Source organism: bacterium (assembly GCA_023145965.1).
GTDB lineage: Bacteria > UBP14 > UBA6098 > UBA6098 > UBA6098 > UBA6098.
Window position 1 is genome coordinate 1 of the sequence record JAGLDC010000066.1, and the last position, 54,640, is coordinate 54,640.

41 protein-coding genes, 2 tRNA genes and 1 pseudogene are annotated in these 54,640 nt (G+C 43.5%); 19 read left to right on the plus strand and 25 right to left on the minus strand.

Annotation, left to right across the window (positions count from 1 at the left end):
• From KAH81_06540 to KAH81_06555, 4 genes are all read left to right on the plus strand, one after another.
• The coding region (locus KAH81_06540; protein MCK5833313.1) for a hypothetical protein at window positions 1-658 on the plus strand (658 nt) is incomplete at its 5' end.
• Between the two features lie 9 nt (window positions 659-667).
• Window positions 668-1,852: a pyridoxal phosphate-dependent aminotransferase family protein gene (locus KAH81_06545; protein ID MCK5833314.1), complete on the plus strand. Its 1,185-nt coding sequence runs from the start codon at window positions 668-670 to the stop codon at window positions 1,850-1,852.
• A gap of 23 nt (window positions 1,853-1,875) precedes the next feature.
• On the plus strand, window positions 1,876-2,850 hold the full coding sequence (gene galE, locus KAH81_06550) for a UDP-glucose 4-epimerase GalE (protein MCK5833315.1): 975 nt from the start codon (window positions 1,876-1,878) through the stop codon (window positions 2,848-2,850).
• Window positions 2,851-2,869: 19 nt separating this feature from the next.
• The gene (locus tag KAH81_06555; GenBank protein MCK5833316.1) at window positions 2,870-4,105 is read left to right on the plus strand and encodes a glycosyltransferase; all 1,236 of its coding nucleotides are present in this window, start codon (window positions 2,870-2,872) and stop codon (window positions 4,103-4,105) included.
• Here the strand turns inward: KAH81_06555 and KAH81_06560 are convergent.
• The 5 genes from KAH81_06560 to KAH81_06580 all read right to left on the minus strand — a co-directional run bounded on the left by KAH81_06560 (window position 4,102) and on the right by KAH81_06580 (window position 11,378).
• On the minus strand, window positions 4,102-4,656 hold the full coding sequence (locus KAH81_06560) for an ECF transporter S component (protein MCK5833317.1): 555 nt from the start codon (window positions 4,654-4,656) through the stop codon (window positions 4,102-4,104). The genes KAH81_06555 and KAH81_06560 overlap by 4 nt on opposite strands.
• Complete coding sequence (locus tag KAH81_06565; GenBank protein MCK5833318.1) at window positions 4,628-5,422, minus strand: hypothetical protein; 795 nt, start codon at window positions 5,420-5,422, stop codon at window positions 4,628-4,630. Before KAH81_06565 ends, KAH81_06560 begins: the two co-directional genes overlap by 29 nt.
• Before the next feature lie 93 nt (window positions 5,423-5,515).
• The gene (locus tag KAH81_06570; protein ID MCK5833319.1) at window positions 5,516-9,406 is read right to left on the minus strand and encodes a T9SS type A sorting domain-containing protein; all 3,891 of its coding nucleotides are present in this window, start codon (window positions 9,404-9,406) and stop codon (window positions 5,516-5,518) included.
• A gap of 355 nt (window positions 9,407-9,761) precedes the next feature.
• Window positions 9,762-11,261, minus strand: a complete 1,500-nt coding sequence (locus KAH81_06575) for a sigma-54-dependent Fis family transcriptional regulator (protein MCK5833320.1) — start codon at window positions 11,259-11,261, stop codon at window positions 9,762-9,764.
• A 44-nt stretch (window positions 11,262-11,305) separates the two neighbouring features.
• Window positions 11,306-11,378 (minus strand) — tRNA-Ala (locus tag KAH81_06580).
• Between the two features lie 291 nt (window positions 11,379-11,669).
• Here KAH81_06580 and KAH81_06585 point away from each other — a divergent pair.
• Window positions 11,670-12,815: a transglutaminase domain-containing protein gene (locus KAH81_06585; protein MCK5833321.1), complete on the plus strand. Its 1,146-nt coding sequence runs from the start codon at window positions 11,670-11,672 to the stop codon at window positions 12,813-12,815.
• A 156-nt stretch (window positions 12,816-12,971) separates the two neighbouring features.
• On the opposite strand, the gene KAH81_06590 is transcribed toward KAH81_06585, so the two are convergent.
• From KAH81_06590 to KAH81_06610, 5 genes are all read right to left on the minus strand, one after another.
• Window positions 12,972-14,276, minus strand: coding sequence for a UDP-glucose/GDP-mannose dehydrogenase family protein (locus KAH81_06590; GenBank protein ID MCK5833322.1), 1,305 nt, complete (start codon window positions 14,274-14,276; stop codon window positions 12,972-12,974).
• Between the two features lie 33 nt (window positions 14,277-14,309).
• Complete coding sequence (locus tag KAH81_06595; protein MCK5833323.1) at window positions 14,310-14,732, minus strand: DUF296 domain-containing protein; 423 nt, start codon at window positions 14,730-14,732, stop codon at window positions 14,310-14,312.
• Between the two features lie 9 nt (window positions 14,733-14,741).
• The gene (locus KAH81_06600) at window positions 14,742-17,609 is read right to left on the minus strand and encodes a T9SS type A sorting domain-containing protein (GenBank protein MCK5833324.1); all 2,868 of its coding nucleotides are present in this window, start codon (window positions 17,607-17,609) and stop codon (window positions 14,742-14,744) included.
• Between the two features lie 22 nt (window positions 17,610-17,631).
• Entirely contained in the window at window positions 17,632-18,840 is a 1,209-nt protein-coding gene (locus KAH81_06605; GenBank protein ID MCK5833325.1) for a tyrosine--tRNA ligase, read from the minus strand.
• Between the two features lie 276 nt (window positions 18,841-19,116).
• The gene (locus tag KAH81_06610) at window positions 19,117-19,968 is read right to left on the minus strand and encodes a bifunctional 5,10-methylene-tetrahydrofolate dehydrogenase/5,10-methylene-tetrahydrofolate cyclohydrolase (protein ID MCK5833326.1); all 852 of its coding nucleotides are present in this window, start codon (window positions 19,966-19,968) and stop codon (window positions 19,117-19,119) included.
• A gap of 563 nt (window positions 19,969-20,531) precedes the next feature.
• Here KAH81_06610 and KAH81_06615 point away from each other — a divergent pair.
• The 6 genes from KAH81_06615 to KAH81_06640 all read left to right on the plus strand — a co-directional run bounded on the left by KAH81_06615 (window position 20,532) and on the right by KAH81_06640 (window position 29,161).
• Entirely contained in the window at window positions 20,532-21,368 is an 837-nt protein-coding gene (locus tag KAH81_06615; protein ID MCK5833327.1) for a sulfide/dihydroorotate dehydrogenase-like FAD/NAD-binding protein, read from the plus strand.
• A gap of 7 nt (window positions 21,369-21,375) precedes the next feature.
• Entirely contained in the window at window positions 21,376-22,773 is a 1,398-nt protein-coding gene (gltA, locus tag KAH81_06620; protein ID MCK5833328.1) for an NADPH-dependent glutamate synthase, read from the plus strand.
• Between the two features lie 107 nt (window positions 22,774-22,880).
• Window positions 22,881-23,873 carry a dipeptidase gene (locus KAH81_06625; GenBank protein ID MCK5833329.1) on the plus strand — a complete coding sequence of 331 codons (993 nt, stop codon included), beginning with the start codon at window positions 22,881-22,883 and terminating at the stop codon, window positions 23,871-23,873.
• Between the two features lie 293 nt (window positions 23,874-24,166).
• The gene (locus KAH81_06630; protein MCK5833330.1) at window positions 24,167-26,983 is read left to right on the plus strand and encodes a hypothetical protein; all 2,817 of its coding nucleotides are present in this window, start codon (window positions 24,167-24,169) and stop codon (window positions 26,981-26,983) included.
• A 308-nt stretch (window positions 26,984-27,291) separates the two neighbouring features.
• Entirely contained in the window at window positions 27,292-28,005 is a 714-nt protein-coding gene (locus KAH81_06635; GenBank protein MCK5833331.1) for a hypothetical protein, read from the plus strand.
• A gap of 7 nt (window positions 28,006-28,012) precedes the next feature.
• Window positions 28,013-29,161 (plus strand): DUF362 domain-containing protein, encoded by a 1,149-nt coding sequence (locus KAH81_06640; GenBank protein ID MCK5833332.1) that lies wholly within the window; start codon window positions 28,013-28,015, stop codon window positions 29,159-29,161.
• Between the two features lie 156 nt (window positions 29,162-29,317).
• Here KAH81_06640 and ispH read toward each other — a convergent pair whose 3' ends face one another.
• The 12 genes from ispH to KAH81_06700 form a co-directional block, all read right to left on the minus strand.
• On the minus strand, window positions 29,318-31,051 hold the full coding sequence (gene ispH / locus KAH81_06645) for a 4-hydroxy-3-methylbut-2-enyl diphosphate reductase (protein ID MCK5833333.1): 1,734 nt from the start codon (window positions 31,049-31,051) through the stop codon (window positions 29,318-29,320).
• On the minus strand, window positions 31,048-32,340 hold the full coding sequence (gene murA / locus KAH81_06650) for a UDP-N-acetylglucosamine 1-carboxyvinyltransferase (protein ID MCK5833334.1): 1,293 nt from the start codon (window positions 32,338-32,340) through the stop codon (window positions 31,048-31,050). Before murA ends, ispH begins: the two co-directional genes overlap by 4 nt.
• A 19-nt stretch (window positions 32,341-32,359) precedes the next feature.
• Complete coding sequence (locus KAH81_06655; protein MCK5833335.1) at window positions 32,360-32,821, minus strand: ImmA/IrrE family metallo-endopeptidase; 462 nt, start codon at window positions 32,819-32,821, stop codon at window positions 32,360-32,362.
• The gene (locus KAH81_06660; GenBank protein ID MCK5833336.1) at window positions 32,811-33,122 is read right to left on the minus strand and encodes a hypothetical protein; all 312 of its coding nucleotides are present in this window, start codon (window positions 33,120-33,122) and stop codon (window positions 32,811-32,813) included. Before KAH81_06660 ends, KAH81_06655 begins: the two co-directional genes overlap by 11 nt.
• A 1-nt stretch (window position 33,123) precedes the next feature.
• Window positions 33,124-33,549, minus strand: coding sequence for a hypothetical protein (locus KAH81_06665; protein ID MCK5833337.1), 426 nt, complete (start codon window positions 33,547-33,549; stop codon window positions 33,124-33,126).
• A gap of 9 nt (window positions 33,550-33,558) precedes the next feature.
• Window positions 33,559-34,536: a branched-chain amino acid transaminase gene (locus KAH81_06670; GenBank protein MCK5833338.1), complete on the minus strand. Its 978-nt coding sequence runs from the start codon at window positions 34,534-34,536 to the stop codon at window positions 33,559-33,561.
• Window positions 34,537-34,782: 246 nt separating this feature from the next.
• Entirely contained in the window at window positions 34,783-34,953 is a 171-nt protein-coding gene (locus tag KAH81_06675) for a 4Fe-4S binding protein (GenBank protein ID MCK5833339.1), read from the minus strand.
• A 79-nt stretch (window positions 34,954-35,032) separates the two neighbouring features.
• The gene (locus tag KAH81_06680; GenBank protein ID MCK5833340.1) at window positions 35,033-35,560 is read right to left on the minus strand and encodes a methylated-DNA--[protein]-cysteine S-methyltransferase; all 528 of its coding nucleotides are present in this window, start codon (window positions 35,558-35,560) and stop codon (window positions 35,033-35,035) included.
• Between the two features lie 70 nt (window positions 35,561-35,630).
• Entirely contained in the window at window positions 35,631-36,653 is a 1,023-nt protein-coding gene (prfB, locus tag KAH81_06685; GenBank protein MCK5833341.1) for a peptide chain release factor 2, read from the minus strand.
• Between the two features lie 67 nt (window positions 36,654-36,720).
• Window positions 36,721-38,010 (minus strand): adenylosuccinate synthase, encoded by a 1,290-nt coding sequence (locus KAH81_06690; GenBank protein MCK5833342.1) that lies wholly within the window; start codon window positions 38,008-38,010, stop codon window positions 36,721-36,723.
• A gap of 40 nt (window positions 38,011-38,050) precedes the next feature.
• The gene (locus tag KAH81_06695) at window positions 38,051-38,719 is read right to left on the minus strand and encodes a cysteine hydrolase (protein MCK5833343.1); all 669 of its coding nucleotides are present in this window, start codon (window positions 38,717-38,719) and stop codon (window positions 38,051-38,053) included.
• Between the two features lie 371 nt (window positions 38,720-39,090).
• Complete coding sequence (locus tag KAH81_06700) at window positions 39,091-40,455, minus strand: 8-oxoguanine deaminase (protein MCK5833344.1); 1,365 nt, start codon at window positions 40,453-40,455, stop codon at window positions 39,091-39,093.
• A 321-nt stretch (window positions 40,456-40,776) separates the two neighbouring features.
• On the opposite strand from KAH81_06700, the gene KAH81_06705 reads away from it, so the two are divergent.
• Genes KAH81_06705 through KAH81_06720 form a run of 4 tightly spaced genes read left to right on the plus strand, consistent with a single transcriptional unit; the run spans window position 40,777 to window position 47,065 of the window.
• On the plus strand, window positions 40,777-42,102 hold the full coding sequence (locus KAH81_06705; GenBank protein ID MCK5833345.1) for a DUF4139 domain-containing protein: 1,326 nt from the start codon (window positions 40,777-40,779) through the stop codon (window positions 42,100-42,102).
• 17 nt (window positions 42,103-42,119) lie between these two features.
• A complete protein-coding gene (locus tag KAH81_06710; GenBank protein MCK5833346.1) occupies window positions 42,120-43,031 on the plus strand; it encodes a mechanosensitive ion channel family protein in 912 nt (303 codons plus the stop codon).
• A 20-nt stretch (window positions 43,032-43,051) separates the two neighbouring features.
• Window positions 43,052-44,533, plus strand: coding sequence for a glycogen synthase GlgA (gene glgA, locus KAH81_06715; GenBank protein ID MCK5833347.1), 1,482 nt, complete (start codon window positions 43,052-43,054; stop codon window positions 44,531-44,533).
• A gap of 30 nt (window positions 44,534-44,563) precedes the next feature.
• On the plus strand, window positions 44,564-47,065 hold the full coding sequence (locus tag KAH81_06720; protein MCK5833348.1) for an NTP transferase domain-containing protein: 2,502 nt from the start codon (window positions 44,564-44,566) through the stop codon (window positions 47,063-47,065).
• 2 nt (window positions 47,066-47,067) lie between these two features.
• Here KAH81_06720 and KAH81_06725 read toward each other — a convergent pair whose 3' ends face one another.
• Both KAH81_06725 and KAH81_06730 read right to left on the minus strand, forming a co-directional pair.
• A complete protein-coding gene (locus tag KAH81_06725; GenBank protein ID MCK5833349.1) occupies window positions 47,068-48,375 on the minus strand; it encodes a thymidine phosphorylase in 1,308 nt (435 codons plus the stop codon).
• A gap of 6 nt (window positions 48,376-48,381) precedes the next feature.
• Window positions 48,382-49,695 carry an FG-GAP repeat protein gene (locus tag KAH81_06730; protein ID MCK5833350.1) on the minus strand — a complete coding sequence of 438 codons (1,314 nt, stop codon included), beginning with the start codon at window positions 49,693-49,695 and terminating at the stop codon, window positions 48,382-48,384.
• A 386-nt stretch (window positions 49,696-50,081) separates the two neighbouring features.
• On the opposite strand from KAH81_06730, the gene KAH81_06735 reads away from it, so the two are divergent.
• The 3 genes and pseudogenes from KAH81_06735 to KAH81_06745 all read left to right on the plus strand — a co-directional run bounded on the left by KAH81_06735 (window position 50,082) and on the right by KAH81_06745 (window position 53,728).
• Complete coding sequence (locus KAH81_06735; protein MCK5833351.1) at window positions 50,082-52,514, plus strand: endonuclease MutS2; 2,433 nt, start codon at window positions 50,082-50,084, stop codon at window positions 52,512-52,514.
• Window positions 52,515-52,517: 3 nt separating this feature from the next.
• Entirely contained in the window at window positions 52,518-53,195 is a 678-nt protein-coding gene (locus KAH81_06740; protein MCK5833352.1) for a zinc metallopeptidase, read from the plus strand.
• 112 nt (window positions 53,196-53,307) lie between these two features.
• Window positions 53,308-53,728 (plus strand): annotated as a pseudogene (locus KAH81_06745) (EamA family transporter).
• Window positions 53,729-53,785: 57 nt separating this feature from the next.
• Here the strand turns inward: KAH81_06745 and KAH81_06750 are convergent.
• Window positions 53,786-53,862: transfer RNA gene (locus KAH81_06750), tRNA-Met, on the minus strand.
• A 319-nt stretch (window positions 53,863-54,181) separates the two neighbouring features.
• Between KAH81_06750 and KAH81_06755 the strand changes: the two genes are divergently transcribed.
• Window positions 54,182-54,517: a ferrous iron transport protein A gene (locus KAH81_06755; GenBank protein ID MCK5833353.1), complete on the plus strand. Its 336-nt coding sequence runs from the start codon at window positions 54,182-54,184 to the stop codon at window positions 54,515-54,517.
• The last annotated feature ends 123 nt before the right edge of the window (window positions 54,518-54,640 follow it).

A 54,640-nucleotide genomic window follows, 5' to 3' on the forward strand; every position in this document is an offset into this window, starting at 1 on the left:
GTGGCAGCGGCAAAAAATACAAAAATTGTTGTGGACGATAATTCTGCTTATTATTCATTCGTCGGCTCTTCTCTCTGGAGTAGCTATCTATGGTCATTATTCGCCCTCACTTCCATTGATGGAACATTGGTTCGATTATGTTGACGAATATCCTACTCATGAAATTGGTGTTACACTCGAGTTTCCGGGAATCTCGAACTTTAAATGGAGGATAGAGGCCGACTACACGCCTTTTCCAAAAGCTGGTATCATCTCTGAGGGACATGCCTTTTGGCTATCTGCAGGATTTGTAATTAACAACAGTATTAACGATAGGTTAAACCTATACCTCGGTCCGCAATTCACTCTGGGGTGGACATCTGCCAAAGGGACATATGATTATATCGACACAGATTCTACAGGTTATTATATCGATTTCGACGGTAACGGCAACGGTTTAGGTATAAGTATGATAGCGGGAGCTGTTTATAAAATTTCAAGCAACATAAGGATCGGCCTGGAACCGTCGATTATCTATTTTGGTTTAAAACAAGATGATGTTCCCATTACTGGCAGGGATGCCAGCGATCCTGAAGCTCCACCGGATCACAACATTTTCATATATAAAGGCGAATACGTAGCGTTTTCCTTTCGAGTTTTTACAGGTTTTGAGTTTTAGGAGTTTAACTTGAGTATTTTTGACAAATGCTATCGATTCGACGAATCCGAGAATATCAAGAAAGCGGGGCTTTACCCCTATTTCCGCGAGATAGATTCCGAACAGGATACATGGATTACTCTCAAGGGTGGAAAGCGCGTTTTAATGCTCGGTTCTAATTCCTATATGGGTCTTACAAACCACCCTGAGGTTATTGAGGCTGCCGTGGAAGCCACACGCAAACTAGGAACCGGTTGTGCTGGAAGCCGTTTTTTAAATGGAACACTGAAAATACACCGAGAACTAGAGGAAGAACTTGCGGATTTTATTGGCTCAGAAGCAGCCCTCATATACTCTACCGGTTATCAAACCAATCTCGGGACTATATCGGCGCTTGTTGGGCGAAAAGATTTCCTTCTCACAGATAAATTCGATCATGCGAGTATTTATGATGGTGCGCGTCTTGCATTAGGCAAGGCCCTCCGTTTTAACCATAACGATATTTCCGATCTCGAGGAGAAACTATCCTCGATTCCAATCGAGCGCAATAAGCTAATTGTAGTCGATGGTATTTTTTCGATGGAGGGGGATATTGCCAAGCTTCCGCAAATATGCGAGCTTGCAGAAAAATATGGCGCGGATATTTTTGTTGATGACGCTCATTCTATAGGTGTTCTCGGGCCTAATGGCGAGGGAACCGCGACACATTTTGGCTTATCTGAACGAGTTAATCTTACAATGGGAACTTTCAGTAAATCCTTGGCTTCCTTGGGTGGTTTTCTTGCTGCGGATGCAAAAACAATCGAATACTTGAAACATAAAAGCAGGGCTTTAATATTTTCGGCTTCGCCTTCTCCGGCGAATGTCGCTGCAGCAAGAGCTTCGCTAAAGATTATCAAACGAGAACCCGAACGAAGAGAAAAACTTTGGCGCAATACACACTTCATGCTCGATGGTTTCAAAGAAATGGGATTTAATATCGGCAACGCTGAAACGCCTATAGTTTCCCTTCATGTGGGAAACATCGAAAAGGCATTTTTAATGAGCAAAATGCTTGAAGATAGAGATATTTTTATCAATCCAATCATTCCGCCGGCAACACCTCCTGGGGATTGCCTTATTCGCGTTAGCTTCATGGCGACTCATAATCTCAAAGACCTCTCTTTCGCCCTAGAAGCCTTCAGGGATATCGGGAGAAAACTTGGAGTAATTTAATATTTTCACGGAATTTTATTATAATGGCAAAAATACTTTTAACCGGCGGTGCCGGATATATTGGATCGCACACAAACCTCGCGTTAGCAGAGGCGGGCCATAAGACCATCCTTTTTGATAACCTCTCGACCGGCTTTAAAGAATTAGTTATAGCAGGTGAGCTTATTATCGGGGATTTAATGGACAAGGAGGCTATTAGCCAAATTTTGCGAGAAGGCGGCTTCGATGCAGTTATTCATTTTGCGGCCAAATCGCTTGTGGGTGAATCTTTCGAGAATCCTTTATTATACTGGAATACTAATGTAATAGGTTCGTTGAACCTAATCGATGCGATGCTAAAATATGGACCTCGTAAGATTGTTTTCAGTTCCTCTGCGGCGGTTTATGGCAATCCTTCGGAAATGCCCATTTTAGAGTCTTGCCCTACAAAACCAATTAATCCTTATGGAAAGACAAAACTCGCTATCGAGTGGATTTTGCAGGACCATTTCCGAACCTTAGATCATGTGAGTCTTCGGTATTTCAATGCTTGCGGTGCCGACATCAAAGGTAGAATAGGGCTACTCATCCCGAATGATCCCCATTTAATTCCAGTTTGTATGGATAATCTTCTTGGAAAACGCAAACGAGTCGAGGTTTTTGGCACAGATTATAACACTCCAGATGGCACTTGCATTCGAGATTATATTCATGTGTCAGATTTAGCTGCAGCACACCTTTCTGCGGTCGAACATATTTTATCCAATAAAACCGCAATTTCGTTGAATCTTGGCACAAACCGAGGATATAGCATCCGAGAAATCATAGACAATATGGAAAAAATTACACATAAAAAACTCAATGTATCGCTCTCGGAAAGGCGTCCTGGCGATCCCGGCAAACTCATTGCAGACTCCTCTTGCGCTCGAGAATTTTTAGGCTGGGAACCCCGTTTTTCAGACCTCGGAATTATAATTAATTCCGCCTGGGAATGGCATAAAAAACACTTTTCCGACTAATCGAGATATGCGCATCTTAATGGTAAACACATTTCATTATCCGCGTGGAGGTGCATCGATATATGCTCTCAGTTTAGCTAATCTATTGGAAAAAAGTAACCATGAGGTTTTGCATTTCGCGATGAATCATCCCTCTTCTATTCCATCTCCATTAACAGAAAAATATTGGCCCCCTTACATAGAATTTCCTAAAATATTGAAGGAAGGTGTGCTCAGAGGCGGATATAAGGTTTTTAGAAGAACGATTTCCTCGAAAGAGGCAGAAACTGGGATGGATGAGCTACTCGACAATTTTGATATAAATTTAGTGCATGTTCACAATATACTTCATCACATTACTCCTTCGATATTTAAACCTATTGTAAAGCGTGGGTTACCGATAGTTTGGACCTTGCACGATTACTCACTCATTTGCCCTAATACAAATACTTTTGATCAAAGAAAGAATGTGATGTGTTCGGCTTGTTTAAAGGGCGGTTTGTCGCTATTCAATGCGCCCCTGAGGCGATGTAAAAAGGGATCTTTTTCAGCCAGCACAATGGCAGCTATCGAAAATGCAGTTCACAGGTTTAAAAAAGTGAAGGATATTCCCGACCGTTTCATTTCACCTAGCCGCTTTCTCGCAGAAAAATTCATCGAATGTGGTTTCGATGAGGATAAATTTGAAGTCGTTCCAAATTTTATCGAGAGGAAAGCACCATTCTATGAAAAAAAGGAAAATAGAAGCAGGGAATTTGCGCTTTATGCGGGTAGGCTTTCCGCAGAAAAAGGCTTAAAGACTTTGATCGAGGCGTGGCGAGGTATGCCAATTGAATGCTCTCTTAAAATTGCCGGCACAGGGCCTTTAGAAAGCGAATTAAAACTACTCGCAAAAGACATTGATAATATCGAATTCCTCGGTTTTGTTCATCCTGATAAGTTAGCTGAAATAAGAAATAGGACGGCTTTTCTTGTTGTTCCAAGCGAATGGTGGGAAAATGCGCCGCTGACTATTCTCGAAGCCTTTGCCGATGGAATCCCTGTGCTAGGGGCAAATATCGGAGGCATCCCCGAGATGGTTCGTTCTAATGTAACAGGGCTTCTTTTCGAATCGAGGAATTCCGAAGACCTGTTAAATAAAGCGCGGGAATTATTTGACAACACTGAAAAATCAAAAAAATATGGTGAGAATGCTCGGAGAATATCCGAGAACGAATATTCTTCTGAATCCCATCTCCATAGGATATTGAAAATCTATATGGATTTATTGAACTAATGCTCTGCCAATTCTGAGAATTTTCGTGTTAGGCGCAGGATCGCTGGGAAGAGTATTGCAAATATCATACTGTTCGAGGCTATATGTATAAGGGAAAATGAGATACCACCGATAAGAAATGGAATTAAGGTTGCCGATGTTGCAACCACGATGTATGAACCGAGGTTAGTAAGAAGATCATAGATAAAAGTCGAGATCAAACCAACGCAAAGTGAAATTAGTATAAATATCCATCTGCTTCCCATCTTTTTATAGGATCTTCCGAGTATAGCGCCCCCCAAACCTATCACTGCACCTCCTAGAACCTGCGCCACTATTAATGGCGGCGGAGCCATACCATAGGGAGATAATATTGAATATAGTAAGAAACCCAATGCCCCGATAATAGGCCCACGAGCATAACCTAGAATCGCACCACCAAAAGCAAGTGTGAATGTAACTAACTCCACATTCGGAATAAAAGCAAGGGCATATCCTAAGGCGATTGCAAGCGCGATTATTATACTCGAGAGCGTAATTTTTTTAAGTTCGTTTTGGCTTTGGATGCGCATTTTTAACTTTATCTGGATAATCACTAACTATACCATCGACGCCGAAGGATTTCATCCTATCGATTTCTTCTATATCATCGACAGTCCAAACAAATATTTCTTTATTGTAGCTATGAGCGAGTTGTATAATATCTAAATTAATTGACCCGTATTCGATTGAGAGACAATCTTCTATACCGGTTTTGATTATGTTTACAATACTATCTCCGCTTTGGTTGGTAATAGCAATGGTTTTTACTTCGGGATATGTTTTCTTTATTAGTTCAAGATAAATCCTATCGAAGGAACCGATATAGAAATCCTCTGTGTTCATATTTTCGAGGGCCTGACCAATAATTATTCCCTTCCTGTCCCTAACTTTGGCCTCTATGTATGCTTTAATATTGTATTCCGAGATGAAGGAGCATACCTCGGCGAGAGTGGGTATATTTTCGCCATTAACAAGAGGGATATTTTTAATATTTTCATAGGACATCGCTCTGACAAAACCGTTTCGCCCTGTTACGCGCCTCAAAGTCCTGTCGTGCATTATTATTGGTATTCCATTTTTTGTGATACGCACATCGAACTCTATCATATCTGAACCAAGTTCGATTGCTTTTTGAAATGATACCATTGAATTCTCTAATTCGTGTCCCGCTGCGCCTCTATGTCCGATAGATAAAGCCATATAGATTCTTTCTAATCTTTGTTGCCAGACCCACCACGGATTGTCACGATTTTTGCTTGGAAGCTTAGAATTTAGCAGCCTTTTTTCCGCATGCAAAAATCCCCCCCTAAACCCACGACTCTTCCGCGCCAATCCGTTCTATTTATCGGTCGCAGTTTCTGCTATAATTTGCAGAAACCGCGACCTTTTTTATTTAAGAAGGACGACCCTTGCTATAGATAATTTTTCACCTGAGACTACTTTTACGAAGTAGATTCCGGTTGGAAGTTCATTATTAGAGGCATCCTTTCCATTCCATGTTATTTTATTTATTCCGGGAGCAAGCTCAGCTTTGAGAGCGGACGTCTTATTACCGAGGATATCGTAAACCTCGATATTCGCGAGTGCAGAAACAGGAGATTCAATAACCAATACAGTTTTGGCATTGAATGGATTGGGTTCGCAGCGCACTATGGATAGTTTCTCCGGAATTTCAATTGTTTGCTGAACATTATATTTGCCTTTTTGGAGGCTAATTATATCTCCGTTATGATATTCATGGTTATCGACAATTAGAATAACTTTTCCCGGGCAATCCAGAGTGAGGTTAATATCTTCGGAGCAAATTATCAACCAATCGATGGACGAGATTTTGCGACGATAGGAAATACCATCAGCGAAAAGTGCTGCTTTCGGAAGCGCCATACCTGGGGCTTCTGGCGGAAGTGCAACATCTCCGGGCATAAAACCTTCGGGGCAGGTTTCTAGGTAAGGTAATTCGAGTGTAATCTCGTCGTTTATCAAGCGATTTACCCAGAGCGGCTGAAGTTCTGGAGTCATTTTACGAGAGTAATCCGATGGGACATGAATTGTAGCATCGAACATAGCCAATAACCAATAGGCTTTGTTAGGAATAAGCGAATCGGTTTCGATATATGTTCCGTCTTCGTATGTATATAAAGCACCGGATATCGCGCCCCCTGGTGTCGAGGCTATTGATGAGACTGCAAGCGGAGTCGATATTGCTCCTATAAGGTTCCATCCGGGATATATTGAGAAGAGATAGTTCTCGATCTCTATGCCGGCATATTCGATATAGCGGGAGCTGTCCGACCATACCCAATATCCCTCACCAGCGTGAATGCGTTCGGTGTTAGCATAACGGAATTCGGGGGCGAGATAACGATAAACTCCCAACGATGTATTGAAAACCTCAGCGGCTGTTCTCTCGGTTGGAATAGCCGGACAGCTAACCATGTTCCAACCGGTTGAGAGGGCTTGTTCGGAATAGACGGGTTCTTCAAGCTCCCAATCAATTATTAAAGTATCGTTACGATTAAAATAGCATACTGAATCCCTTTTCATATCTGAAAGATGGTTGATTCGGAACTCCCCCTCGGGAAGTGATGCCGGATTCCATCGGGCTATACCGTTAGGCTCGTTATCTGTGATTATTATCCACCGTTTAGGAGGAGTCACATCGCGTATGTCCCTGGTGAGCCTGTTCATAAGTGGATAATCTTCGTCGGAAATAGTGAACCAGCCATTGACACGCCACAAAGGTGGTGGAATAAACTGAACATCGAGACCGGAATTATAGCCATCGGTCCCCGGGCCAGATGCTCCAAACGTAAGCACGAAATCCTCAGAAGGTGTTCCTGCAGTGCGGTTAAGATAGATATCGCAGGAGAAGAATTCCGGTTCGAGTTCCACCATGAAAAAGCCATCCTCATGCGTCACTAAAGGACTTCCTTCGTTGAACACGATGGTATCTATGATTATCTGGCAATAATCGCCACCAGAGGCATTACAATCGACCTCTGCTAGAAGATAAAGCAATATACCCTCCATGCCGGATGTTAAAGGCATTCCGGAAGCAGAGGCATGAATTTTACCGAGCGCAAAATCGATAATAACATCGGAAATCGCCCAACCATCAATGTATGAGGAATCGGTTATAATATCGAGCGGATGCAAAATTTCGGGGTTGACGGAAAATTCCATCTCAATATCGGCTATCCAACTATAATCAAGGCCGTCGATATAGAGCGGAATAAGAACGGTATCGCAACGCGCACCTGATTCGTTGGAGAACCAGATGAAGCGCTCGCGCATATTAATGAAAGACCAACAATCAGCCATGAGATTATCGGGGCAATAATCAGTGGTGTCTGTGCCATAAACACAAACCATTATTGATTCTGCAGCTATAATCGGCTCGGATGGAGTCCAACTAATAAACCAGAGACTGTCATCGAAAACAAGCGAATAGTCGTTTATTGTGTCTCCCAACACTGTGAAAACTATAGTGGCTGTATCGAGGCCGGAACCATAATCAACAATATTCGCGGATATCATAGGTGTCGGTTCATCGATGATACTATCCGGCATGGGAATCCTGTTAGATACAACCGGAGGTTCGAGATCAACAAAGAAATCCCAGCAAAGAGGTTCAGTTAAATAGCCTCCACAAGTGTTTTCGAGCGAATTAAGACAAACATGGACAGTGTCGCCATCGGAGAAGTAGTTCGTAGAATCGGGGGTATATATTAAATACATGGTATCGATAAGGGTTAACTGACCATCACCAACTGTATGAAGTTCGCCATCGATTGATATCTCTATACTCGGCACGACTATCTCACAATCGATAGCATAAAGAATAGTCGCAAGAAAATCGAGTCCCACAGCAACACCGGTAAGATCACAAGCCTCTATAGTCAGAGTATCCGAACCGGAGTGCATCGATGGCAACATATCGAACTCGAAAAGATGATTCCATGTTGCACCATCATCATCAGCGCCGATAGAATCGCCGTTCATATAAAAAGTTGCGGTGTTATCACAATACATTTTCACGCTAGCCGAATCTATAACGGTCCCCGGTGGCGTCTCAATAATCGACCTAAAAGTCAAACAACGGTGAAGGATGGTTCCACTATAAACACTATCCCAAATCCATGAAGAGGTCGGAAAGACATAAGAACCCCAACCACTAAAGGAAATATCGACAGCCGGCACCCATGAACCGGAAATTGTATCGTAATATTCGGTGCTGGTAGAACTACTCGGTATCTGCCTCTCGATACGCATAGATCCTTCGGTGCCAATGATCATCGTGATAGGCTGGTTTTCGCACGATGTCCATGTATTGGGGAGCGGTTCGATTATCTCAGCTGTCACTGGTGGCGCTGTGCAATGAATATAAATAATTATTGGATTGGAACCACAAGGTTCATTGGTATTCGGCCATAGCGTATCGACATAAAGACCGGTATCTATCGCATAAAATGCTATTTCAAACTCGCCCCAGGTATCCGGGGGCAATGCCCCGGGAGCCTCTGCAGTAGTAAATCGTGGGTCTGTATGGCTTGCGCCGGAAACAAGCAGAGTATCGATTGTCTCGTCGGAATTGCAAACTGCAACCCGAAGGATAGTGTCATTCGCAACCATAACACTGTCAAAATAAATGGAATCGGAAGGAGAGGGCAATAGCTCGAGAAATCCGTGGCCAAGCACGAGAGTATCTTCTTGATCTATCAAGACTGTATCGAGATATATGGATTCTTCCCCTTCGTGACCACTTATCATAAGGTAATGACGGATGGGATCTATGCTACCGAAAGTAGTCCTAAGTATAAACTGCCACTCATCTCGAGGAATATAAAAAGCACCCCCATCGGTGTTATCCCACCAAGCCCAATCACCCTGAGGGTATGCCGATAAATTGAATTCCCCGGAATCATCGCTCATTGCGAGAGTGCAACCGGTAGGCAGGCCGTCGAGATAGGCAACACAGGTTGCATCGGTCGTGCCTGTGGCATCAATATTATGTTGTATAACCAAACCAATATTTCCTGAAAGCGGATTATAGAAAAAGAATACGTGGCTTTCATAGGCCGTTTCGTAACCGGTGTGCATCGAGGAAGAAGTATAATCGAACCATGATGCTTCAGTTATTGAATCGGTGATAACAGGCTCGACACAAAAAGTATCCCCCCTGAAAATAGCATAGAAATACCCTTCTGGATATCCTGTGCCCTGACTAAATAAGGCTAATGGAATGAAAAGAAATATGGCGATGAATTTAAGTGCTTTCATAATTTCCTCCAATATTAGTAAATGTTTTTTTAATCAACACAACTTTCATTAAGGCTATAAATATTGTATTAGTTAATGCAACTTCTGTCACTATTCACGTAATTGAATCGCTAAATAAATAAATAAAAACTTGCTATAAGAATCTTTTTAATATATTTTGAAATTGTCATTCATTGTTGATCTCGTAGATTGCTTCCCCTGCATAACTCTACGATTTGTTTTAAATTTACCGCATGGAACTTGGCGGTCTGATTTTGCTGGGCAGGGGGCAGTGAACAGAACGACATTGTCCCATGCGGTTTAAATTTTAGCCACAAAGTTTTGAAAAAGCAAAATTATTTAATCGATATTAGTTTTAAAATCGACGATAATCTTCAGTTTCGATAGTAAAGGTCTTTAATCGGTATCTAAGTTTATCCCTCGAAATATCCAGCATTCTTGCGGTTTTTGAAACATTCCCACCTGTAACTTCCAATGCATGTCGGATAAGAAGCTCTTCAATTTGTGGAAGCGTCATTTCTAAAGATAATCCGTTATTGGAGGAAATAGAATCTGAAACCTCGCTTTTTGATAATTCTGGAGGAAGCATGCTAACAGTTATTAAATCCGAGATAGCAATAACAGCGCAGCGCTCGATAAGGTTTTCTAATTCACGAACATTCCCAGGCCAAGAATAGGACACCAAAATCTCCATAGCCTTCTCATCAACGCTTTTAACTGTATGCGGGAAATCGTCAGAAAGGCGTTCTATGAAATATTCTGTTAGTATCGGGATATCCTCAGGATGTCCTCGAAGCGGTGGCATCTCAATGGGAAATACCTTAAGCCTATAATATAGGTCCTCTCTGAAAATACCTTTTTCGACGCTTTTAACAAGATCTCGATTTGTGGCTGCAATAACGCGAACATCGCTGGATATTGTTCTTCCTGAGCCTAGGCGTTCAAATTCTTTTTCCTGAAGAAAGCGAAGAAGCTTAGTTTGAACGGAATATGAAATTTCGCCTATCTCATCCAGAAGAATGGTGCCACCTCCAGCAGCTTCGAATCTGCCGATTCGCCTTTCGGTAGCGCCTGTAAACGCGCCTCTTTCATGCCCAAATAACTCACTTTCAAGTAAAGTCTCGGGAATTGCTGCACAGGATACCTTGACGAAAGGTCCTCCAGGACGAGATGAGTTCTCATGGATTTGATGAGCAACAACCTCCTTCCCCGTTCCAGACTCGCCAGTAATAAGAACACTCGTCGAGGTTGGAGCAACTCTATTTATCAAATCCCTGATTGTCGATATCTGGCGGGATCCGCCAATAAGATTCCATTTCCCGTAGGCTTGCTGCCTAAGTTCTTTATTCTGAAGTGTCAGATTCTCGAATTTCCTGGCATTAGATATAGCTACTGAAGCAAAGCCAGCAAAAGCGTTAAGCGCATTAAGGTCTGCATCTTCGAAGAAGCCACGCTTTTTGTTGACTGCTTCTATAACACCCAATATATTTTCACCGGATAACATCGGGACAGCAAGAACGGACTTCGTAAGAAAACCAGAGAGATTATCGGTAGTCGCTGTATGTCTATCGTCGGAGACAACATCGTTCACCATCGCCGATTTGCCTGTCCTTGCAACCCAACCTGCAATACCCTCACCGGATTTAAGGCGCGTATCTGAAAGCTTAGCTCCCTCCTTACCTGTTGCAATAGTGAATATTAAATCACCACTAAGCCTATCGAGAAGGAGAACGCTTCCAGCCTCAGCTCCTGTGATCTCCGCAGCGGTATCCATTAGTAACCGAAGCAATTCGTCAAGAGACAAAACGCCTGCTAGTGCAGCACTTGTGTTAAATATACCCTTAATGTCTTTCATAACAAAAAACGGGCGTTCATACCAAACGCCCGTTACTCAAAAAATGGAGCTAAGGGGGCTCGAACCCCTGACCTCGTGACTGCCAGTCACGCGCTCTCCCAACTGAGCTATAGCCCCTTTGTCCAAACGACTTGGCAATATACACAAAAAAAAGAAAAAAACAAGAACTAAATGGGGCGATATCCCCAAAAAGCCTCTCGCCGTTGTAAACACTTCATTAGAGCGAAATATATATTTCGATTTAATGAAAATAAATCGAACGTAATAGCTATTTAAGAATCAAACTTTATCCTCCCAATCCGATGTGAAAGAAAATACTGAACGTCACCAAACCAGTGGCGCAAGAGCGTTTTTCCCATTGACCGAAGCCTATAATTGCATTATCTTTTATGAAATTGAAAGGGAAAAATGAAATATATATCGATACTCTTAGTGTTACTCGCCTTATCAATTCAGGCAGACTGGCGCGAGACAACTGAGTCTGACTCACTTATTGAACAAGTAGAAGAAGCTCTGGTCCGCGCTGGAGAAAACAAGCCTATTCTAGAAGAAGCTCTGGAATCTTGCGATCCATCGTTCTTACCGGGATTGATCTTCTTAATATCGAATTCACCTGCAATCAATCTTGCTATTTTCGATAAGGATAGTCTTCTCGCCGAAATCGAGTTAGCATATGAAACACGCAAGATATTCTCATGGGGCAATGAAATAAGCGACGAACTATTCATGCACTATGTTCTGCCTAATCAGGTTTCTCAGGAACCTGCAACCTACTACCGCGCTTTTTTCCTTGAACAACTCAGGCCTATTGTCGACACACTAACAAGCGGCTCTGAGGCCGCACTCGCTGTCAACAAGTGGTGTGGAGAACATGTAAATTTTAAACAGACCCAAAGACAGGACCAAGGGGTATTTCATACGCTAAGTTCAGGTTATGGCCGTTGCGAAGAGATGATGATTGTGTTTGTTAGCGCATTGAGATCGGTTGGCATCCCCGCTCGCGAGGCCTGGACACCTTACTGGGCAACCTCCGATAATAACCACGCTTGGACAGAGTTACACTCCGATGGAGATTGGCATTATGCTGGAAGCTGTGAACCGAGTCCTACCCTTGACAACGCGTGGTTCAGTAAAACCTCACAGCGAGCTGCTGTTATTTTTTCCTCTGCATTCGGTGTGCCGCCCAAAGGTAGCGATATCCTCTATCGCGAAAAAAAGAATTATGCGATTATAAATTCATTCCCGCACTATGCCGATAATCCAGCTATTGTCGAAGTCGAGGTTTCTGAGGACAGCGCTTCCATTTTTCTATCCGTATTTAATTTTGGAGCATTACGCCCCATAATGCGAAGAGTAGCTGAAGATAATAAACATCCTGTTACCTTCCATATTGGCCAAGGAGATTATATCCTCTACACTGGCAATGATTCGACTTTCGCTTGGGAAAAAATCCATACAGAGTTTGGTGACACTGTAAAAGTTATTCTAAAACCAGAACAAAAAAAATCGCTCGACGCACAGGCCTTCTGGCTAAGGTATCCTGTTCCCGAGTGATTCTTTCTGGCTGACATGTCACGTGCGGCAAATTGATTTTTAGATAAGCACAACCCAGAAAAACACCACTCCCCTATTTCGAAGATTTTCCTGTAGAAAGCACACGTCGCGCCAGCCTCCTTGCCAATGCGGCCTAATACAAAATCCTAAGTTATATTATCCTCTTCCCATACCAATGTATTTCAGGCCAACTTTTTTCATTTCCACAGGATCGAAGAGATTTCTGAAGTCGGCAAAAACTCGACCTTTCATTAATCGAGCAATTTCAACGGGTTTCATCTCGGAGAACTGCTGCCATTCGGTCGCCACTATGACAAAATCTGCACCGTCTATAGCCTCCACTTCAGAGTGTGCGTATTCGATGGAATCTCCGAGTTCTCTCCGAGCAAGCCTCTCACCCTCGGGGTCGTAGGCTTTGACTATAACACTATGCTCTAAAAGTGCTTTAATCAGTTTAATAGCGGGTGATTCGCGAACATCGTCGGTGCCTCCCTTAAAGGTCAAGCCAAGAACACCGGCTTTTTTGCCGGAGAGGCTTCCAAGCTCATCACTCAGACGCTGGATCAACAAATCTGGGATACCGTCATTAGTGCGCACTGCAGTTTGAACGATAGAGAGTTTTGCTCCAAAGTTTTCGGCGATATGAAGAAGCCCGTTAGTGTCTTTAGGAAGACAGCTTCCACCGAAACCTGGCCCGGGGCTAAGGAATTTATTGCCGATTCGATTATCCATTCCGATTCCTTTTGCAACATCGAGGGCATTAATACCAATTTTATCCGCTAGAAGGGCTATTTCATTAATAAAAGTCAGTTTAACTGCAAGAAAGGCGTTTGAAGCGTATTTGGTAAGCTCCGCTGCTTCGAGCGAGGTAAAAAGAAACGGCCTCCCCTCATCAGCAAGGTGTTTATAAACCCTTGCGAGTTTCATTGCGGCTTCCTTTGAATCCGAACCGATAATTACTCTATCGGGCTTCTTAAAATCCTCTACCGCAGTTCCTTCGCGTAGGAACTCCGGGTTGCTAAGAACTTCAATATCTGAAGGCGCGCCGTTATCAAGAAGCAATTTTTTAACTTCTCGCGCGGTTCCCACTGGCACGGTGCTTTTATCGACAACAACAGCTCCTCTCGCCAGGAATTGAGCAATATCTTTGGCAGCTTGCCTGATATAGGTCATATCCACAGTGGTGTCGTTCTCGTTCATAGGTGTTCCGACAGCAATATAGACTACCTCTGCATCTTCAATGGCTTGCTTTTTGTCAGTGGTAAAAACAAAGCGAGCTTGGGCAGAATTCTTCTCTAGAAGCTCGCTTAACCCCGGCTCATAAAACGGAACCTTGCCCATTTTCAGGGCTTTTATTCGCTCCTCATTTATATCGAGGCATGAAACCCGATGGCCGAAATCGGCCACACAAACTGCTGTCACAAGACCAACATATCCAGCGCCAATTACGCAAATCCGCACTTGTTTTCCTTCTTTTCTTCAATTAAGAAATAATTAACTTAATTGCCAAAGTTTAAGGCCAGTTTTACTGTCGAATACCCTTCCAATCATCGAGGTCTGCTGAAAAAATATCTCACATGTCACGGAAACGACGCCCTTAAAAAGATGTCCTCCTTCGGTGGCAAAATCGGCCTTTCCAAATATAACATGACAATGGACTATAGGATTGCCATCGTTGTCGTGGGCGAGATTGCCTTTTAATGAAAGTAATTCCCTCTGACCTTCGATATTCTTTTTGATATACTCTTTTTTTTCGAGGTCGAAAAAACCAATTTCCGCCAAATTCATCGCGCCGACACCATAAAATACTCCCCCCTCTATTCCTTCCTTTTTGGCGAAATCGATTATCGAATCGACGAATTCCTCCCCAACATCCAATACAATAAGATATCCAGTATTCTCTTTTTTATAACGCATTATTGCTCTCTACTTCATATATATTATTCTAGCTGAGCTTTTTTCATTACCTTTTAATTTAGCGAAATAAACGCCTGAAGGTAAAGACTCGCCGGAGAAATCTGTGCCATCCCAAACTTGGTAATCATTCTTACCATCATTAGAGGTTTCAATACACCTTACTAACCTACCCGAAACATCGTATATCTCGACATCATCTTCCGCTACAATGGCACAAATCGAGTTGAATGGATTTGGAAATACAGATATTCCCCGAGATTCTGGTTTAGGTATGTTATTATATACACCTGTAAAATCAGTATATCCGACAGTTACATCATCGATAAACCAACCGGATTCGGCATTACGCGAACTGCTTCCGAAATCCCAACTAATATAGACTGTCTGTCCGGCCCAAGTCGAAAGATCGACAGTCACTCTGTGCCAAAAATCGCCGTTATCGTCATCTGCATAAGCCCGCTGGAAACCAACAAAGCGATTATAAGTGGACATTGTAGTGTCGTAATCCTTATCCGGCACGAGAAAAGTCGAGTCAGTTAAAGACCTCCAGAGTTTGACATTGCCTCCATCGTGCCATGAATAAACTCTCGGCCAACCACTGGAAGTAGGTGCCTGAAAACGATACCATTGCCACCACATGATCTTAGGTGCTGAAAATTCCGGCAGATCGATTGGCCCCAAAACGAGCCTGCTTTGGCTCGAATCGCTATAATCGGTATTGAGCTTGGTTGCCCAGCATTTACTTCCGCTATGAGCACTTCCGGGACCCGATGTTGGCTCTCCCCATTCCCAATCGTTGTAATAATCATAATTCCTCAATTCGAGGTCCCCATCGCTCGCCTCGAAATCAGAGAAATAAAGTGTAACGATTGGATAAAGAGTAAAATTTGCCAACCCGAAACCACCCTCACCCATATTCACTGTGACTGTGGAATCGGAATAACCTTCTTTATAGGCCGTGACGTTTATTCCATCGACTTCTAGGACACCTGGAATACTGTAATCACCATCGATATCGGTAATGTCGGCCCATAGGCTATCCCCATATCGAGCCTCCACTGTAACACCAGAGTGGTCTGACACCCCCGCAAGATGGACATTACCATATATCTTCGTTCCGGTAGTATAGAAATTCCAACATGTTGTAATCTCATTTTCTGTGCAGTATTCAGCTCGATCTCTAACTCTCGCGCATACGTCTATCGTGTCGAACGGTTCGAAGGCTATGCCTTCTTCAGTGGGGTCAAAATGCATCGAAGTTCCATCCCAGCTGACAGCGGAAGAAGTTCCATAGACAAACCATGTCCCTTCAATCTGGAAAGCCATATTATCGGTTGAAACTCCACAACCAGCATCGGTAACTCCAATTGAAATTGGCACTGCACCAGCACCGGTAGATTCTTCATCAGCGGGAATAGCTACACCAAAAATAGGATCGGTTTGGTCTATCATAAAGCTCCAACAAACCGGATTGAGAATGCCAAGACCTGTCATATCCTCAACAGCATTGATACAACATTCAATCCATATATTTTGTGGCCAAGCTGCAGATGGCGTGAAGGTAAGCTGATCTGAAGAATAGCTAAGTTCGCTGTCGGCTATATCATAGGACACACCGTTTGCGGTGAACTGGATTGTCGAAGTATTAATTCCATCGGAGTCTGTAAGTTCCATAACTGCATTCTGCCTAGAGCAACTCGAAGCTCCAAGGTCAGGTGGTGTGATAGGACTAACCGAAGGACCATTCCATGGAGTTTGATCTTCGCGTTTGCTATAAATATCCCAATTATAGGTTCCTCGATAATCCTGCCAGAAAATATCATAGGCAGTACCATTCCAATCAATCGAAGGCTTATTCTGATTATATGAACCGGGAGAAATAGTAACTTCGCCGCCTAAAGTAACTCCGGTAATCCTTCTGCCGTATATGTTTGCTAGCACATCCCTAGTATCTTGAAAAACTACCAAAAAACCTATACCGTCGAAATCGAGGTCGGGGTAACTTTCATTCTGGGGTCCAGCGCCGGTAGCAATTCCGAACGAAGAGCCTGTTGGTGCTCCAGAAGCATCTATGTACCTACCATACACATCCATTTCATTTCCAGAAATATATATATCCCAAACAACCAGCCACTGAGTGCCATCCCATGCCACCGATGGATGCCCCGGCGAATAGGCCCCAGCACTATAATCCGCAACTATCTGCGCGGTTCCGGTTGCCGCACCTGCGGCTGTAACCTTTCGGGCGAAAATTCTTTTATTATCTAAATCCGACCACGCAACCAGATAATCCGTATCGCTAGCCGAGACGTCTGGCGCGTAGGCATCAGTGGCGCCATCCGAGATGCTAAATACCGAGCCCGAAGGGCTATACGACGAACCGCCCCAAGTGAGTTTCTGTCCACGGATTGTGCTATTGGTCATCGCCTCTTCAAAAACAACCATTATGTCGTTATCTAAATTGTCGGCGGACGGTTTGCTTTTTTGCGTGTTGTTTGTTGTGACTTGAAAGTTCAATCCGCTAAGTGTGGCATCGATATTAACATGCTGACCCCAGATATCCCACTCATCGGTAGTCCTCTCATCAACCCAGATGGCCATGAATTTTTGGCCAGCCGTAACAGCAACATCATACTGTTGATCATCTGCTACACACACTGGGAATTCGCTAGAAATAAGCGAACCATCGGTGTCAATAATGTTTCCATAGATATGTTTATTACCTGTGCCGGAGCGTGTATCAGTCCATGCTACAAAAGAACGGCTCGACATTCCCGCGCTCGACACATCGGTTTGGTCTTGGGCAGCTACACTGACTGCGATATCCGCAAATATTGAGATCGTCGCGATCAGAAGAAGAAAGATAATTTTTCTCACAACAATACTTCCTTTAAAAAGGCTATTCCGGAATAATTTCGAGGAATCTTCGTTTTCCGACTTTAATAACAAATCGGTTGTTTATTTCAAGTTCGAGTTTGTCGTCTTCCACTTTTTCACCATTGATAGACACTGCGCCCTGAACGATAAGCCTTCTTGCTTCTCCGCCTGTTTTGACGAGTTTATGATCTCTAAGAATATCTACAATCCAAGCTTTTGTTCCATGCGGATAAAGCACTTTTGGCATATCCTCGGGATTTTCTTTTTTGCTGAAAACCCGTTCGAATTCCTTTCGCGCCGATAAAGCCGCCTCTTTTGGGTGATAGAGTGAAATCACGCAGACAGCCATTTCTTTTTTTAATTCCATGGGATTGATCTGGTTTTCTTTCAGCTTATTTTCGACTTCTTTAAGGAGATTTTGATCAGCAAAGACTGCAAGTCTATAGTATTTGAGCAACAATGAGTCTGGGATACTCATAAGTCTTCCGAACATCTCAACAGCATTTTGAGTCAGGCCGACATAATTATCGTATGATTTGCTCATCTTGCGGTCGCCGTCTGTTCCCTCTAAAAGCGGCAATGTCATTATTACTTGAGGTTCGAGGCCGTATTCACGTTGAACATCACGCCCGACTAGGAGATTAAATTTTTGGTCGGTTCCACCGAGCTCGACATCGGCTTCGAGTGTAACCGAGTCCATAGCCTGAGCAAGCGGATACAGGAATTCATGAACACCTATTGGTTGTTCGGCGGCATATCGCTTACTGAAATCGTCTCGTTCGAGCATACGCGCGACAGTATACGTTGCGGCAAGGCGAATCACTTCGGTGAAATCCATTTTACCGAGCCATTCTGAGTTATAGACTATTCGCGTCTTATCGGGATCGAGAATCTTCGCGGCTTGCTCGAAGTAGCTCTTGCCGTTTTCGCGGGTTTCTTCGAATGTAAGTTGCGGTCGAGTTGAATTCTTTCCAGAAGGATCGCCGATCATAGCAGTAAAATCGCCTACTACAAGTATCGCTTGATGTCCAAGGTCCTGAAATTCTCGTAATTTGTGCAATACTACGGCGTGCCCGATATGAAGATCGGGCCTACTAGGGTCACATCCGAGTTTGATTTTAAGCGGTTTTTCAGTCTTGATTGATCTATCTAGTTTTTTGTGGAATTCTTCCTCTGGAATGACTTCGACGGTTCTTTTTAGGAGGATTTTCAGTTGTTCTTTTGCGTTCATATCGCTTTCTATTGAATTTATTTAATTAGAATTATATTTCTCAAAGGAAATTTTGCAACAGATTATTAGAGTTCTTGGGTTGAAAAAACAAGGGATATGATGAACTCACAGAATTTTAGCAAGCTCCTGATCACCAAAACCTTCACATGAGAAGAATAATAAATATTATTTTCTATAATACCATATTTTTGGAAATTGCTCGCTATCTAGGTAAAAAAAACTAAACGATCGCAACTTAAGAAATATATCCGTAATCATCATCCGCAGTAATAAAGATTATATTCCGAGTCTGCGTTCAGCTGCTTCCGTTGTTTGAGCTATCAAGGTAGCGATAGTCATCGGGCCGACACCACCGGGAACAGGCGTATATGCTGAGCTTTTCGGTGCAGCGTTTTCGAGATCGACATCTCCACATTTCTCGACTGGATGATAACCGGCGTCGATAATAATCGCGCCTTCCTTTATCCAATCGGCCTTGATGAACCTCGGGATACCTACCGCGCCAACAACAATATCCGCCGTGCGAACTATAGAAGGCAGGTCGGTCGTCCTAGAATGGCAAATGGTCACTGTTGCATGGCGGTTTAAAAGCATCATGGCTAAAGGTTTTCCTAAAATCGGGCTTCTTCCGACAACAACAGCATGTTGGCCCTTGGGGTTTATTTGATAGTGATCAATTATCCTCATAATCCCGGCCGGAGTGGCGCTCCCGAAGGCGAACTCGCCCATAGCCATCTTGCCAAATCCAAGACTAGTTACACCATCGACATCCTTTTCGAGAGCTATTCGATCAAAACAAGCTCGTTCATCTATCTGATTTGGCACCGGATGTTGAAGCAATATCCCCTCGACCGCAAGATCATCGTTAAGCTCGTCGATCTTCATTAGGAGTTGTTCGGTTGTTGTTTCTTTCGGTAACTCAATTTTACGAGACTCCATGCCCACTCTCTTGCAAGCATTACCCTTCATCTTAACATAGATCGCTGATGCCGGATCCTCACCAACAAGAATTGTAGCTAAAACAGGAACTCTTCCACCAAGTTCGACAATCTTTTTTACCCTCTCGATAAGCGAACTTTCTAATTTTTTTGATAGCTGTTTACCTTCGAGTATAATAGGCTCTCCCATAATACAATCCCTCTCTTTTTTATGTTTGGTTGAATATATTGCCTTAAAGAGTTTCAGTCAACCTCGAAATGCTTTGAAGTAAACTCCCCCCTCCGGCGCTGTCACGATTTTTGCTATTTCGTAATTTTGGTGTTTTTTCTATTATTTCCCCGGGCAAAAATCCCCACCAAACAACCACCATCCCACTCGTGCCAGCGCCTAACTATAGGTCGTTTTAATCAGGGCACAAGCCCTGATCAAACGCCGGAATTTCTTTGCCACATAAATAAAGTTCATTTTGGGCGTCGGATTTATTCGTTAGACGGAAAGCTGGCTTTCCATCGGCGAATAAATCAGCGAAAGGCCGGAATAAAATATGCATTAAGGAACTCGATTTTCACCCGGCCTAACGCCAGCCTTTGAGGCCATAGGTCGAGAAGGCCGACGCCCCGGCGACAGTGAAGGCATATTATTAGGGGCATTGTCAAGTAATAATGATTTGTTTTACTTTTTCAAGTTGACATATTGTTGCAATTTGAATATTTTCCAGAAATCCGATAATTTAGGCCTTCAATGGAGATTAAATGAACGAAATTATATTGAAAAAAGCGCTTTCAAGTGATGTCAAGCAATATGAAGTGAACTCTCCACTTATTGCCAGTAAAGCACTTCCCGGACAATTCGTTATAATTCGATTATCGCAGAAAGGTGAGCGTATCCCGCTTACAATAGCAAATTGCGATACTCTGAAAGGAACTATAACGCTTATAGTCCAGGAGGTTGGAAAAACGACTCGACAGATGGGGCATTTTTCCGAAGGTGATATTATTCCCGATATAGCTGGTCCTTTAGGAACACCGAGTGAGATACACAATTTCGGCACCGTAATTATGGTTGGAGGAGGAATAGGCATTGCGCCCATATACCCTATTGCTAAAGCGATGAAAAAAGCCGGCAATGAAGTAATTTCTATAATAGGTGCTCGATGTAGCGATCTACTGTTCTTTAAGGATATACTCACCGCCTGTTCCGATGAGCTTATTGTTACCACTGATGATGGATCTTGTGGACAACAAGGCTTTGTAACAGATGTGCTGAAAACAATCATCGCCTCAGGGAAGAAAATTGACAGAGTAATAACTATCGGGCCGGCCATTATGATGAAAATGGTTGCAGAGGTTACTAGACCTTTTAGCATCCCGACCATAGCCAGTCTGAACTCTATCATGGTCGATGGCACAGGTATGTGTGGCGCATGCCGTGTCGAGGTTGGCGGTGAGACGAAGTTTGCGTGTGTCGATGGCCCTGATTTCGATGCTCATAAAGTCGATTTCAATTTATTGATGCAGCGACTTGCAACATATATCCCCGAAGAGAAGGAATCCTCCGAACATTATTGTCGTTGTAGCGAATCAAAATAAGGAAATTATGGCCAAAGTAGCTCCCAAAAAAACTCCCATGCCCGAACAAGCACCCGAAATTCGTAAATCGAATTTCGATGAAGTTCCTTATGGATATACAGAAGAGCTCGCAATTGCGGAAGCCACGCGATGCCTTCAATGCAAAAACAAGCCATGTGTTTCTGGTTGCCCTGTGGAAATAGACATCCCGGCATTCATTAAAAAAATCGCCCAAGGTGATTTCGAGGGCTCCATTAAGATATTGAAGCAAAAAAATCTTCTTCCTGCTGTTTGCGGGCGCGTGTGCCCTCAAGAGGAACAATGTGAAAAGGTATGTGTGTTGGGGAATAAATTCGAACCGGTTGCAATAGGTCGTTTGGAAAGATTTATTGCCGATTGGGAAGCAAAAAAGGATTCTATCGAATTACCCAAGCTTCCTGCTAAAACCGGCAAAAAAGTTGCTATTGTCGGAAGCGGACCGGCAGGCCTCACTGTTGCTGGAGACCTAATCCAATTGGGACACGATACTACAATATTCGAAGCCCTTCACGAACCGGGAGGCGTCTTAGTATATGGCATCCCCGAATTTAGACTTCCAAAAAAGATAGTTGCGCGTGAGGTTGACTACCTGATAAAACTAGGTGTCAAGATAGAAACAAATTTCATTGTTGGCCGCAGTAAAACCGTTGATGAGCTTTTGCAGGAATTTGATGCAGTTTTTCTGGGCACCGGAGCTGGGCTTCCTTGGTTCATGTTCATACCCGGCGAAAACTCGAAGGGCATATATTCTGCAAACGAATACCTCACTCGGTCAAATTTAATGAAGGCCTATAGATTCCCTGAATACGACACTCCTATAATGCGCGGTGAACGCGTAGCCACTGTGGGAGGAGGTAATGTTGCCATGGATTCCGCGCGAACCGCTCTACGCCTCGGCGCCAAAGAATCTATAATAATATACCGACGCTCACGAGAAGAGATACCTGCTCGCGACGAGGAGATCGAACACGCTATCGAAGAGGGCGTTAGATTTCAGTTTCTTACTAATCCTGTTGCTTATCACGCCAATACCGAGGGTTGGGTTACCGATGTCGAATGCGTCAGTATGGAACTTGGCACACCTGATGCCTCCGGTAGAAGAAGGCCTGTTGTCATTGAAGGCTCAAACTTCAAGATACCCATCAATACTGTCATCGTTGCTATTGGGAACTCTCCAAATCCGCTTATATCACAAACCACCCCCGGTCTTGTAACCACCAAATGGGGAACCCTTGAAACCGACCAAACAACTGGTAAAACCACAAAAATAGGCGTATTTGCTGGTGGGGACATCGTTACTGGAGCAGCAACGGTGATTTTGGCCATGGGAGCAGCTCGTATAGCCGCCCGTTCCATCGATGAGTTTCTACAAACCGGGATTTGGTAAATTTAACTTTGGTTTTGTTATTTTAGCTCAAACTTAAAAGCGGAGCCAATTTGTTATTATCCGTTTGAAAATAAATATAAAACCCCTGATTAACAAAGGTTGAAGAAATGAGTAATCCAATAGAATCCGATATAAAACTACTCCATGATAAAGCCCCGCTGATCGATCTTCACGCGGATACTTTCTCATCATTAGAAAGCACCAGCGATTTTACATCTGCTTGGCTTAAAAAACACATAGACCTTCAACGCATGTTAAAAACCGGTTTATGGGCCGAGGCATTTAGCCTTTTCGTTTATCCAAAATGGGGGCGGGAAAAACCTAAACGATGGCATAAAATAGCAATTCGTGAGCTGGAAAACATAGAAAACGCTGTTCAAAACTCCCAAGGGCAATTTGCGATAGCCCACAATAGCGCCGAAATCATTGCAAACAAAGCTAAAGGTGTAGTTAGTGCTGTTATCGAAATCGAGGGATTGCACAGCCTTCTCGGGGAACTGAACGAGATAAATAATTTCTTCAATCGAGGCGTTCGCATTTTCACTTTAACCTGGAATAACTCAAACGACTGGGCAACATCGTGCATGGCACCAACCGCCAAAACCGAAGGGCTCACAGAAGATGGAATCGAAGCAGTTCGCAAAATCGATTCCCTTGGAGGCTTCATAGATTTTTCGCATTCGGGTGAGCAAACATTTTGGCAAACGATGGATATAATCGAGCGTCCACCTATTTGCACTCATTCGTGTTGCATGGCTCTTCAAACATCACCGCGCAATCTCACCGATGAACAAATTTCAGCAATTATAGACAAGAATGGCATTATCGGGGTCAATTTTTATCCCGCTTTTCTTTCGCCAAAGGATAAATCTGAGGTTACTTCGGTGGATATAGTTGACCATATTGAACATATAATTTCACTCGGTGGTGAAGGCAATGTCGGACTCGGTTCTGATTTCGACGGCATAAGCCACCTTCCAACGGATATCGATGATTGCACCGGCCTTGCCAATATAACGCGAGAGCTTATTCGCCGAGGTTTTTCCGAAGAGAAAATACTCAAAATACTTGGTGGCAATTTTTTAAGGGTATTCGAATAACCTTGAACCGAAATAAAATTTACCTTTCCTCTAATCTTAAATCAATAGTCATTAGATTAAAATTCCTCGCCTTTATGTTTACATTAGATGGACTATTTGATATAACTATAACCTCGACTCCCGGAAGAGTGATATTTACAAGTCGAGTATAAAGTAATTTTATTTCTTTTGATTAAATAGCCCGATTCCAAACTGATTCGTAATAACTTTTTATCGGTCCTGTTATCTTTTCACACCAAGAGCTTACCTCTTTTTACTTGCGAACATCTGTTCTAATCATTATCATCTCGGCAATGAATCCATTGAATAAAAATAAACTTGTTTCTGTAGATATAGAGACCACCGGCCTCGATCCCAAAAACAATAGAATCACTGAAATAGCAGCTCTTAGACTAGAAAACGGTGAAATTACCGAAAAATTCGTCACATTCGTTAATCCAAAGATACCTATACCCTTAGCGATTTCGAGACTAACCGGCATCACTGACGAAATGGTCGCCGGCGCACCCTCCGAAAAGGAAGCTATTACTGCTTTTTATGAATTCGTAGGAGACTCCGAAATACTTGGTCAGAGTATCGATTTTGATGTTAATTTCATTGCCACTCAAGCTAAAGCAAATGGCCTTAAAGTTAAGTCTTTTAGAACAATAGACACCATACCTATAGCTATACTCCTTTACCCGAGGGCGCTTCGTTATAATCTCACCTCCCTAGCGGGGCTTTTTAAGATAGAACACAATAATGCTCACCGCGCTGAGAGTGATGCGCAGGTGACAGCCGAGGTCGCCAGCAAACTATGGCAAAAACTTTTAAGCCTCGACGATAGAACTGCGGAAATCCTTTCTGGCCTAGTCCAATCGAGTGGTGATCCAAAATTATCGATGTGGTTTTCCTCCGCCAAGCCTCTATTTAGAGGTGGAAAGACCACTCCACCTGAGATCGATACAGCCTTAATCGCCAATTTTGATAATATAACAGGAAATCCATCCGATCCGGCACAATGTCAAATGAGTGAAAATGATATTGTTAAATTTTTAGGGCCGGATTCACCTATGAAGAGTTACCTCGACGGTTTCGTTGTCAGAGATATGCAAATAGAAATGGCGCAAGCTGTTTTGGATTCACTCGAATACGACATTTTTCTTCTTGCAGAGGCTGGCACCGGCACAGGCAAATCCTTCGCCTATCTACTCCCATCTATTGCCTTTTCGGCTAAAAAGGGACAAAAGGTTATTATCTCGACACGAACAAAAAATCTACAGGAACAGTTATATTTTAAGGATATTCCTTCACTTCGCAAAGGGCTGACTTTCGATTTTAGGTCGATTCTTTTGAAAGGTCGAGGAAACTACCTTTGTCTGAACAGGTTCAATCGGGTTCTCTCGGACTATACCTCCCTCGGTTACGAAGACCGTGCGGTGGTCTCGCGACTTTTAGTTTGGTCCGCCGAGACTACCTCTGGAGATATAGCTGAAGTAAGCTCTTTTTATTTAAAGAAACATGCCGCATTGTGGTCTCGTTTGAAAAGCGAGGCTATATCCTGCATCGGCAAGAGATGTCCATTCAGAGGCAAGTGCTTCCTCAATCGTATTCGTTCCGCTGTAGTAGATGCCCAGATAGTGGTTGTAAACCACTCATTATTGCTTGCTGAGATAGGAGATACTTCGGTTATTGGAGAATATGATCATGCCATTATCGATGAGGCACACGATATCGAGGAGGTAGCGGCAGAATATTTCGGAGCAAAGGTAAACTCATGGAATTTCACAACTTCACTCGATGAACTATATCAAGACAGGCTTTCGAGTAAAGGTTTACTTTCTAGCATAGCTGAATTTGCTGAGAAACACAAAGATTTACCTGACGACTTCGCAAATTGCTATCAAGCTTGTATTTCTAAAGTGATAACTTTGCGGAGAGAATCCGATAATTTCTTTACCACACTTACGAATCAGCTAAATTTGAAATATAAATGGCGCAAAGCACCATACTCGTTGAAAATTCGCTTTTCCCCCGGCGAGGATGTATTTGAATCACTTAGGTTTGACATAATTCAACTTGCCAAACATACGAAATCGCTTGTCGATAACCTGAGTTTATTTCTTGTAGCGCTCAATGACATTGAGGACGATAATCTCGACGCCCTTCATCATGAAGCATTGGGCCAGATAGCACGCCTTGCCGAAGCTGCAGATGCACTCGAATACTCCTCAGAACCCACCGATCCTGATTCAGTGTATTGGTGGGAATCCCCTCAAAAACAAGATTCGATAGATTGTGCTGTATGTTGGGCGCCTCTCGATGTCGCTGAGCGGATGTTCGAGGTTTTTCATTCGCAAAAGAAGTCGCTAGTATTCACCAGCGCGACGATGTCGGTTGCCGACAGCTTCGATTTTGTCAAGGGCCGTTTGGGTCTTAATTTACTCGATCCAGAACGGGTAGCGACTTTAAAGCTCGGAAGCCCATATGATTTTTCTGCACAACTTTTGGCCATTTTTCCAGATTTTATTCCCGAACCAAATGCGCGTGATTATATACCGAAGTTATCGATGCTTATTGAACAAATCAGTAAAGAAACCCGCGCGGGTTCATTGGCTCTTTTCACGAGTTACAGTTTTCTTAGGCAGGTCTATTCGATAATAACGCCATCATTAGAGGATGAGGGCCTACTTGTTATGGCTCAAGGTATTTCTGGGGGACGAAGCCAACTTACACGCCAATTTATCTCGGATAAAGAGTCTGTCCTTCTTGGAACACAATCCTTCTGGCAGGGAGTCGATGTCCGCGGTGATGCACTTCAGATCCTGTATTTGACTAAACTACCCTTCGCAGTTCCCACGGATCCATATGTTGCAGGCCAATGCGAGAGAATTCAACGCCATGGAGGTGATCCGTTTTCATGTTTTACTATCCCGCAGGCTGTAATTAAATTTCGCCAGGGCGCTGGAAGGCTTATTCGTGGAGAAGAAGATGTCGGAGTGCTGCTTATTTGCGATAAGCGTTTGCTTACTAAATCTTACGGCACAGTATTTTTATCTTCTTTACCAGTCGAAGTTGAGAGAGCAGCTTCTCTTGGGGAATTGCTATTAAAAATCAAGCGTTTTCTTTAAACAAAAAATCAAAGATATATTGACAGGCTGTATTTCGTCGTTATAATAATTTCCGTGTAGAAAAGTTGGTGAAATGGTACAATTATTGGAAAATTTAATGTTGGTTGTTTGTTTTCAACGCCCTATATCAATCGCGCAAACAGCGTATTCATTTAGATAAATTCGATTTACCTTTTTTCCAATCAAGAGGGTGAGTTTTTGGTTTTTGCTATAAAATTTTTTTTAGTAAGTAAACACTTTTTAACTTTCAAACGGTAATTATAATACCAAAAAGGCCCCCCGCGCCTATGATTTGAAGGAGTTATAAAATGAAAATGAGTAGAGAACGCAAAATCGCGCGGTTTGACGAGAAATATCGCCATAAGGGAGGATTTGAGAAATTTAAAGATATGGTAGATAATTTATCTACCTTGGAGGAGATAGGCGATCATTTTGGTTTTAGTCGCCAAAACACTGCCGGACTTTATCGAAGTTTTTTTGGCGAACAGTATAATAAAGTTCAGTATAAGCGGAAATATAAGAAGGCTAAGGAAGCTAGAATTCGGAGCACAGACCTAGATGCTCGTCTCGATGAATACAATAAATTGGGCAAGGAACGCAGCGCTAAAAAGACTTTTTATACTAAAGTAGTTAAAGATAAAGCAGAAAAACTTGGCATCACAGCAGAACTCGATGCCAAACGCAATAGTGCAGTTAGAATGATCCTAAATGGCAATAGCGTTAACATTTCTGGGACTAATACTGAAACTATATATCATATTCCTCGTAAACGCAGACCCAGCATATATTATCGTTTCGCGATAACAAGCAGGTCGGTGGACTTCTGTATTTTTGTGCTCGACCTAGGCGAGGAAGAAGGAGATGAACGCTACACATTCTACATCATTCCATTTAAGGAGATCGAGAATCTTACACTCATCACCCTAAAGGATAGATACTCCGATTACCGTAGAAAGCGCAATGGTGACCCTCCCAGTAAATATGCAAAGTATCGCAACGCTTGGCATCTTCTGAAAGACTAATTTTAAAGTGCCTAGCCGCGTTTCCATTATTAGGGCGGAGGAATACGATGTTGAATCCCTCCGCCCTAAGATTATAAAGCTCCTCGATCAAATTGGTGGAATTGGAAGTTTTTTTTCTAAGGGTGAAAGAATCCTTTTAAAGCCGAATCTTCTCGCCGCAAGGACGCCTGAACGAGCTGTAACCACACATCCTGCTGTTGTCGAGGCATTAGCGCTTGAATTGATAGAATTTGGTGTCAATGTAGCGATTGGAGACTCTCCTGCGGGTGCTCACAAGGGTGTAGAACGAGTATTTCGTAACACAGGCATTCTCGATATAGCCGAAAGGCTCGGTATTCCATGGATTAACTTTGAGGCCTCCGGTGCTAATACTATCCAGTGTGAAGATGGTCTCGAAATTCATTTCACCAAGGCGCTAGAGAATTTTGACAAGATTGTAAGCATTTCTAAGCTAAAAACTCACTCCTATACGCATTATACCGGGGCGATTAAAAATCTTTTTGGACTTGTGCCGGGATTTCGTAAAACGGCATTTCATAAAGCGTTCCCTTTAACCCGAGATTTTGCGAAGGTTATAGTTGCTATTTATAAGCAAGTGCCTGTGACGCTTCATCTTATGGATGCTATTATTGGGATGGAAGGCAATGGTCCTTCAAGCGGGGATGCTCGCGATGTCGGTCTTCTTTTGGCTTCGACCGACGGTGTTGCTCTCGATCGTATAGCTGAGAAGGTAATTGGTGTAGTAAAACCTACAGACAGCCCAATAACCACCCTTGCGGCTTCGCGCGGCCTCGGTGAAGGAAATATTGAGCTGATCGAGCTTATTGGGGGTAATCTTGCTGAATTCATTCTTGATCCTCCCTTTGTCTTGCCCTCAAAGGCCCCTCAGCAAATACTATCTACTTTTTTCCCAAGCTGGTTTTTAAGGAGTTTGGCTAAGGTTATCTGGATTCGTCCACGCGCAATTGATGAGAAATGTATCCGTTGTGGAATTTGCGTCGAGAGCTGTCCGGTCGATGCAATGACGATAGTTGGTGATAATCCACCGGATATCGATTATAAGAAGTGCATTACCTGTCTTTGTTGTAATGAGGTATGTCCACAAAAAGCAATAGAGCTCGTTAAAAGCCCGATTACACGGTTTTTTGGAAGATAGCTCTCAGGTGGAATTCCGCCTCCACCCCCACCGCTGTCACGATTTTTGTTATCGAGTTATTTTACTATTATCAGCTTTATTTTCTTGTTCAAAAATCCCCATTAGCACCACACTTCACAACCCGTGCCAGCGGCCCCCTTTTAAACTGCATATTTTTTATACAAGAGACATCAAGAGCGGTAGTATCCCAGAAGAAAGAAGGCCTGCGTCAATTGCGAATTCCACCCATGTTCCTCGATATATACCTATTCGGCGAAAGCGGATGATAATTATTATCATATAGAGAAGAAAAATAAACTCGATAGCGCAGACGGTTTTTATAATTCCCAAGCATAATCCCAATATTAGCAAAGCGCAAGCTATGCCCATGAGGAAATATGTTAACAGCCATGCGCGTTTTTCTCCGATAATACTAGCGACTGATTCTCTGCCTAGAACGCGATCAGTTTCCATATCTGTTATAGAGAATAGAATTGTGCGAAGAATGGAAAAAACGGCTACCCAAAGGATTGCGAGAGCGCTAAGCCAGAATCGAGTCGAAACGCTAAGAACTGGGATTAATCCAGCAGCATATATCCAACCTGAAGCATGAAGGACATCTTTTGCACCGGGGATACTTCGCCATGTGCCAAATCCTTTATTTTTAAGGAATCTCGGCATCCCTTTCAAAGATACGAAAACCAATGCTGAGACACATCCTAAACAAAGCATAATAAAGGGCAAATATCCTGAAAGCATTGCAAGCGGTATCGCCAATAAAAGACTAAAAGCGGAAAAGAAACTTAAAAGTCGCCTATTGCCCCAGAAGAATCTTATTTTCGATGGGTCAACAAGCGCTAGGCCTTGCCAATCGACTAAATTATATAGCGTGTGCATTGACATCACGAAAAGGCCCGTAGCGAGGACAATCGATGGACTGATTTTCGCAGCGGCAAGGAACACAGCCGAAACACCGAGTAATGCTGCTGACAAGCCTGTTAGAACATTGCTTTGAATTACAACATATCCGAATGCTTTAAGTTTAGGCCATTCCCATGGCGGCCGGTGTTTTTCGTTGAATCCTTCCAGCTTTTCGACGACTCTAGAGACTATCCAATGGGGCGTGCTTGCACCTGCTGTAACAGCTACCGAGATCATTCCGACAAAATCTTCTTTATGGAGTTCCGTCTCGGTCTCAATCCAAAATGTTGTTTTACCTGTTTCGACTCCAAGCTCGTATAATCTTTTTGTGTTACCTGAATTCTTTCCTCCAATAACGATTATAGCATCGACATCTTCAGCAAGTTCTGGGATTTCCGCCTGTCTATTCGATGTTGAATCGCATAAAGTATCGAAGATTTTGGCTTGTGGGAATTTAGTTTTTATTAGATCGGTGAAGAGTTCATATTTTTTGCGATTTATTGTAGTCTGCCCAAAGACTGAAACCTCACCATTTGATGGAATATTCTCGATCTCGACCTCGTCGGAGACAACAAAACCTCGTCCTTTAGCATAACCGAGTAACCCTCTAACCTCGGCGTGTTCAGGATTCCCAATAATAATCACCAATTCGCCGTCATTTGATGCTTTTTTGATGAGACCCTGCACTCTAGCTACCTTAGGGCATGTGGCATCACAGAGCTTAACTCCCAATTCGGAAACAATTTGTCTTTCATCTGGAGGAACACCATGACTTCGGATCACGACTGTCGATTCTTGCGGAATCTCAAAGGAACCATCGTAAATATCTACACCCTGTTCTTTCAGGAATTCGACTGTTTGCGGATTATGAATCAAAGGTCCCAGTGTAAATATAGGTATGGGGCTTTCGCCCGCTTTTTTCAGCACTAATTCTACAGCACGCTTCACCCCCATACAAAAACCGGCTGTTTTGGCTAATTTGACCTTCACAAATTAGGTTTCCATGAATATTGGTCTATTCTTTCTATCCTCGCTCCAAGCTTGCTCAGTTTCTCTTCGATTTTTTCATAGCCTCTATCAACATGATAAATTCTAAGAACTTCAGTAGAGCCATTTGCGGCAAGAGCTGCGAGAATAAGCGCTGCACCAGCGCGTATGTCGCTAGCCATAACCTCTGCTCCCTCCAGCTTTGGGACACCGTTAATAGTCGCCCGATCTCCATTAATAGTTATGTCTGCGCCCAGACGAAGAAGTTCCATAACCTGAAGAAAGCGATTTTCGAAAATTGTTTCCCGAATTGAGCTGGTACCCTCGCATGTGGTAAGTGCTGTCATAGCGCATGGCTGAAGGTCTGTAGGAAATCCGGGGAAAACAGCAGTAGTAATATTGACAGCCTTTGGGCGCGAATCCATCTTCACTCTGATATTCCCGGGTGAAGTTAATACCTCGGCACCCATCTCCTCCATTTTCAGAAGTGGAACAAACAGATGATCAGGCTCGACCCCTTTAACTGTCACATCGCCCATTGTCAAGAGTGCACCATAAAGGTATGTTCCCGCCTCTAATCTATCGCCTATTGGAATATGGTCCGCACCACGAAGTTTCTCTACGCCCTCGATCTCTATAACAGGCCCTCCAGCCCCTTTAATTCTCGCACCCATTGCTGTCATAAAACGCGCAAAATCGACAATTTCAGGATCTGTCGCAGCATTTAGAATGGTTGTAGTGCCTTCTGCTAAGCAGGCTGCCATAATAACATTCTCGGTTCCTGTGTGGCTCGGTCTATCGAAATATAGGACATTGCCCTTAGGCTTGCCCGTGCAAGCCGCGCCTATGTAGCCATGGCTTTCTTCGATCTTTGCGCCCAAGCGGATGAAATTGCTAATATGCCAGTTTATCGGACGAGAACCGATAGCGCATCCTCCGGGCATAGAAACTCTGGCCGAGCCGAATCTTCCGATAAGCGCACCCATTATCATGAAACTGGCGCGCATCTTTCGCACAAGATCATATGGGGCTGGTTTATTCTCGACATTAGAGGAATCTATTCGCATAATACCCTCCACGGTATCGAATTGAACCTTAGCTCCAAGGTATTCAAGAAGCTGAACCATGGTCCTGATATCGGCTAAATTGGGGACATTGCGAAGAACAACCTCGCCTTCCTCCGGCATAAGTGCGGCACAAAGCATTGGTAAGACGGCATTTTTTGCACCTCTAACAGTAATTGTCCCTTCAAGTGGTCTCCCACCCTCTATAACAAACATATCTAACGACATTTTTCTCCTAAGAAGATTATCATTTTAGTTTTAAATACCTCACCCTTGTTTCCATTGCAGTTTTCGACACTAAAAACAATTCTGCTAAAATGGACACCCTATATTCTTTGTTATCACGATAACGAGGCCACAGCTTGCGCAACGTGGTCTCTGGAATGAGAAGTTCAGCTGCAAAACGGTCTGCATCGGCCTCGACCCGGCTGCCATTATCCGGAAGACATACGCGATATGATATCGAATGGGGCATAACTATATGCCCTAATTCGTGAGCAATAGCAAACCTTTTTGCCTCGGGGCTAAGCTCGCGATTGACAACAATAGCCGGAGATTGGCCTTCCTTATATGCGATACCATCGACATTCCCAACTTCCCCCTCAAAAAAAGCGATATTCAATACGCTAAGGATGGGTTCGATTTCGATTGGCGGTGACTCGATATCGATGTATTTGTATAATGAACGAGCGTAATCTTTAGCACGCATCTTCGTCCCCCTCAGATCGCCTGCAATTTTTAACATTCTGGAGATACTTAAGCGCGAATACCAGACCAAAAAAAACAAGAAATCCATGGATAAATAGGAAGTAGATGGTGAGGTCAGGTCTAACTTGCCTAATCGCGATCAGGTCGAAGGCAATTATAAAAAGACCACCCAAAGCCGGTAGGAATAACGCACTCTTGTTGGCATAAAATCCCTTTTTGCGCCACATAACGATTCTTAATGGCCAAAGTGTAAGATAAACTGTGGCAACAACAGATGTGATAATAACAAGGGTTTGGCTCAAGTTAATCCTTATTTCTGCGGGTTATCGAGATCGCCCATGAGTCAGTCCAACCACACTTAGGGCATTTACGAGTTCTGCGCACTGTGTTTGGGTTGTCCGGAATATCCTCATCAAAAACATCGACCCATTCGCCACACTCCGGGCATTTCTCGCCCCAAGCTATCTTGTGCCAGATTCCGCCTTCGATTATGTGAATAAAAAGCAGTCCAATTGTCCATGCGACGAACCAACTTATCCCTTCGAGCCGTGTTAAAGCCCAAATATCAGGCGATATTAGTAGCACGAGAAATGATATACCTACAACCAAAGCGCGTCTGCGTTCGCGGCCCCTGTCCTTCACACGAGGTGAAACCCAGAATAGCCATACAAAAAAGACAACCGTGCCAATAGTCCCATACCAATAATAGAAACTTGGAACCCCGCCCATATTATGCCTTTATACGAAAGTCAACCAGTCAAATTTATCCTCGGCCTTACCCTGAACTATCTCGAAGAACCTTTGCTGAATTTGTTTAGTAATTTCTCCGCGATAACCTCTTCCAACCGGAATTCTATCAACTGAAGCAATAGGCGAAACCTCGGCAGCACTCCCAGTGAAGAATGCCTCGTCGGCAATATAGAGCATCTCTCGGGGTATCCTCTGCTCTACAACCTCAAAACCCATATCACGAGCTATTTTTATCGCTGAATCTCTAGTTATTCCCGGAAGCTCGCTTCCACTGAGTGGCGGGGTAAATATTTTATCATATTTAATAATGAATATATTCATCGCCGAGCCTTCGGAAACAAAACCATCTTTATCGAGTGCTATACCATCAACGTAACCGTTTATCATGGCTTCCATCTTGATAAGCTGCGAGTTCATGTAATTGGCGCAAGACTTGGCCATTCCGGGAAAAGTGTTCGGTGCTATTCGCGTCCATGTGCTGACCTGCACATCAACTCCGCGTTCGATAGCCGACTCACCGAGGTAAGCGCCCCATTCCCACACCGCTATTGCAATATGAGGTCTGCATTTAAAAGGATTGACTCCGAGAGCCTCATCTCCACGGAAAATAAGCGGGCGAATATAACAATTAGTCAGACCGTTTTCTCGTATGGTGCCCAATGTTGCTTTGCTAATATCCTCGATACTATAATTCAGAAACATCTCCTCAGGAAACATCTTGCTTCCATCAGATTTAATGGGATTACACTCGGCCATCATACGATATATCTTGGCCGAATCGAGAAGCCTTCTGCTATGGTCATTCAAACGGAAAACCGCCGAACCTTTGCTTGTGTTATAGCAACGCTCCCCCTCGAAAACCCCAGTTCCATAATGAATAACATGGGATAAAATGTGAATTTTTGCATCGGCGAAATCCACGAAATTGCCGTCAAACCATATCTTTTTGCATCCTGGAAAAGCCATAATCACTCCTTAATTGATAAATATAAGTTCGTAACAACTGTATTATACTAATGTATTTTAGATAAGGTCTTTTATCAAGCGAAAAAGGCGTTTTCTTATTGGCTGCTTTTTTTAAATAAACAATATTTACTGCAGTTCCTTCTTCCACTTTTAAAAAAGCTATTTCAACCGAAGACTTGAATAGGCATTTTCGCAAATAAAAAAAGCCAGCAAAAGCTGGCTTTTCAATAAACGCTATATCTAAGCCTATTCCGCGACAATGGCATCGACAGGGCAAACTTCGGTGCAAGCACCGCAATCTGTGCAGAGTTCGGGATTGATCACATATGTGTCTTCACCCTCGGAGATAGCATCTACGGGGCATTCGGCTTCGCAGGAACCACAAGATATGCATTCTTCAGTAATTCTGTGCGGCATAATTCCTCCTAAATTTATTAATATTCATCAAACAGCTTCTGAAAAAGCGAACAAAGGATAAATTTGATAAAGGGTATTGTCAAGTTATAATTCTAAAAAATGCGAGGTTCCTCAAACCCTCGAATTTCAATAGCTCGCGCTTAAGTTCAATCCCACCTGCATACCCACCTAAACCATATAAAGATAAAATCCTATGACATGGAACAAGGATTGGAATGGGATTAGAGTTTAGGGCGCGTCCCACAGCGCGAAAGGCCCGAGGATTGCCGATACTCTCGGCAATATCGCTATACGAAGCAGCATGGCCTTTTGGGATAAACCATGTTTTCTTCCAAACTTCTCTTTGGAAGGCTGTTCCCCATAAAAAAACCGGTTTCAGTTCGGGCAAAAAGGAAGCAGTATTAAAATAATTTCCAAATGATTTAGGTATATCTTCGTCGGGTGAACCCGTCCTTGAGTTACTCAAATATGTTTCGATATTAGTCTGAAGTTTCTTGCAACATTTATTATCGAGAATCACAACATAAACCTCGTGACCATTTCCATAAACAGTTATATTAGCAAGTGCCGTTTCTATACGATAGATGTTGCATTCAATATTCTTCATCGATTTGCAATGGTATTACATATGCCAATTATTGTGAGAGTATAGTAATTAATTCTAAAATCCTAAATTTCTATTTTAATAGCAAATAGGCTCTTATAAATTCATCGAGATCACCATCGAGAACAGCGCGTGTATTCGATGTCTCTGCACCAGTTCGGAGGTCTTTAACCATATTATACGGGTGAAGGACATAGCTTCTTATCTGGCTACCCCATTCTATCCTCTTCTTTTTCGATTCGACCTCGGCGCGTTCTTCGGCAAGTTCTTCCTCCTGTTTTTGTTTAAGTCTCGCGCGCAAAACGCTCAGTGCTCGGGCTTTATTCTTGTGCTGACTCCGTTCCGATTGACACTGCACAACTACCCCTGTTGGAATATGAGTTATTCTAACGGCGGAGTCAGTCTTGTTAACATGCTGTCCGCCGTGACCACTCGATCGATACGTATCGATGCGAAGATCTTCTTCTTGAATCTCAATTATATCTAGTTCCTCAACTTGAGGATAAACAAACACACTCGCGAAACTTGTATGTCTTCTGTGGTTCGAGTCGAACGGGGAAAGACGCACCAAACGATGAATACCTATCTCGGCCTTGAGATAACCATAAGCATAGGCACCGTCAGCCTCGACAGTAGCGGATTTAATCCCAGCTTCATCGGCTGGTTCTATTTCGAGTATTTCGGTCCTATAGCCCGAATTCTCACACCATCGAAGATACATACGAAGTAGCATCTCTGCCCAGTCACAGGCTTCGGTGCCTCCTGCGCCAGAGTGAATATCGAAAAAGCAACCGCTTTTATCATTCGGCTCCGAAAGCATCTGTTCAAGCTCGAAATGTGAAAGGTCTTTCGATAAACGCGCAGCTTCATCCATGAGGATAGTATATTCCTCATCTTCTGGTGAATAAAGTTCAATCAATTCTACTAGATCACTAAATTTATCCTCGAAGGATTTCCATAAAAAAAGACGGTCCTCGAGTTCCTTCCGCTCTACCATGACTTTTTGAGCTGAAGCTTGATTATTCCAGAAATCGATAGCTTGCGCCGCTCGATCTATATGGGCTAATTTTTTCTCTATCGTAGGCGGGTCAAAGATACTCCCTAAGTTCGGCTATTCGCCCTTGGAGTTCCGCTATGTTTATTTTTTCTATTGCCATTGGTTCCTACTCTTTGGTAATTACACTCTTTCTCTCTGGACCAGTTGAAATCCAACCGACCTCGCAACCGGCTAATTGCTCGATGCGATTAATAAAATATTTTGCATTCTCTGGGAGGTCCTCAAATCGGTCGTAACTCGAGCATGGTTCGTCCCAGCCGTTAAGTTCCTCGTAAACCGGTTCGAGCTGTTCTAGCTCCTCGATTGTAGAGGGATATGAGCGGATGATCTTGCCGTTTAATTTGTAGGCACTACATATTTTAATTGTATCGAGCCCATTCAATATATCCATCTTTGTAAGGAACAACCTGTCCACTCCCCAACGCCTACAATTTGTGCCAAGCACGAAACCATCGAGCCAACCACAACGACGAGGCCTACCTGTAGTCGCACCGAATTCATCCCAATCGTTCTGACCGGTTCCGCGAAGTCTTTCTGCTTCTTCGCCTTGAATTTCTGTCGGCATAGGGCCGTTACCCACACGCGTAGTAAAGGCTTTTACCAGCCCAATTATAGTGTCTATCTGGCGTGGATCTATGCCAAGACCAGAAGCAACTCCTGATAATGAAGTGGAACTTGATGTAACAAAGGGATACGTTCCCCAGTCGATATCTAACATCGAACCCTGTGCGCCCTCTATCAAGACCTTCTTTCCCGATTTAAGCAAATCGTGAATAAACACTGAGACATCGCCGGTTATATTTCCCATAAATGATACTGTTTTCAACAGAGGTTGAATGATTTCATCCTCAGATGGTGGTTTTTCGCCCACAAAATCAAAAAATGGGCGGTAATAATCGATTAATTGTTGTGTCTTCGCAGAGAGACCTTTATTATAAACAATATCGCCCATGCGAATACCGAGTCGGGAATATTTATCTCTATATGTAGGTCCTATTCCACGAAGAGTTGTCCCAATATTGGATAGCCTTTCTTCGATAGCTTCTACTCTTTTATGCAAAGAAGTTACTAAATGTGCTCGCGAAGATATAAGTAACCGCCCTGTAGCGTCGATTCCACGCTCATGAAGTTGCTTTATTTCCTGCATCAAATTAGGTAAGTCGATAACCATTCCAGCACCTAAAAGCCCCGTTATACCATTCCTTAATATTCCCGAAGGCACCTGATGGAAAACAAATCTCTTTCCCTCGGCATAAACTGTGTGGCCAGCGTTTGCACCACCCTGATATCGCGCTACCGCATCGACATCCTGATCGAGAACATCAACTGCTTTTGCCTTGCCTTCATCACCCCAAAAAAGACCAAAGACCAGACGACATTTGCTTTCATTCAACATAAATTAACCTTTCGAATTCTAATTCGCTTTCGCCGATCTGCTAACAGCTTCCATTTCTCTCTAAGTCCAATATTATATTTTTCACTTTGGTGATATACGCAAAGCCAAATGCCAGATTGAGAAGACTGGCAACATGCATCTGCTCGCAAACCGAGCCAGTGCCATCAGCTGGGAAAAATACTCGATAATCACGATAATAAGCATCACGTGCCGTGGATTCACAACACATATTGGTCATGATGCCGGATATCACTAAATCCTCTATCTTTAAACACCGGAGAATGGTCTCTAAATCTGTGTTGTAAAACGAGGAATATCTGTGCTTATAGATAACCTTCTCGTTACCAATCGGCGCAATATCTTTGTGTATTTTGCTTTCAGAGCTTCCCTCAAGACATCGACCTTCCCACCACCACGACATAATACCGAGATCTATCTCTTCAGGATGATGAACATGTTTAGTGAAAATTACAGGTCTTCCTGCAGAACGAAAGGCCTCAATAAGCCTCTTTAGATTTGGAATTATTGCCGAACCACCGCAGGTATACGTCGGAGAAGCCTCGTCCAAAAAAAAATCCTGCATATCCACAACCAGAAGAGCACTCGCCGACGTATTTAATTGCATCTTATGCAAATTATACGGGCGGATACGCTCCAACCACCCATTCGATTTCGTTTCAAGATTCTCTGCCGTAACATAATTTTGCACTATAAACCTCCCAAAAGGAAACAGAGAGTAATATATGGCTGGGTTTACGCAAGTCAAGAAAAATACAATAAACCACTTCGGAGATTAATCTTCATCAAATTATACCTATTAAAATGCACCCCTTTTAAAAAACCCATGAAAGCAAAGAAGCTGGCGCGGGCGGCGGCGCGCTATTTGCCGCCTGCAAATAGCGCGACATCCGTGAAGGGTAGATGGGATTTTTGCGCGAAATAAATCAAGATAAAACTACGAAATAAACGCAATAGCAAAAATCGTGATAGCGCTATAACTGAGTAAAAACAGAATTAGCCCAGCCGGTATCTGCGCTTCTAATTGCAATCTTACAATGCCAACAAAAATCCCGCAAAGGCTTAATTATTTCTTTTGAATAACCTCTTTGCCGATTCATTAGCCCTAGAAATAATCTCTTTCTCGTCAATATTCGCTATCTTTCCATTTTTAACAACGACTTGTCCATCGACAACAGTATATTTTGCTGTATGATCAAAACCAGAGAAAACAAGCGCCGCCAAAGGATCTGATAATCCACCGGCATATCCAATACTATCGAGATTAAAAACAGCTATATCCGCACCCATACCAGCCTGTAAAGAGCCAAGATTCGAATAACCGAGAAGCTTTGCGCCTCCATGCGAAGCCATAGATAAAACCTCACGAGCCGAAAGCGAGGAAGATCCGTATTTCACACGCTGAAGCAACATAGCATTGCGCACTTCACCAAGCATGTCTGATGAATCGTTTGAAGCCGAGCCATCTACACCGAGACCAAGACGAATCCCTGTATCGAGCATCTCGCGAATCCTCGCTATTCCAGACCCAAGGCGCATATTCGACGTCGGACAGTGACAAACTCCCGTGCCGGTTTCCGCGAGTAACTCCAGTTCCATATCATTGAAATAGATACCATGAGCAAAATAAACATCCTCTCCCAACCAGTTCCATTTTTCCATAAGTTCCAATGGTCGCTTACCATATTTTTCTAGACAAAAATCCTCCTCGTCCATCGTCTCACCAAGGTGTGTATGTAGGATGACCGACCTATCTCGTGCGAGAGATGCCGTCTCAATCATAAGCGAAGGATCGACTGAAAAAGGGCTACATGGAGCAAGAGCAATTTTATGCATCGAGAGCGGCGATGAATCGTGAAATCTGTCTATTACGCGCTCCATATCGCAGACTACATCTTCCGTCGATTGCACGACGTTATCTGGTGGAAGTCCTCCATCCGCCTCGCCAAGCGTCATAGAACCACGCGTTGGGCTAAAACGAATTCCAAGCCTATCCGCAGCCTCGAACTGAAGCTCCATTATATCGCCTTTAAACTCACGCGGATAGAGATACATGTGATCCGAACTCAATGTGCAACCGGTTTTAAGAAGTTCGGCGCAAGCAAGAAGCGTAGAGTTAAAAACAGCATCGGCATCGAGCTTGGCCCAAATGGGATAAAGATATTTAAGCCAATCAAAAAGTTTAGCATCTTGAGCACCCGGAAGATTGCGAGTTAGCGTCTGGTAAAAATGGTGATGACAATTAACGAGACCTGGAATTGCAACACATCCAGTGCAATCGATAACATCCGTCAACTCGGTATCGAACGAAATATCCTTGCCTATTTTCGATATAATATTCCCATCGATTAAAATATCGGCATTCGCTATCTCACTCCCCTTCTCATCGAAAGTTGCCACAAGCATACAATTTCTTAAAATGAGCATATCTCAATCCTTTAATTCGAGTTAATAAAATCTAAATTAGATTCTGTTGATGTCAAGTATTAGAACGCCTTGAGATTTATAATCTCCTTTCCAAATTATTAAATCTTTAGAGGAACAATTTAAAAATTCTATATCTCACCCAAAATTTTATGAGATTTGAACCCCCGATTAATATAATAAATTATATAAGGAATCACATTATCTTAATAAGCCAAGTTTCATGAAAATATTTGTTAGCCAATTCAGAAACTTAATCTATATAAACTGTCTGGCTTGACAATTGCTGTTTAAAATTTAAAATAGTATAAAAATGGAGGGAACATGAAAAAAGCACTATTATTATGTATTTTTTCAGCGGCAATAGCTTTTGGCGAAATTGCTGTTACTATTTATAGCGATGGATTCGCTCTCGTAAAGGAACAAAGAAAACTCGATTTTAAAAAAGGCACTACTGAATACAATTATTCCCCGGTTCCTTCGCAGATTACACCTCAAACAGTCCATTTTGCCGGTGATGGAATAGCCGTTCTAGAACAGAATTATGAATACGATATAGTTAGCACGGACAGGCTTCTCCAGAAAAACCTCGATAAAAATATTCGTATCGACCTTGCCGACGGTGGAGAAAGTGTCACCGGAATATTGCTATCGGCTACATCCAATTCGATATTAGTGGATGTTAAAGGTGTTCTATCTTCATACCGTTTGGAGAAAATCGTTAATGTAGCCTTTCTCGAAAGGCCGGAAAAACTCTTTACTCGCCCTACGCTGGTCTGGATGCTTAATTCGGAAAACGATGGCAAGAAGGACACCGAGCTTTCATATATGACAGGGGGCTTGGATTGGGAAGCCGCATATGTTGCCAATGTTGACAAGGACGATAAACACCTTTCGCTCGATGGATGGGTAACTATTCGAAATAACTCCGGAATGACCTTCGATAATGCCAAACTTAAACTCGTTGCCGGAGAAGTCCATCGAGTCCAAAACAAGCCGGCCCCAAGGTCGGCAAAGGCTGGCGGGATAATGATGATGGACGAGGCTATGCCTGTGGGCTTTGAAGAGGAATCTTTCTTCGAATATCATCTCTACACACTTCCAAGACCAGCTACAGTGGCCGACAGACAAGAAAAACAACTTACTCTTTTTCCCAGCGCAAATACCGAAGTTAAAAAAATCTTTGTCTATGAAGCAAGCAGATCCAACGATGTTCGGGTAGAACTCGAATTCGAGAATTCCAAGGAAAAGGGCTTGGGAATGGCCCTTCCAGAAGGAATAATTCGTGTTTATAAGGAAGATAAATCCGGCGCACCTCAATTTGTGGGCGAGGATAGAATCGAACACACTCCCAAGGATGAAGAAATTAGGATCTATCTTGGCAATGCCTTCGATATCGTAGCCGAGAGAACAACTAAGGACTACAAAAGGATCTCAAATAGAATCTATGAGGAGAACTTTGAGGTTAAAATACGAAATCACAAAGAAGAAACCGTGATTGTAACAGTCGTAGAAAAGTTCTGGGGCGACTGGTTCATTAAAACTGAAAACATAAAGGGCAAACAGAAAGATGCTCGAACTAACGAATGGGAAATAACCATCCCGAAAGATGGAGAAACAGTACTCACATACACAATAAGGCACAAATAATAGAATAGGGTTAAATTATGTTTGGTTTAAATTGGGACGAAATTTTAGATAGCGTTATTCTGCTAGGCGGTCGATGGCTTCTATCGAGCGGGCTCAGGATATTACTTTACGTAATTGGTGCCGTGATAATTATCAAGTTGCTTAGAAAGATCGGAAACGTGGTTATCACCAAGTTCCAGGATGACGATCCGACGACGATGAACGACCAGGAAAGAAGAGCCGAAACCCTCGTCACCGTGATGAATATCACTACCAAGGTTTTCGTTTGGAGCATAGTTTTCTTCATGATACTTCGGGAAATCGGCGCGAACATAACGCCGCTGCTCACCGGCGCGGGTGTAGTCGGTCTTGCCATCGGTTTTGGCGCGCAGAACATCGTTCGGGATTTTTTCAACGGTTTTTTGATTTTGCTCGAAAACCAATATCGCGTCGGCGATTTCGTGAAAATAGCCGAAAGGTCGGGCGGGGTCGAAAGCATTACCTTGCGCACGACCTCTATTCGAGACCTCGAGGGGATTCTCCATATAATTCCAAACGGCGAGATTAGGGCGGTCGATAACTACACATTCGCGGTTAGCAAAAGCGTTGTCGATGTGGGAATCAGTTATAATTCCAGCGTCGATTTAGCCATGGAAGTGCTCGAGTCGATTGGAAAGGAACTGCCAGAGCTTCCAGAAATAGGCCGCTTCGTCAGAGATTTCGCTATTCTCGGAGTCCAGAATCTCGGGGATAGCTCCGTCGATATACGCGTTTTGATCACGACGGATCCATCGCAGCAGTGGGCAATCGGCAGAAAATTTAAATATCTTGTGAAGAAGCGTTTCGACGAGGCCGGAATCGAGATACCATACCCCCATCAAACCGTTTATATGAGAACCGAAAACGATAATAAACCCGTACTCTCCATCGAATCCGAAAACAAAAATTAATCAACGAGGAGAATAGTCACATGTCAGAAAAACTTAAAGTCCTGCTTATCGCGGCGGAAGCCTATCCCTTTGCGAAAGTTGGCGGTTTGGCCGATGTTGCCGGCAGCCTCCCAAAACCACTTAAGAATAAGGGAATCGACATCCGCGTCATGATCCCCCTTTACGATAAAATTGATACTAAAGAATTCTCTATAGAATATTCGGGTGTTCAATTCGATGTCCCGATGGCTGATAAGACCTTTTCGGCCAAACTTTACTGTGGGAAATTTCCCGGGGACGATATACCCGTTTATTTTATCGAGTGCCCGGAGTATTTCGGGAGACCGGGTATTTATACCGATCCCGACACCGGCAAGGCCTATGCCGATGATGGCGAGCGCTTCGTTTTCTTCTCGAAATCTGTGCCATTGGCTATTCAAGCTCTGGGCTGGACACCCGATGTAATCCATGCCAATGATTATCAGACTGGCTTGATCCCAGCAATTTATAAAATTCTGGAGCCTAAATCGGAAATGGCTTTTCTCTTCAGCATCCATAATCTCGCATATCAAGGTAGATTTCAACCGGAAATACTCGACCTAATCGGTTTTGGGAAAGAACAATTTTACCCGACAGGACCGTTTGAATTCTTCGGAAAAGTCAATCTCATGAAACTTGGTATATTTTATAGCGAAATAATAAACACTGTATCACCAACCTACGCCCAAGAAATTCAATCCAGCGCCGAATTCGGTCATGGCCTGGAAGGCATACTGAGCTCAAAAAGCGACCACCTTTATGGGGTTTTAAACGGTATCGACCAAACAGTATGGAATCCAAAAAACGATAGACATATTCCATATAAATTCAACTCGGATGATCTATCGGGTAAGCGAATGAACAAAGCGGCATTGCTCAAAGAACTCGGTCTTCCTGAAAATAGAATTAACAAACCACTTATTGCGACAATAAGTCGCCTTGCCGACCAAAAAGGTTTCGACTTGCTAATACCGATTATGCATGATATCGTTTCCAAAGATGCAACCTTTGTCCTTTTGGGAACCGGGCAAAAAGAATATGAGAAGGCTTTTAGAGAACTCGGCGAAAAGTATCCGGAAAGCGTCGCCGCAGTTATTAGCTTCAAAGGGGATCTTGCACACCGCATCGAGGCTAGTGCAGATATGTTCCTTATGCCTAGCAAATATGAACCTTGCGGATTGAATCAAATGTATTCGATGGCTTACGGAACTATCCCCATCGTGCGCAAAACAGGAGGCCTTGCCGATACTGTTACACAAGCCGATTTGGCCACTGATAGCGGAACAGGCTTTGTTTTTGAAGAATATTCCAAAGAGGCATTCCTCGGGGCAATATCCCTCGCCCTGAAAGCCTTTGATGATGAGCGCGCTTGGCGTAAACTTCAGCAGAGAGCTATGAGCTTCGATTCTTCTTGGGAAAACTCAGCGGAAAAATATATTGAATTATATAAACAAGCCATAGCTTTAGCTCGTAAGTCGGATTAAAATACATTCCTTTTTCCGGATGGTTCCCAAATGAAATGTGTGATTCTAGCCGGCGGTTTCGGAACTCGCCTCAGGCCATTAACATTTAGACTTCCAAAACCTATGGTGCCGCTTCTTGGAAGGCCTATGATGGAACATGTCGTCGATCGCATCCGTGAAGCTGGCATTACCGAAGTGATCTCCTTGCTTTATTTTGAACCAGAGATCATTAGTAAGCATTTCGGCGACGGAAGCCACCTCGGCGTAAACATGAATTATGTTCTCTCGCAGGCTGACTGGGGGACTGCCGGTGCGGTGAAAAATGCCGCCGGTCAAATAGACGATACCTTCCTCGTAATGTCCGGCGATGTTCTCACCGACTTCGATTTACGCTCAGCTCTTGCATTTCACAAAGAAAAGGGAGCTTCCGCCACAATCGTTCTCACGCAGGTTAAGAAACCACTTGCTTATGGCATTGTAATTACTGATCCAAAAAGCGGGAAAATAGAGCGCTTCCTTGAAAAACCTGCATGGGGTCAAGTTTTCTCTGATACAGTGAATACCGGTATATATATTTTGGAACCGCATATTCTCAATTATATTCCTCAAAACGAAGAATTCGATTTTTCAAAAAACCTTTTCCCTTTACTTATGGCGAAAGGTGAGCCTTTGTTTGGGTTTGTCGCCGAAGGGTATTGGCGTGATGTTGGAGACCTCCGAGAATACCGTAGAGCAAATGAAGACGGTCTCGAAGGCAATATCAAACTCGGGATACCCGGTAAAGTAACCGATTTCGACGGTGCCGAGGTATATGTTGGCGAAGACGTAATTATCGAGAAAGGCGCTACATTTCAAGGAAAAGTTCTTCTTGGAAACAGATGCAAAATAGGTTCCGGAGCAAGCATTCAAAATAGCGTTATCGGCGCTGGGTGTTCAGTGGGCAGGAGAGCCATTTTGCGTGGGGCTGTTATCTGGGAAAACACACAATTGGGTGATAAAACAATGGTCGAACATGCCATAATCGCCAACAATGTGGAAATCAAGGACGGTGTGACAATATACGATCACGCAGTCGTTTCGGAGGGCTGTATTATAGGTAACGGCGCTTCGATAAGAGCAGCTGTAAAGATATGGCCGAGGAAAGAGATTGCACCTAATAGCGTAGTTACAGAAACTTTAGTTCACGGTGATAGAACCGGCGGCGAACTTTTCGCTGGAAGCAGGGTATCGGGTGTTATAAATTCTGAAATATCGCCAGAGTTCGCAGCCAAATTCGGCGCAGCTTTTGGAGCTAATCTTAAGGGCAAAGGCATTGTTCTCGTTAGTAGAGATGGCGACAGAGCAAGCCAAATAACCGAAAGGGCGCTTTTCTGCGGTGTGATGTCTTCAGGTGTCGATGTCGAGGACCTTGGAATCGCTCCAATTCCAGTTGCAAGGTGGCTATTATCGAGGAAACCCCGCTCGGCAGGGGTGCATATTAGAAAGTCGCCGCGTGATCGCAATGGCCAAGATTTGATCTTTTTCAACGGCAACGGAACCGACCTATCCATTGCCCAAACAAGATCGATCGAGAGACTTTTCGATAGAGAAGATTTTCCTCGCGCCTCTTATGATTCACTCGGAACCCTCGAACGCCCGACTGAAAGCCTTAACGATTATAAGAATGCGCTTATCAAAGCTGTCGATTCTGAAATTATCAGAAAAAGGAAATTCAAGGTCGTCGTGGACTGCTCTCATGGTGGAACCGCAAGCGTTTTACCAGATGTTCTCTCGAATATAGGTATCGATTCGATAAATGTTAACGCCGTGGTAGAACCAAACCGCATCACAAAGACAAGAAAACAAAGAGATGCTGACCAAAAAAGATTGGCAGTCATAGCCAGAAGCCTCGAAGCAGATGCGGGATTCATGCTCGATCCTTCCGGCGAAACACTGCATCTGGTTGACCATACAGGTAGATTCCTTGACGAAGATGCTGCTTTATGCGTCGTCACAGATCTTTTTATTCGAGTGGAAAAACCCAAAATCATTTCCGTGCCTATCTCCGCGACCATGGGAGTTAATCGGCTTACTCGCGAAGCTGGCATCAAGCTTAGATACACATGTAACAACCATTTATCGATGATGGAATCAGCTCTTACAGGCGAAAACGATTTTATCGGTGGCACAAAGGGAGGGTTCATTTTCCCGAGGTGGCTTTTCGCCTCAGATGCTATGTTCGCTGTATTGAAAATACTCGAGATGATGGCTAAATCAGAACTTAGATTATCTGACCTAGTCGATGAATTGCCAGATTATACGAGATCTCAAAGAAAGGTTAAATGCCCCTTCGAAAAAATGGGCATGGTAATGAGGCGGCTTATAGAAGAAACTAACGACTGCCCAAGAGATATTATCGACGGTGTTCGCATTTACACACAGGATTCGTGGGTTCTGATAATACCAGATTCAGAGCATCCCGTTTTTCACTTAATAGCTGAAGCCAAGAAACTTAAAAAGCTAAATACCGTTCTCGATGATTCCGAAGATATGCTCCTTAAGTTGATTTCTTAAATTTATTCAACTTTCTCGTGAATAAGTCGCGGCTTTCGAACAACCTCTTCAGAGATTGTGTAGGCTTTTACAAACCGCACTGCCGCTATATTAGCGCTCTCGGAGTCAGTTGCGTAAACCTCAGCAAACGGTTTGCCTTCCTCGACTTTATCATTTATTTCCTTAAAAACCTTGAACCCAACGCTTTGATTTATCTTATCTTCCTTTCGAAGTCTCCCAGCGCCAAGATTAACTCCGGCCATACCAACCTCACGAGTGTTGACAGATTTTATATATCCAGTTTTCGGAGCAACGATTGATTTTATAACAGAAGCCCTTGGAAAAATCGAAATATCATCAGCAACGCGTGGGTTTCCAGATTGAGCTTCGACCATTTCAGCAAATTTAACCAGCACCGATCCGTCTGAGAGCTTCTTATTGGCCAAATCGAGACCTTCATCGACAGAACTAACAATCCCTGAAAACATGAGCATTTCGGCTGCTAACCTGCAAGTCAAATATTCGAGCCTTGGAAGATCTATTTCCCTGCGCATAAGGAGAATACATTCCTCGACTTCGAGCGCATTGCCTATAGCCGATCCGAGCGGTTGAGACATATCTGTAACAAGAGCCTTGACTTTCTGTCCATGCGATTTTCCAATAGCAATCAGCATTTTAGCAAGCGCACGCGCTCTGTCAATAGTATCCATGAACGCTCCCGAACCGGTCTTGAGGTCAATTACCAGACCCTCTGCTCCCTCAGCTATCTTTTTGCTCATAATCGAAGCTGAAATCAGCGGGATAGATTCGACAGTAGCGGTAACATCGCGAAGAGCATATATCTTGCCATCGGCGGGTGCTAGCTCTGGACTTTGGCGGGTTATTGCGCAGCCGATATTCTTAACTTGTAATTTAAATTCCTCGATAGACAGATTTGTTGTAAAACCGGGGATTGATTCGAGTTTGTCAAGTGTTCCGCCCGTGTGACCAAGGCCACGGCCTGAAAGCATAGGAACATAACCACCGCACGCTGCAACCATCGGTGCTAGAATAAGACTAACCTTATCACCGACTCCGCCGATCGAGTGTTTATCGACAGTAACGGCTCCCAAATCCGACCAATCTATGGTATAACCGCTTCTAATATAAGCTTCGGTTAAGGCCGAGGCCTCTACATCACTCATGCCATTGAGATAAACAGCCATCAGAAAAGCCGACATTTGGTAATCGGCAATATTACCTTTAACAAAACTAAGAACAAACGCCTCGATCTCTTCAGGGTCGAGGCGTTGTCCATCGCGTTTAGCGCGAATGAATTCAGATGGATTCATGGCTTTCTATTTGTATAGATGCACAAAAGATATTCTTCCGTTGCCGAGAGGACCTGGAGACGAAACCGCATAAAGCCCCCCTTTTTTACCATAAAACTTAGGAATAAACGATACTATAGTTCCGCATTGAGCATCGGCAGAGCTTCCGTTGATATGAAAATCATTGACTGTGTCAAATTTATCACTGCCTTGAAATACCTCCACTCTTCCAGAGCGGTAATCGCCAATATCGGCAAATGGTGTCCCAATTAGAACATCAGAGAATTTATCTCCATTTACACTTCCAGAGCAAATATCATAGCCATAAAGATCTTTTGGATTTTGGCCATAAATAGTAGCTATAGGATCGCGAATAACCGGCCCGCCGGCGTAAATATATGCAACACCCTCTGTATTGGGACCATCACCCGGAGCACCTATCGCTATATCCGGAGTGCCATCACCATTGACATCGCCGGCGGAGGCTAAAGCAAAGCCAAAATTGGCTTGCGGACGCTTCCCATCAACTGTCTGCCATGGTTTAACGCTGATTATTGATCCACCCTGATAAAAATAAACCTTACCAGAGTTTCTTTGGCCAGCGGCATTGTGATAATAGGAACTAACTGCAAAATCAGATACCCCATCTCCGCTGACATCGCCGAGTATGGCTATTCTTTCACCGAAGCTATCGCCTGAAGATTCACCTTCAATAACAACCGCCGGTGTAGTGAGGTTATTACCACCAAGGAACACATAAACAACGCCAGAGTAGTTTTTGCCACCGTAACTCGCACCGACTAAAAGATCAGGAACATTATCCCCATTGAGGTCCTCGCCACCGGCGAGGCTTGTTCCAAACCAGTCGTTATATCTCTCGCCCATGAGTGTTATATCCGGAACCGTGTCGAACTGCTTGCCACCAAAATAAATATAGACTTTACCTGCATCGATTCCGCTATCGTCATTTTTGGAAGCTCCAACTGCAAAATCATCGATGCCGTCCCCGTTAATATCGCCGCAGGCACTTATTGCTGTGCCGAATCGGTCGCCAGCTTTATCTCCTACCAGATCGAATGCGGCCTTTGTGGGATCATTTCCGCCAAGATATATTGATACTTGACCTTTGAAATCAGACACTTGATAGCTTCCGGGGGCGCCAATTGCCAGATCGGTATAGCCATCGCCATTAATATCGCCGATTGACGCAATGGTCATACCATAGCGATCTCCAGCAATTTTACCCTGGAGGTTAGAAACAAAATTGAGACCTTTAACCCCAAAAGCGGCTAAAGTCAAGCCCAATAGGCAGATGACCACGAAACCAAAACGACGGTTCATAAGAGGACTCCTGTAAATTAATGCATACTCAATGCTCAATAAATATCTTAATAACAACTCATTTTAAGGCGTATTTACTCTCAAGTCAAGAGGTTTTTGTGTTTGTTGAGAAAGCACCGTAAAATATGGGTTTCCGTTTCTTGCTTATAGGTAAGACCGTGGTTGGAACATCAGTGGACAAACAAAAGGCGGGTAAAGACTAAAAGGCATTACACGAAGGCGTTAGGAAAACACCGATTGCCTGCTCCTCTGCCATTTCGAACCGAAGGGAAAAATCTCCTTCATTGCCGTCGGTTTAAACCAACGGCAATGAAATCGGACATTTTGGAACCGGTGCTTGACTATTAACCTTTATTATATAGTTTAGTAATCTCAAAGGTTTTACCATGGAAAATAGTAAGAAAGAAATAAGACAGAACGCCCTACACCACGCTCTCGAGGTGCTCGAATTCCCGCGTCTGAAGAAATTGGTCGCGGAGTTTTGCGATTCCTCGATGGGCAAGGAGCAGGCATTTGCGATAGAGCCGCTCGAAGATGTCCCACAAATCCGCAACCGCCTGGAACTTATTGGTGAAATTGAAGCGGTTTTAGCTGAATCGGGTCAGCCCGACCTGACCGGTCTCTCTGACCAACGACATGCTATTGTCACTGCTCAAAAACAAGGAATTCTGGCGCCCGAAGAGATATGGGCTATTGGCCAAATCATTACAATTGGCAACCGCCTCACTCTCTTCTGTAGAAGCGGATGCAATAATACGCCGATACTGTCCGATGTTCTTTCGGCAATCGAGGAAATTCCGGGGTTGGACAGTAAAATCGCGAATTATATTTTACCATCAGGTCAGATCGACGAAAACGCAACACCGCTTCTAACTGATTTGAGAAAGCGAAGGGCTATCGTTCACGAAAGACTCAAAAACAAACTCGAAAGCTACCTTACTAATAAGAAATATTCGAAGTTCCTTCAGGATGAACTCATTACACTGAAAAACGGACGCTTCGTCCTTCCTGTAAAAATAGAAAGCAAACAAGAAGTCGCTGGAGTTATCCACGACAGATCTTCTAGCGGAGCGACGCTATTTATCGAACCACTTCCTGTGGTTGAGATGAACAACGAGCTACGCGAGCTCGAACTTGCGGAAAAAGCGGAACTCGAGAGAATTCTCAGGATGCTGACAGAGATGATAGGCGCTCATTCTGAAGCTCTAATGTCCAATTTAACAATATTCAGTAAGTTGGATTTTCTTGTTGGCTGCGCACGATGGTCAAAAAAATTCTCCTGCATTAAACCCGATTATGGTGTCGAGCGTAACCTCGTTTTGGTCGCCGCTAGGCATCCTTTTCTTGTCTTAGAGTTAGAGAAAGAAGCCCTTTCCAAGATAGTGCCTTTAGATGTCGAACTAACCCGCGATAAACGCGCACTGATTGTCACCGGCCCTAACATGGGTGGTAAAACTGTCGCTTTAAAAACTATCGGATTGCTTTCGGCAATAGCCCGTTCAGGCTTGCCAATTCCAGCCTCCCATGGAACAAAGATACCGCATTTTTCATCTATCTTTGCAGACATTGGTGATGAGCAATCTATAGATGACTCTCTTTCAAGCTTTGCAGCACACGTTTTGCGCTGGAAAGAGGCTGCTCTTGCTGCAGATGACCGCTCTTTAGTCCTTATCGACGAGATCGGAAGCGCCACTGACCCAGAAGAAGGAACTCCTCTTTCTCGCGCTATACTCGAAGAACTCATTAAACGCAAGAGCTATATCATCGCTACAACACATTTGGGAGGCCTCAAGGCCCTTGCTACTGCAACAGAGGGAGTCACGAATGGCGCGATGGAATTCGACGAGCACAAACTCGAACCGACTTATACCCTCAAAACAGGGGCCCCCGGGCGTTCCTGGGCGTTTCAGATAGCACGTCGACTGGGATTTCCATCGGAAATTCTACAAAAGGGTGAAAACTACATCGCTAAAGGGGGATCGCAAGTAGATACTCTAATCTCCGACCTAAAAAACAAAACCGATAATGCGGAGGAGCTTCGCCGGCAAGCACAAAAGGAGCTTGCCCAGCTTAAATCTGACAGGGAAACTCTAAACGCACTGATTCAAACTACCAAAAAAAAAGCCGCTCAAGTGGAAGAACTTCGACGGCGCTACGATGACGACCGCCTCGAACTGCTCGAAAGAGAGCTTTCTGCCGAAAAAAGAAAACTCGATTTAGAATTAAGGGATTATAAAAAGCTTCAAGAAGCTACTGAATTTGCCAAACAACATGTTCGTAAAAAGATAAATGAGGTTAAACAGCACCAAAAAAAGCGCCGAGGCCCGCCAATCGAGGTTAAAAAGGACGATATGATCTGGCTTTATAGGCTAAAAAAACACGGCAAGGTCCTTCGCGAGACAGACAAGCACGGTTATATTCTGGTCGAGGTCGATGGCATTAAAGTCCGCGTTCATAGCAGTTCAGCCATGCCTCCAAAGGAAAAAAGCCAACCTCGATCATCGAAAAAAAACGGGGTTAAATACTCCCGACCGAATGTTCCTTCGGCAAAAGACCTTCGCGGCATGAATTTCGAGGAGGCCTGGAAGATAGTCGATTCGTGGCTTTCGGATGCCCTAGTTATTAGAATGCCTCGACTGGTTGTCATTCACGGTAAAGGAACAGGAGTTCTGAGGGAAAAACTTCGGAAAAAGTTAGATTCCGATAAAAGAATTTTGCGCTGGGAATATGCCGAAGCCAGCGAGGGCGGAGACGGCGCAACCATCGTTCATATTAAATTTGTTGACAAAAAAAAGGCACAGGAATTGCACTCTGAATAAACTATGTTATTTTGGGATCCAACATTTATTTTACTCATTCCCGCATTTATTTTAGCTGCGTGGGCTCAATCAAAGCTTTCACGCACCTATAAACGCTACTCGGAGGAAAAATCAGCTCGCGGAATCACTGGCGCGAACGCCGCCCGTGGGATTCTCGATTCCGAGGGATTATCCTCCGTCCAGATCGAAAAAGTAAGCGGCAATCTCACCGACCACTATGATCCAAGAAACCGAACCCTTCGCCTTTCTCAGGGAGTTTACTCATCTGATTCGATAGCCGCAATCGGAATTGCCGCTCATGAGGTTGGTCACGCTATTCAGCATAAAAACGCTTATGCTCCACTTTCTATACGCAATGCAATTGTGCCAGTAGTTAATTTCGGGAGTTTCCTCGCGTGGCCCCTTTTCATCATAGGCTTTCTTCTTAGAACTCCTGTTCTAATACAGATCGGTATAGCGCTATTCTCGGGAGCAGTTATATTCCAACTCATCACTCTTCCAGTCGAATTCGATGCATCGAAAAGAGCATTAGCGCAACTTTCCGACGGGGGTTATCTCACGATGGAGGAAATTTCTGGAGCGCGGCGCGTTCTAACCGCCGCCGCACTTACCTATGTTGCTGCTGCAGCCATGGCAATAATACAACTTCTCAGAATGATATTACTTTCGCGTAGAAGATAATTTGCTTGAAAAGCCTTATCATTTGTCATTCTAGCAAAAGCAGAAATCCAAATAAGATATACTAAAACATCAATGGAATTATAATCAGAGAGTCTATTCATAAAGGAAAACCATGAAACCTCAACTCTTTGCGCTTATGACCGCCATCGCTTGGGGAGTGGGCGGATATTTCGAAAAAAAAGGCCTGCATCTCGGGAATCTATCTCCTTAGATGGGGATAACTATACGCACAGCAATCGCATTTATTATTCTCGGCGCGTTGAGCTTCCCCCAATGGAAAACAATCGGCCACGCCAGAAGCAAAGCCTTGCTATATATGGTAATCAGTGGAGGCGTTGTCGCTGGTGCAGTCGGGATGTTGTGTTTTTATCATGCAATTAAAGGCGCACCGCTCGGGCGTGTGATGCCTATTGCGTTTACTTCTCCATTATTCGGCTCTAATGGGACTGGCTTTCGGGGGAGAAACACTAACCTCTAAGGATGCTATCGGCATTCTTCTAACAGTAGGTGGAATAGCAATACTAACTTTATAAGCTATAGGTGATAAATCAATAACTGAAGCAATAAAAAAAACCGCTAAAGCGGTATTTTGGTGGCGGGGGAAGGATTTGAACCTTCGACCTTCGGGTTATGAGCCCGACGAGCTACCAGACTGCTCCACCCCGCGACGATGGCAATATTATATGAAGTGTTACTTTATTTGTCAAGGCAATTATTTTGGTGTCGTTTATGGTATCTCAAAGATGCTCAGATCAGGGTTACTTATCAATAATGCTATCGTTCTCAATCTACTATAAACGGGAATACTTATTTCCATTCTATTGAAAACAATAGGATTATCTTGCTTTCGAGTATCAAATACATTTGATAAACAAACACTTTTTTGAGGCTATAAAATAAAGTCCTTGCTAATTCAATCATACTATATTCCTTGACATTATAAAAAAAATTTGTATTTTACTATAAAAGTTAGGAGAGCTTAACACATGAAACTCGATAGACTCGACAACGGAGATTTTGCCAAAGTTCAGTGGGTAGGCGGATGGGGGCCTATACGCTCAAGACTTCTTGATATGGGATTTGTAAAAGGTGAGATAGTCGAAGTCATACGCAGAGCGCCTATAAACGGGCCTATCGAAGTTAGTGTTAAGGGAGCGTTTCTATCTCTTCGCCCCGAAGAAGCGCAATGGATAGATGTCTTTCCCCTATCAAACCATATGCATCATCGCCACTTCAGGGGACACCATGGCGTTGGGGGAAGACACCGCTTCTTCCATAGATTATTTGGATTTCAAAATGAAAACAGTGATGAAGTAGAATGAAGAATAATGGCGAGGGAAAAAACCTTCGAGTGGCAATTGCCGGTAATCCAAACTCAGGAAAAACATCCATAGATTATTTGGATTTCAAAATGAAAACGGTGATGAAGTAGAATGAAGAATAAT

Bases quoted from the DNA above. Each gene is read 5' to 3' on its own strand.
- galE (MCK5833315.1), top strand. From the start codon at position 1,876: ATGGCAAAAATACTTTTAACCGGCGGTGCCGGATATATTGGATCGCAC.
- KAH81_06555 (MCK5833316.1), top strand. From the start codon at position 2,870: ATGGTAAACACATTTCATTATCCGCGTGGAGGTGCATCGATATATGCT.
- KAH81_06560 (MCK5833317.1), bottom strand. From the start codon at position 4,656: ATGCGCATCCAAAGCCAAAACGAACTTAAAAAAATTACGCTCTCGAGT.
- KAH81_06570 (MCK5833319.1), bottom strand. From the start codon at position 9,406: ATGAAAGCACTTAAATTCATCGCCATATTTCTTTTCATTCCATTAGCC.
- KAH81_06575 (MCK5833320.1), bottom strand. From the start codon at position 11,261: ATGAAAGACATTAAGGGTATATTTAACACAAGTGCTGCACTAGCAGGC.
- KAH81_06585 (MCK5833321.1), top strand. From the start codon at position 11,670: ATGAAATATATATCGATACTCTTAGTGTTACTCGCCTTATCAATTCAG.
- KAH81_06595 (MCK5833323.1), bottom strand. From the start codon at position 14,732: ATGCGTTATAAAAAAGAGAATACTGGATATCTTATTGTATTGGATGTT.
- KAH81_06605 (MCK5833325.1), bottom strand. From the start codon at position 18,840: ATGAACGCAAAAGAACAACTGAAAATCCTCCTAAAAAGAACCGTCGAA.
- KAH81_06610 (MCK5833326.1), bottom strand. From the start codon at position 19,968: ATGGGAGAGCCTATTATACTCGAAGGTAAACAGCTATCAAAAAAATTA.
- KAH81_06615 (MCK5833327.1), top strand. From the start codon at position 20,532: ATGAACGAAATTATATTGAAAAAAGCGCTTTCAAGTGATGTCAAGCAA.
- gltA (MCK5833328.1), top strand. From the start codon at position 21,376: ATGGCCAAAGTAGCTCCCAAAAAAACTCCCATGCCCGAACAAGCACCC.
- KAH81_06625 (MCK5833329.1), top strand. From the start codon at position 22,881: ATGAGTAATCCAATAGAATCCGATATAAAACTACTCCATGATAAAGCC.
- KAH81_06630 (MCK5833330.1), top strand. From the start codon at position 24,167: ATGAATCCATTGAATAAAAATAAACTTGTTTCTGTAGATATAGAGACC.
- KAH81_06635 (MCK5833331.1), top strand. From the start codon at position 27,292: ATGAAAATGAGTAGAGAACGCAAAATCGCGCGGTTTGACGAGAAATAT.
- murA (MCK5833334.1), bottom strand. From the start codon at position 32,340: ATGTCGTTAGATATGTTTGTTATAGAGGGTGGGAGACCACTTGAAGGG.
- KAH81_06655 (MCK5833335.1), bottom strand. From the start codon at position 32,821: ATGCGTGCTAAAGATTACGCTCGTTCATTATACAAATACATCGATATC.
- KAH81_06665 (MCK5833337.1), bottom strand. From the start codon at position 33,549: ATGGGCGGGGTTCCAAGTTTCTATTATTGGTATGGGACTATTGGCACG.
- KAH81_06670 (MCK5833338.1), bottom strand. From the start codon at position 34,536: ATGGCTTTTCCAGGATGCAAAAAGATATGGTTTGACGGCAATTTCGTG.
- KAH81_06675 (MCK5833339.1), bottom strand. From the start codon at position 34,953: ATGCCGCACAGAATTACTGAAGAATGCATATCTTGTGGTTCCTGCGAA.
- KAH81_06680 (MCK5833340.1), bottom strand. From the start codon at position 35,560: ATGAAGAATATTGAATGCAACATCTATCGTATAGAAACGGCACTTGCT.
- KAH81_06690 (MCK5833342.1), bottom strand. From the start codon at position 38,010: ATGTTGAATGAAAGCAAATGTCGTCTGGTCTTTGGTCTTTTTTGGGGT.
- KAH81_06700 (MCK5833344.1), bottom strand. From the start codon at position 40,455: ATGCTCATTTTAAGAAATTGTATGCTTGTGGCAACTTTCGATGAGAAG.
- KAH81_06705 (MCK5833345.1), top strand. From the start codon at position 40,777: ATGAAAAAAGCACTATTATTATGTATTTTTTCAGCGGCAATAGCTTTT.
- KAH81_06710 (MCK5833346.1), top strand. From the start codon at position 42,120: ATGTTTGGTTTAAATTGGGACGAAATTTTAGATAGCGTTATTCTGCTA.
- glgA (MCK5833347.1), top strand. From the start codon at position 43,052: ATGTCAGAAAAACTTAAAGTCCTGCTTATCGCGGCGGAAGCCTATCCC.
- KAH81_06720 (MCK5833348.1), top strand. From the start codon at position 44,564: ATGAAATGTGTGATTCTAGCCGGCGGTTTCGGAACTCGCCTCAGGCCA.
- KAH81_06725 (MCK5833349.1), bottom strand. From the start codon at position 48,375: ATGAATCCATCTGAATTCATTCGCGCTAAACGCGATGGACAACGCCTC.
- KAH81_06730 (MCK5833350.1), bottom strand. From the start codon at position 49,695: ATGAACCGTCGTTTTGGTTTCGTGGTCATCTGCCTATTGGGCTTGACT.
- KAH81_06735 (MCK5833351.1), top strand. From the start codon at position 50,082: ATGGAAAATAGTAAGAAAGAAATAAGACAGAACGCCCTACACCACGCT.
- KAH81_06740 (MCK5833352.1), top strand. From the start codon at position 52,518: ATGTTATTTTGGGATCCAACATTTATTTTACTCATTCCCGCATTTATT.
- KAH81_06755 (MCK5833353.1), top strand. From the start codon at position 54,182: ATGAAACTCGATAGACTCGACAACGGAGATTTTGCCAAAGTTCAGTGG.